Below are 57,671 nucleotides of genomic sequence, written 5' to 3'. Positions count from 1 at the left end.
CCGGTCCAGAACAAGGCGTCTCCCGGTTGAATATTCTCCTCCGGGTAGAGGTGAAACCAGCGTTGACCGCCCTGCCCCCTGGGCCGCGTGTCCCAGGCGAAGGGCAATGCCTGCACATGGCCGCGGGGCAACTCGACGAGGTACTGCTGCAGTGGCTCAACGCCAAAGGTGTACTTGATGCGAAACTCCGCTAATTGCCCATGGCCATCAACCGTTGTTACGAAGTAACCCTCCTCGCGCCGGTGGAAGAGCGTTTCGCTGCCAAAATAGTCGAACGTGGCATTGGAAAAATCACCCAGGACGGTGCTTCCATTGGCTTCCTGCATGGCGAGATCGTGATGTGAACCCCGCCAATCGGCAGCCTCCTGGGGGTGACAACCCGCGCATGATGCGCTGCCGACAAACGCCGGCGACGACTCGCCTTCGGCCACGGCGCCGACGGAATTCCGACTATCACCACAAGCCACGAGGCTCGCGATAATCGCAACACAAAAAAGGCAGGCCCGCAGACCGTTCACTGATCAGCCCTGTGCATCAACGCACCGCACTTGCGGTCGGCAACGGCCCGGCCGGCGCCAAAGGCCAACCCTCCCTGCAGTCCAACCCAAGGTGCTCCAGAATGATGTCCCGGTCCAGCGTATCGGTGCGGCCATCCAGGTTCAGGTCGTAAACACTGGAGCCTCCCCATGGCTGCGCATAGCGCTCCCATTCCTGCAGATCCCTTTCGTCGACCATCCCATCGATGTTGCCGTCACCCGGGCAGGCAACCACCGTTGCACGCAGGGCTGCCAGTTGATCGGTGAGCTCCACGTAGGCAGCCTGCTGCTCGTGGCTCAGCCCATCCAGCGGCAGGTTGGTGTCCTCCCGGTCGATCCAGGGCGTGTCCAGCGGCACGTCGATCTCGTACAGCTCGGTCACCGTTTCATCGACACACGAACCCGGGTTCGATTCACAATCCTTGAAGGTGTTCTCCACCAGTTTGAAGCCTTCGTTGCGCACGGCGATGGAGACCAGCGGTTGAATGTAAAAGGACTCCCCGCCGTTACGCTCCACAAAATCCCTCACCTGCGAACAGTACTGGAAGCCCTCCGCGGGCGCCGGGACCCCGTTGACTTGCGCGTCGGTGCCCTCACCCCACCAGACGCCGTTGTTGTCTTCACAGACGCTGCGGACGATGGGGATCTGCGTGCAGCTGTTGATGATGAAGCATGGGCCGTTGACCGCCCCGTCAGCCTGCAGGTTCAAGCCCACCTCCGTGTAGTTCCAACTGCGGACGGCCGGCTCACCCGGATCGATCAGATACGGCAGCATGGGCATGGCATCGATCGGCCGCGGTACCTCGGCTTGCACGTCGGTGATGCCGGCGATCTCGGCGAACAGCGCGAAAAGATCAACGACATTCACCATCGAACTCACGATGCGGCCAGGCTCGTTCACCAGTGGACCGGCCACGATCAGGGGTACCCAGACACCGGTCTGGTAGGCGGAACCCTTGGATCGGCTTGGGTCGAAGGGCAGCTTGACGGTGGAACCCAGGGTGCCGTTGTCACCCAGGATCACGACCATCGTATCGGTCGATTCCGGCGTGTACACCAGGTCTCCCTGGGCATTGCGGCTGGCGACGCCGATGGCCACCAGCAGACGGCCGATCTCGAGGTCGAGGGATTCGACCATCAGATTCGAGAGGATGCGCTGGGCCAGTGGATTGGTGCAGTCCAGGTGACTGCTGGCGATGTTGGCGGCGGATGTGGGATCGACGGGCGGCTGCACCAGGGGCGTGTGAATGGACGCAAAGCTGACAGTGGCCATCCAGGGCTGGTCCGCCGGGCGCGAATTGATCCACTCAGCGGCGGCATCGACCGCGAAGCTGGCGCGAAACTGGCGTGCCCGCGGATCCGTGAAGGGTAGTTCCTCCACCGAGCCGTCGGCGAAGTTGTAGGTCACCGGTGATACGGAGTGGGCGTTCTGGCGCTCGAAATCCAGGTAATCCGGCGCGGCCACCTGGCAGTGTGTGTTCGGAACGAAAAGACCACCGTCGTCGCGGCAACTGCGTCCGGGCGGAACACGGCCGCCAGCGGGCACGCTGCAGCTGCCGTCGGGCAGGTAACAGGCGCCGACATCGGCACCGTTGGCCATGTGGCCGCCAGGTACGAAACCACAACTGTAGGTTCCAGGTGGGGCAATGCCACCGGCGGTCGTGTCAATGGAGGGGGGGTCGCCCGTTTCGTCCAGCCAGCCGGCAAAATAGTCCCAGCCCAGCTCATGCACAACGGCCTTGCCTGCGGGATTCATGTCCGGCAGCGCGATGTGAAACTTACCGATCATCGCGCTCTCGTAGCCCCGCGTGGCCAGCAGCTTCGAGATGGTCATTGCGTATGGCGAGGTCATCGAGTTGGCGAGATCGTTGGGACCGAGCGCCGCCTTCACGTGGGTGCGAAGGGGAAACCGCCCTTCGTACATGGTGGCCCGGGTGGTGGAGCAGGCTGGCATCGACCAGGTGTCCGTGAAGCTTACGCCCGCCCCGGCAATGTCGGCGATATTGGGCGTACCGGGCGGCGTGGCGCCACCAAAGCCGAAGATCTCCATCTGGTCCATGCCCACATCGTCCAACACCAGGAACAGGATGTTGGACGATTGCGCAGCGGGATCCGGGTCATCAGAAGAACTCGAACTGCAGCCGCCGATGGTCACCAACAAAGCGATCCCGACGATCAAGCAGGTCCACCGTGGACCGATGGAACTACTCCCGGGCAGCCTGTAACGGCCCTGGCACGGAGCAGTCTCTGAGGAAATGATGTTCGACGATGCTGCGGTCCAGTTCATCGGTCACCCCATCGTTGTTGAAGTCAAACACGCTCGGGCCGCCGAAATTGGCCTCGACGCCGTCCAGATCCCGCTGATCAACCCGCTTGTCGAGATTGCCGTCGCCGGGGCAATCCACCTCCGAGGCGAGTAGCGCCCGCGCCGTGTCGTAGAGCTGCGTGTAACTTTCCTGGGCATCGGCGTTCAAAGGCCCCTGCTGCAGCAACTCATCCTCCGGGTTGTCCAGGCCTGCAGGATTCGTCAGGCTGGTGGCCTGCAGGTCGTAGAACTCCAGAGGCGGCCCGTCGCACGGGGCTCGTTCATTGCTGATGAGCTTGTAGCGGGCATTGCGAATCGCCCAGGCGGAGAGCGGCACGATGGTCAGGTCGTCATACAGCGCCGCATCCCTGACGGCGCAGCAACCATCAAGCCCCGCCGGCGGGGCGCCTTCCGGTCCGAAGGGCGTGCCACCCGTATCCCGGCACATCTGCTCGGACACAAAGAGGATATCGGTGCAGATGTTCGCGCCGGAAAACGACAAGACGCAGGGTGGGGTGGTCATCCCCGACGGTTTCTGACCACCGCCGATTTCCATGAACACGGTGCTGCGGATGGGGTCTTGGTCGGCATTGCGCAGGTAGGGCAGGACCGGTTGCGAATCGAGCGTTCGCCGGGACGGAACCGCATCATGCACGTCGATCCCGGCAATCTCGCCAAACAACTGGAACAAGTCGACCACGCTGACGAGATCATCCACGGTGCGTCCCGGCTGCACGACACCGGGGCCGGCCACGATCATCGGCGCGCGCACGCCGGTTTCGTAAATGGTGCCCTTGGAGCGCGTGGGGTTGTACGGGGGCTTGACGATCGGGATGAAGGTACCATTATCGCCAATCAGGATCACCACCGTGTTGGAGCCCTCAGGGGTGTATTCAAGACTGCCGTCATCGGCTTGCACAGCGAGCCCGGCGCCCACAAGCAAGCGCCCGATCTCCTTATCCATGGCCTCGATCATCTGGTTGCCCAGTAAGCGCTGGGCGAGCCCCCCGGTACAATTGGGCGCCTCGATGCCTGCGTGCGGCAGGAGATTGTCGGGGGGCGGCTGGAAGGGGACATGGGCGGCACTGTAGCTCACCGTGAGCATCCACGGTCCCTGCCCGGTTTGCGCCCGGATCCAGTCGATCGAGGCGTCGGTCTCGGCGACCGTCATGTACTCCCGGGACAGGCTCTGCTGCAGGACGCCCTGTGCCACCTCCGTCCTGAGCCAAACGTAGAAACCGTTCATGATGCTGAAATCGGGGTAGGGATCCATGCCGAGGAGTTCCCGGGCCGCTGAACCGGCGGCCGCACCTTCCAGGGTCGTGGCAAACTGGCCGTCGGCGTCCAGGGCCGGGATCCCACCCAGCGCCAGGCATTCCTTGCCCGTATAGCCGGCGCCATGTTGGTAATCCATTTGCGGCGTCTGACCGGGATCCTCCCGCCAACACACGCCGCGGGTCGGTCCCAGTGGCACGCCACAGGAAAAGCGCTCGGGATCACCACCAAACGTGTCGGCGTCGTATTGACCGCCGATGGTCGTATCCAGTGGCGGCGGCCCGCCATAGATATTGCCTGCATAGTAGTCCCAGCCCATGACCGACGGGGCCAGGTAACCGTCCGGGTTCAGCTCAGGCCCGCCGAGGTGGTACTTGCCGATCATGGCGCTGGTGTAGCCGCGTGTCGCAAGCACCTTCGGGATGGTCTCCTCGAACGGAGAGATCTGTGCGCTTGGCAGATCATCCGGGAGAATCGCCGCGTTAACGCCGGTCCGGAAGGGATAACGACCGGTAAAGAAGGATACGCGGCTCGGTGAACACTCGGGCATCGTGTAGAAGCTCGCAAAACTGACGCCGTTTCCGGCGATCGTATCGATGCTGGGTGTTTGTGGCGTCACCGCCAGCGGCGATGAGTTGAAGCCGTTCAACTGGTCAATTCCCACGTCGTCCAGGACGATGAAAAGGATGTTCGGCGGCGGCTGGCGCTGGTGCTGCGTTGACGAATCACTGCACGCGCCCAGCCCCATCAGCAGGACCAGCAGGCAGGCCGTTCTCAGGTATGTCTTCACGCTCGCCCCCGTGCCAACCTCATCATCGTCGACACGACCGACTATCGGCGCCCGCCAGGTGTCAGTCTGTGCGTTCACCCACACAGGAATGGGAAACCGGGGTCGCTTTTTTTGTGCCCTGCAGTGAGTTGTCCACAACCGGCTGCCGGCATCGTTTTTTGCGGTGGAGATCGACTGACCGCTCTGGGCTGAGACGGGCTATCGACTCTTCAGATGGTCGCAAGCGTTTCCAGGTCTTGGCGATTACGGCCTCATGCTCTGGCGGGCACGTGCTCATGGCCGGGCGGGGTGAAGCGCGCGAACAGGGAAATCGCCGCCACTGCCCCCGGAGCCCGAGCAGAGTTGGAGACTGCCAACTGTACAGACTGGCTGTCGGCATGCGATAAAGGGCGGGTTGATCATACTCCCGCCGGCGCCGAAAGTGGGGACAAGCCACAATGGATCAGCGTCCACCGAGCCAACCACCGCCCATGGGCAAGACATCGCAAGAATCCACTGCCCCCCCGCCCCGCTGTGAGGCCCATTACCGCCTCCTGGTCGAGCAGCAGAATGACTTGATCGTCAAGGTCGATACCGGGGGCCGCTTCCTCTACGTGAGCCCGGGTTATTGCAAAACCTTCGGGAAGCGCGAGGAGGATCTGATCGGCCAACGTTTCATGCCCTTGGTGCACCCGGATGATCAGGCCCAGACCGAAGCTGCGATGGCGAACCTCTACCGCCCACCGCACCGCTGTTACCTGGAACAGCGGGCCATGACCCAGGATGGCTGGCGTTGGTTTGGCTGGTCCGACGCCGCCCTGCTGGACGAGCGGGGAGAAGTCACTGCCATTATCGGTGCCGGTCGTGATATCCATGACAGCAAGCTCGCGGAACTCCAACTCTTGCAGACGCAACGAATGCTCGAACTTGCCCTTGAGGCCGGTGGCATCGGCACTTATATCGCCGATTTCACCACCGGTGAGGTGTTCGCAGACGCGCGTTACCTGGCCCAGATCGGCTATCAACCCGAAGAGATCGCCATCACCGACGAGTGGTGGCGGGCGAACGTCCATCCCGAGGACCTGGCGGGCTTCACCGAGCAAACGGGTGAAGTCATCCATGGTGGCCTGAATGTCTTCACCGCTGAGTACCGCTTTCGACATCGCGATGGGCGCTGGATCTGGCTACAGGACCACGCGCGCGTCTATGAACGCAATCCAGAGGGAGTCGCCGTTGCAGTCAGCGGACTGAGGATCGACATCCACCGTCGCAAGGAGGCCGAGTTGCGCCTCGCCTACCATGCCGACCACGATCCGCTGACCGACCTGCTCAATCGACGCGGCATGTGGCATGTGATCCGTGGCATCCAGGCACAAGGTCAGCGGGGGCACCGCCCAAATGCAATTGCGATCCTTGATCTCGATTTTTTCAAATGCGTCAACGACACCTATGGTCATCTCGTCGGCGATCAACTGCTCCAGGAGGTCGCCAGGGTACTCAGCGCCGGTACCCGCGAGGCCGACTGGGTCGCGCGCTGGGGCGGTGAAGAGTTTCTGATCCTGATGCCCGATACCACTCTGACTCAGGCACGGGGTTTCATTGAGCGCCTGCGCCGGCAGATCGAAACGACGCCTTTCCTGATCGCCCAGCACTCGCTCAGCATTACCATCAGCGCCGGTCTTGCCTCTTCACATATTGAAGAACACGACAGCCATGAAGCCTTTGTCAGCCGCGCCGACATGGCGCTCTACGCAGCCAAGAAGGCCGGTCGCAATCAGGTCTGTACCGAAGCAGCCGAGGCGGATTAGGGCCGCCGGCAACTGAAAGGCGGAGCCTACCCATGACAGGCTGGAATCGACAATCAAGCCACGGGCTTCCATGCCCATGGTGTCCTTTCAGATCGACTACAAGCTCGCACATTCCGATTGGGCGGCGGCCCGGGATTGGTGACTGCGCTGAGCGATATTGACCAGATCCTCCAGTGTGAAGTGTCCTTCTTCCTTCGAGTGCAAGGTGGGCCTCCAATGGGGGGCATGGTTAACGAAACTCGCCCGATCCCCTTCCAGAAGACCAATTAGCACTTCAGCCACAATCTGGCCGCCCACCTCGCCCAGATGCTGGCCGGACTCGCGCACCTCGGCTTCGCGCAGGATGTAGTACCACAACGGTGCGGGTACCGGCAGGGGGGTCGGCAATCCGGGCACATGGCCCCAGAGTTCCTCCTGACTCAGCACATCGGCGCCCATGCAGGCGGCCACCGATTGCCCCGACGGCAGGGAGAAGGCAGCACCCCGTTTGAGATTACGAGTGGCCAGCGAACGTGCCTCATCCGGGATGCCAGGGGGTACCACCGAGTCCGGCAGAAAGAGCAACGACTCATTCAGCCGGGTGTTGATCAGACGACTGGGCTGCACATCCTGGCCATCTCCCAGAAAACTCGACCAGTCCACCGTGTGCTCCCTGGCAACAGGCACACCGCCCCGAAGATCGCTGAGCCCCTCGTCCCTCGGCGCATCGGCCTCGGTCGGGAACAGTCGCGCCCCACCCGCGGTAGCGTTGATGCGGTAGCCGGCCCGCACCTGGCTGTGCCCGAAGCGGAAGGCGGCCACGCTGAACTCCACCGGTATGTAGGGCTCTTCATCAAACCAATAGTAGCGTCGCCCGTGATCCAGGATTTCCTCCACCCGCGCCTGACCACAGATACGGGGCAGATAGTCGTGCAGGACAATCCACTGATAGTGCCAACGCACGAGTCTCTGGGCCTCCTCGAAATCCCGGCCTGCCTCCCCGTCAAACACCTGGTTGTGGAATTTGGCAAAGGCCAGGTGCAGCTGCGAGACAATGAGATTCTCATCGTTTCGTGGGTCACCGATGATGGCAGTGCCACGGTGATTCCTGAGGAGGTCATGGTCGCCCTCGGCCGAGGTCAGGAACCGGCCCTCGCCATCATAGAGGTAGGGCTGGGCCGCCGGCCCTGCGCCGTACAGGGAATCCAGTTCCAGCATGGGGGTGCGGAAGTTACGCAATGCCTGGGGATCGTTCTGGGATTCCAGGCTGGAGGTGGGGTCGAAGGTGATGTCGTGGTCGACAAACTGACCGAAAAAGGTGAAGCCGGCAGGGATGCCGGGATTGTCGCCCTCATCCCCAAGATCATCTTTCATGGGGCCATCGGCGGCCCCCAGGGCATGGGGTTGTGCAGGTTGAGGGAGATGCGGCTCCTTGAGGGAGCGCAGATGAGGAAACATCCGGCCAAAACGACCGGGCTGGCCAAACACCCCCTTTTGAGGGCAATGGCCCCGAAGATATTCACCGTGCATGGGTGTACTCCTCATGAAGCTGCGACGTCATTTTGATGGGGCCGTAGCGACCTCCTTCTGTGGGTGACTAAAGGGGAAATCCATACTCTATTGCTTGGTTTATAGTCCTTGTTTCCAGAATGTCCAGTCGTATCCAAACGGTTTCAGCCCGAAGAGGGCGGACCCCAAATCACCGTCAACCGGCGCCCCCGGTCGATGGTTGGTCCGAATGAATCGCGGAAGTGGATGAACATCTGCGCGGGGTTCTGGAAAAGGTCGATGGGGTGAAGGCGCTAAGGTGATTTTTTGGTCAAACTGTGCTGTTCGCCACAGATTAAACGCAGAGTGAGTGTGGACATGCGGCGATGTCCGTCTATTCTCGGAGAGTCGAGTGCATGAAAGTGTGCTCGGCGCCGTCACAACCCACCCGACAGGAGTCAGCTCACATGGCAGAGCAGAATAACCTCTTCGACGCGCCGGAGATGATGAAGCTTTTCGATCCGAACTATTACATGGAACAGATGAACCAAATGCTGAAGCAGTACCAGATGCCGCAGATGGACACCAAAGCGTTGATTAAGGCCCAGCTCAAGAACGTGGAGGCGATGGTGGCCGCTCATTGCACCCTGGTCGAGAACGCCGGGGAGCTCATGCAGCGTCAACTGGAACTGGTGAAGGATGTCATGGAGGAGGTCAACAAGAAGACCCGGGAGCTGTCCAAGGCTGAGGCCGGAGACCTGCCCGCTCATCACCTGGAGCTGATCGCCGCCATTTATGAGCACATGAGTGTCAACATGCGGGAGATCAGTAAAGGCATGCGCGCAGCCCAGGAAGCTTCCATGCAGAAACTGGACGAGCGTTTTCGGGAAAGCCTGAAGGAACTCAATGGAATCGCGGAAAAAAAGGCTGCGTAGGTCTTACGGCACCCACCCTCCTCCTGGATGAGGAGGGCTGCGGACGTGAAAGGGGGTCAGTCATGGATCAACTGACGGGTCATCCCCGCGCCTGCGGGGAACGGGTACTTCGTGCTGGGGTCGATTGCCTCGGGCGTGGGTCATCCCCGCGCCTGCGGGGAACGGGTATTTTGCTGCAACTTTCGAGACTGAGGTTTTGGGTCATCCCCGCGCCTGCGGGGAACGGACTTCCGCCAGCCGGGCGATGATCACGCCGGCCGGGTCATCCCCGCGCCTGCGGGGAACGGCTCAGGCAGTCCATTCTGGATAATGGATTCTGCGGGTCATCCCCGCGCCTGCGGGGAACGGTCCATCCATACCGGGCTGGCGTAGTTCTGCCACGGGTCATCCCCGCGCCCGCGGGGAACGGATCATGATACTGACAGTCTCGCCGGTCACGGCCGGGTCATCCCCGCGCCTGCGGGGAACGGCGGTCAAACTCCTCCACTAGCCACGATTCCACCGGGTCATCCCCGCGCCTGCGGGGAACGGATCCAGGACGCAATCGTCGTCAACGCCGATGCCGGGTCATCCCCGCGCCTGCGGGGAACGGCATCTTCTGATCGCGGGTCAAGATGCAGACAGCGGGTCATCCCCGCGCCTGCGGGGAACGGGGAAGATCGGTATGCTGCCCTGATGGGCAACACGGGTCATCCCCGCGCCTGCGGGGAACGGTCGATGAACAGGCGGCCCTCGTGGATCCAGCACGGGTCATCCCCGCGCCTGCGGGGAACGGACACGAACGGCATTTACGTCCGGGTCCGCACGCGGGTCATCCCCGCGCCTGCGGGGAACGGGTCGACCTCGGGGAGTTGGGTATCTGCTGGAGCGGGTCATCCCCGCGCCTGCGGGGAACGGGCGATGCAGCTGGCTGTCCACCCGCTCAGTGACGGGTCATCCCCGCGCCTGCGGGGAACGGGGCGGCTCTCTGCTCCTGCCTGAGCAGCCGAACGGGTCATCCCCGCGCCTGCGGGGAACGGTCGTGCCAGTACCGCCGCCGGATTTCGCGGACCGGGTCATCCCCGCGCCTGCGGGGAACGGCTATACCCCCCGGCGCAGAAGCAAGGCAAGGCCGGGTCATCCCCGCGCCTGCGGGGAACGGTCAGTGGCCGTGCGCTGCCTAAGCGCGCACATCGGGTCATCCCCGCGCCTGCGGGGAACGGACCCCAGCAAGAAACGGGGCCTACATTTTCCGCGGGTCATCCCCGCGCCTGCGGGGAACGGATCTGCTCGGCTGGCTCCTGGAACTGGCCAAACGGGTCATCCCCGCGCCTGCGGGGAACGGGCCTGGCACACCCGCGAGGATCGTTTCACTGACGGGTCATCCCCGCGCCTGCGGGGAACGGCCACCCTGCGCGCCCAGCTCAATGGGCGGGAGCGGGTCATCCCCGCGCCTGCGGGGAACGGAAAAACCTCGAATTCCTGAGAATCAATCTCAACGGGTCATCCCCGCGCCTGCGGGGAACGGCAGCCTAGAGCCACGCATACAAAAGCTCCCTGCGGGTCATCCCCGCGCCTGCGGGGAACGGCTCATACCCTTGCAGGAGCGCGTTAGCGCCCGCGGGTCATCCCCGCGCCTGCGGGGAACGGTGCATCCAGCATTGCCTGGTTCTCAGCCAAGGCGGGTCATCCCCGCGCCTGCGGGGAACGGGCTGTACTCGCCCATGACCTTGTAAATCAGGCCGGGTCATCCCCGCGCCTGCGGGGAACGGGACAACCAGGGAGATAATGACAGTGATTAATTTGGGTCATCCCCGCGCCTGCGGGGAACGGTCCTTCCGAACACACCATGTCGAATTCCCCACCGGGTCATCCCCGCGCCTGCGGGGAACGGGCGGCCTGGATGGCGGCAATCACGTCCGCGGGCGGGTCATCCCCGCGCCTGCGGGGAACGGAGCAAGCCCCACGTCAAGCTGCACCGTGGGTACGGGTCATCCCCGCGCCTGCGGGGAACGGGCGTTCATATCCTCCAGAATCTCATCAGGGGTCGGGTCATCCCCGCGCCTGCGGGGAACGGCGCTCCCACTCCACACGCTCAACGCGCATGCTCGGGTCATCCCCGCGCCTGCGGGGAACGGCGTCGGCTGCCTCTGCGCCCTCGATGCCTCCACGGGTCATCCCCGCGCCTGCGGGGAACGGTTCGTCCCCCGGCGGGTCTATCAGGCGAGACCCGGGTCATCCCCGCGCCTGCGGGGAACGGCGAGCCTCAAATATCAGGCTCTTGTGTCGCGACGGGTCATCCCCGCGCCTGCGGGGAACGGTCGGGCCAGACGGTGAAGCCGGGGATGGGCACCGGGTCATCCCCGCGCCTGCGGGGAACGGATCCCAGGCGCTGGGCAACAATGCCTCAGGATCGGGTCATCCCCGCGCCTGCGGGGAACGGACCCGCACAAAGGCGACATCGTCCCCCACAGCTGGGTCATCCCCGCGCCTGCGGGGAACGGGTGGGCCGTGCGCCGAGACGGGCATAGACGGCCGGGTCATCCCCGCGCCTGCGGGGAACGGAATGGCGCAACAGGTGGGGCCGGAAGCGGAAACGGGTCATCCCCGCGCCTGCGGGGAACGGCCAGGCAGGAGCTGTTCCACGTCAAGAACAAGCGGGTCATCCCCGCGCCTGCGGGGAACGGCCGGTCAGCAGGGTCAAAAACCTCAGCATTGACGGGTCATCCCCGCGCCTGCGGGGAACGGAGCGGCAGATTTACCGATGCCAGCAAACGGGTCGGGTCATCCCCGCGCCTGCGGGGAACGGGCTGTCTGTACGCGCATGGACGTGACTCGTAACGGGTCATCCCCGCGCCTGCGGGGAACGGAATGACGTTCGTAACACCGAATCCGGCCAGGGCGGGTCATCCCCGCGCCTGCGGGGAACGGCGGTCTGTCAATTAGAGCAGGACTACAGCGATCGGGTCATCCCCGCGCCTGCGGGGAACGGATATTCTCGCCAACATGCCCAACGCTCAGGCGCGGGTCATCCCCGCGCCTGCGGGGAACGGATCAATTCCCGAGTCTCAAACCCTGTTAGCGTCGGGTCATCCCCGCGCCTGCGGGGAACGGGGCCGGCGGGCCTCGACATCATCATCAACCCGCGGGTCATCCCCGCGCCTGCGGGGAACGGGGGATCACCCCCGGACGTGACCCACATAAGAGCGGGTCATCCCCGCGCCTGCGGGGAACGGGGGTGCTGATGCAGGTCGTTGAAGTCGGTGAGCGGGTCATCCCCGCGCCTGCGGGGAACGGTCGGTGCCTGGGATTGGGAGCTTTTGCAAGGCCGGGTCATCCCCGCGCCTGCGGGGAACGGCCTGGACGGATTCCCGGACCACTCGACGCGACCGGGTCATCCCCGCGCCTGCGGGGAACGGGTTCTGAATCCTGGATGCCTCCCATGTGGGAACGGGTCATCCCCGCGCCTGCGGGGAACGGGCTCTGACCCTGAGCCGCCTCAGCATCCTGAACGGGTCATCCCCGCGCCTGCGGGGAACGGGGGGCGCGTGTATGAAAGCTATGTTGTTTGGTCGGGTCATCCCCGCGCCTGCGGGGAACGGCTCTGTACTCAATTGGTCTTATCAAAGATTACCGGGTCATCCCCGCGCCTGCGGGGAACGGGGCCTGAAACTGAGTTGGCTACTGATCGCATCCGGGTCATCCCCGCGCCTGCGGGGAACGGACCATCATCAGCGCGTTTTCCTGAATCCAGTGCGGGTCATCCCCGCGCCTGCGGGGAACGGTTTCAAGAGTCCGGGTGTAAGTATTACCCGGACGGGTCATCCCCGCGCCTGCGGGGAACGGCTGGATCGGGTCAGATTCAGGCTTTTGGCCTCCGGGTCATCCCCGCGCCTGCGGGGAACGGGCGTCACTGACCGCCGTGGCCTGGGAGGCGTCCGGGTCATCCCCGCGCCTGCGGGGAACGGTTAATCGAACGCTCCGCGGAACGAATCTCTGACGGGTCATCCCCGCGCCTGCGGGGAACGGCCGAACTGCACGGACCCGCGGCCACCGGTGAACGGGTCATCCCCGCGCCTGCGGGGAACGGGCCAGTGATATCCGCGTGCATCGGGAGCAGGCCGGGTCATCCCCGCGCCTGCGGGGAACGGGCGTCGGCGATGGCCATGGATCAGCCCAACAGCGGGTCATCCCCGCGCCTGCGGGGAACGGTGGCCAGTCATCTACTGGCTTTTCAAGGAGCGCGGGTCATCCCCGCGCCTGCGGGGAACGGCTGGCGGCCCTGCGCACCAAGGGGCTGGCTGGCGGGTCATCCCCGCGCCTGCGGGGAACGGTGCTGGCTCGGGGTCAGAGGCGTGTCACTGGGCGGGTCATCCCCGCGCCTGCGGGGAACGGAGGATCGAGGAGGCCGGGCCGACCACCTGGTGCGGGTCATCCCCGCGCCTGCGGGGAACGGGCGACCAAGGGCGTCGGCGGCCCGGGCGTGCCCGGGTCATCCCCGCGCCTGCGGGGAACGGCAGATGGAAGACGACGTCGCCCTGGCCCCGAACGGGTCATCCCCGCGCCTGCGGGGAACGGCAGTGGCTGCACGTCGGCTCGGCCACCTCGGTCGGGTCATCCCCGCGCCTGCGGGGAACGGATTCCGTGCCCAGGTGGCCAGTCATCTACTGGCGGGTCATCCCCGCGCCTGCGGGGAACGGAGCCCAGCCTGGCCCCAGCGGGTGACGGTGGACGGGTCATCCCCGCGCCTGCGGGGAACGGCCCAGGAGAAGGGTCCACCCGTATCGAACGGGCGGGTCATCCCCGCGCCTGCGGGGAACGGGGCTCCATCGCCGGCATGGCGCTGGGCGGCCCCGGGTCATCCCCGCGCCTGCGGGGAACGGCTTTTTTTTGGGGGGGGAGGATGAAATTTTTACGGGTCATCCCCGCGCCTGCGGGGAACGGGTTTTGTGTCGCCGCTGCGCTGGCCCTGAGTGGGGGTCATCCCCGCGCCTGCGGGGAACGGCAGCGCAATGGCATGACCGCCAACCGGATCATCGGGTCATCCCCGCGCCTGCGGGGAACGGACCAATTGTAGCCACCTGTTTACAAAGAAGAAAATCGCCGGGGGAATTTCCACCAGCAATTTAGCTTACTTTTTAACCAGACCGAATTGTTAAATATCTAGGCAAATCAATCAGTTGACTGAGGGGGCAGAAATTTCACCAACCTTAGCCCATCGTGATCGATCGCCTCACGTCGGTTGGAGCCATAGGTCTGGAACTCGAAACCGGACTCATGGTTGCTGGCCCAAGCCATGGCGACATTGCCATCGTCGGCCAGGGCATCGACCTGCTCCCAGATCATCTCGCGTACGCGCTTGCTAACATCGCCAACATAGACGCCGGCGCGAATCTCCAGCAACCACACGGCCAGCCGCCCGCGCAGGCGCGGCGGCACCGCCTCGGTTACCACAACCAGCATCGCCATATCATTTGCTCCGGTGTCCCTGGTCGCCGATGGACTCCGGCTCGGGAATCGCCGGTGGCATGGCCTCGGGCGCCGGAAGAGGTGGATCAATCTCGCCAGCCGCCAGCACCTCCTCGATCATCGGAATCAGGCGCTGCAACAGTTTTGTCTTCTTGAAGGCGTCACGGCAGGCAATACGCACCTCGCGTTCAGGTGCCACCGGGCTCCTCTTCGCGACCCCAAAGGCAGCGGGAACCACCGTCTCGAATTTTACGATATCCGCGATATCATAGACGAAGCTCTGGGGCTTTCCGGTATGCAGGAAGCCGATTGCCGGCGCATACCCCGCCGCCAGGATCGCCGCCTCGGTGATGCCATACAGGCAAGCCGTTGCAGCAGACAGGCACTGATTGGCCACGTCCGAGGCATCCCACTGATTCGGGTCGTAGCGCCTTCCATGCCATTTGACACCATACTGCTTGGCGAGCAGCTGATAGGTCTTGCGGACCCGAGCGCCTTCCATGCCTCGGAGTTGATCCACGCTACGCCGCAAGGGCGGAGGCTCACCGAAACGCAGCTCGAACATCTTGCGCACGACCTTCAAGCGCAGCTGATCATCCAGCGCCAACTGCGCCTGATAGAGCAGCCTGTCAGAGCGTGCCCCACCAGGCTGACCGGCGCTGTAGAGGCGAACCCCTGCATCACCGACCCAGATCAGCAGGGTCCCGACGACCGATGCCAGTTTGACGGCAGCATGGGAGATTCGCGTGCCGGGCTCCAGCAACAGGCAGGCCACCGAACCGACCGGAATATGCATGCGCTCGCCGTTCACCTCATCGATGACGACAAAGGCTCCGTCACGCACGTCGATCTGCCCCTTGCGAATGAAGATCATCGACATGCGGTCTTTCTCGGGGATGGGTTTGAGCGGAATGTATCCCATCTCGGCCTCCTTACCGGGTGACAATCAGGGACGGCGTAACAGCAGCAACCCGCAGCCAAACGCTTTGGCTCGTCCAATGCCCTGGGCCAGCGTTTCGATCAATCGACCCGGGTCAGAGACCTCCAGCAGGCCTTCATAGTCGACGCTGGAAAAGCGGATGGATCGACCTTTTTCCTTGGGCAAGGCATGCTGACGATAGGCGCCCACTTCGGGTTCTGCCGGCAACCGGAATCCCCAGGATTCGGCGCGCTCGGCCAGCCACCCACGCGCGGCATGATCCATCGCCTCAGTGCAGGCCTGGCTGGTCCGAGCCTTGCCAGCCTCAAAGGGGTACTTGGCCGCCATCAAGACATCGGCACGCCGCCCCCGCTCACCTGCCACCGACTTGGCCACGGTAGGGTTGGCCCGCAGGCGAAAAGCGAGTTGATCACCGACTTCCAGTGCCGGCGATAACTGCTTGCACTGCGCCTCGAGCAAGCCAGAAACCGGCACCGGCTCGCGATCGGACAGCACATAGAACAACGGCAAACCTCGCGGTGCTCCATCGCCCTCGGGCTCTTCCATTTCCTGGCGGAACAGGAAGGGCCGTGGGCCTTGGTGATCCGGGAATAACCGCCAGAGCAGTTGGTGGGCACCATAGGCGCCGCCCCCCATGATTTCGAACAAGGTCCCCCGAGAGAGGCCGTTGAGATCGACAACTACACGAGAAAGGTACATCAGCGTTCCTCCCTTGCCCGTACCACACGGCGGTATTCGGCGCGCGGCCCGAACTGCCAACGGCGGCGATTCAAAGGCATATCCCATACCTCGCTGGACTCCACGCCCTGACCATTGCCGTCCAGAGCATCGGCGGCGCCTTCCCAGGCATAGAGCGCGCTTTCCGGCAATCTCAGGGCCCTGCTCTCGTCACCCTCATCCGTTCCGCATAGTGGAGGAAAGCCTGCATCGAGAACATCTTGCAGCAGGGCGGAGACTTCCCGACGTGGTGCCAGTGGAGCCGCCGGTGGGCACGACTTGCGCCCCAGGTAGAGCGGAAAATGCGGTGCCTTGAGTGCCTGCTCCAGTTGTTCGAGCGTCAGCTCTGCCTGCGGTGTCAACCAGACGGCAACCGTCCAGAGCCCGTCGCAGCGGTAATCACGGCTGGAGAGGATGGTATTGATGACCCTGCGTGGTGCGCTCAATTCGTCCCGCCGGGTGCGGTAGGTCACCTTGGCTTGCGACGCCGGCACCTGCACGGTGTGGTAATCGCGCATCAAGCTGCCGGGAGAGCGCTGCTTGATGGCGATAGCGACACTATCGCGCAGTTGGCGTTGACCCTCATCATCATCCCGACGCACCCCCAACGCTGCGCCGAGTAGCCCGATGATGGCGCTTCGCCCCGGATAAGTGGCTGTAGGGCGTGACTCGCCCACCGCCGCCTCGCCCCAGCTTGCGAGCGGCGCATAGAGCCGAAAGACCAGATACTCCGTCATGACCGCTCCTTACTGCTCGATGGAGAGAAAATCGATCAGTTCAGGGAGGTTCCCCATGGCCACTTTTCCGGATAGGCATGGTTCCCGGTAGTCGGGGTCGGCGGCCACGACGAAGCGTTGCTCGGCGCCTGGCCCATAGGCATCGTCGAAGGCCTGCGCCTGACGCTCCAGACGTGTGATGGCATCCCGCGCCTGGTCCTGTCCCGAGATAGGGCGAAGAAAGGCGGCCGAGAGCGAACGCGGCTGCTGGTCGCCCTTCTCGGCCAGCACGTAGCTGGCATGAGCGCGGGAGCCAAAACTGTTCTGCTTGCCCTTCGGCGAGGTCTTCACGGCAGCTTCCACCAGGGCCGCAATGGCGCGATCCGACAGGACATCATCCCCCTTGAGATTCTCTATCAGCTGCCGCCGATCGATACACACATAGCTGTAAAACAGGCCAGCACCAAAACCGGCCTCTCCCACGTGAGCTGCACCTCGATGCTCGTCACCGGCATTCAGATCGTCCACGGCCGTGAAGTAGTCGTCCTCCACCTCGGCGGCATGCACGGTGATCGCGTGGGCGACTTGGCAGGCTGCATCGACGTTGAAGGCCGGGGACGCCGCCAGCATGCGGCCAAACAGTGCAATATCCACGGCAGACGGCTTATGGCGGAGCAGGTCGAGATCCTCCTGCTCCGGCGCGCGATTCTCATAGGCCAGCTTTTCGACCAGGGCATCGACGGCGGCTTGCTCCTCGGGGCCAACGTGGACCAGCTGGCTGGTTTCCAGTTCGCCCTTGGCCACATCACCGAAGACCTTGGCGATGTCCGTTGCCCAGGCGCGGGCGTCTTTCTCCTTAACGCCCTTTTCCCTCAAGCGCTTTTCCGCCTCGATACCCACGCGCTTGGTGCGCATGCCACGATGCTGCCCTACCGCCTCCTCGAATACTGCCGAGGTGCGCCAGGTGCGCTTCAGGCTCTGAGATGACACTCGCAGTCGCTTGGCACCGCCCATGATGGCGGTCTTGGGTCGCCCCAGGTCGTCACGGTTGAGGTTCGCCGGCGGATAGGCGGTCAACAGATGCAGTTGGATGAAGTGGCTCATTACTTGGCTCCCTGTGTGGTGAACGGATCACTCGTTGTCTTGTCGATAGCCGGCCGTGGCGCCGAAATAGTCATTGGCCCACACAAACCCCAGACGCCGGGTAGGTTGGGGCGATGCCCCGCCCTGATATTCGCGCCACCAGAGCGCGATGTTGTCGGCGAGATGCACAATGCTGACACCACGCTTGTCGATCAGCGCCAGGGCACGGCGCAGGCGTTGCACCAGTTCCTCCGGCGTGCCCGCGGTCATCAGTTGCTGGAAGCGCAGCTCGCTCATGCACGGCTTACCGGTTTCGCGCTTATGCCGACCGAGACCGGCGCCAAGCGGCATCCTGGGCTGTTCCTCGCGAAGCTCAGCCACGACCAGGGCGATACAGGTCCAGACCTGCAAGCGCTGATCACGCAGGTGGTCTGGCTGTTCGTCTTGTGCCGGCAACCAGCGCCACAGGTGGCGGAAAGCCTCTGTGAGCATGGCCGCCTCAATGGTGTCGCAACGTCGCAATGCCGCCCGCATCCCTTTGGGCCAGGGGGGAGCGTCGGTATGGGCCTTCAACGCATCGGTGGACAGCGTCAAGCGCCGCCACCAGCGCCGCAAGGCATCGGCTTCTCGACGTTCGATGGCATACAGCCGCTCGGGCACGCGTGGTGGCGGCTCTGCTGGGGGTGCGAGTTCCGTTTCACTCATGACACACTCTCTTCGGTAGTTGCCGGCTTGGCGCTCAAGACGAAGCCACCGGTCTCGGCAAATTGACGGATGACCTTGCTGCCCTTGCTGCGCCCGGCCAGAAAATTCAGCAACTGACGCCTTGCCGCAGTGGCCCGCTGCAGGTCGACGGCTTCCAGCGCACCACTCAACGCTTGCTCCTCGAATAGGGCCAAGGCTTCATGTTTCAGCGTGAAATACCACGCCTCAGCCACCCCGGAAGGCAGGCGCGGGGTGTCATCGACCTCCGTCAGCGCCTGCTGGAAAGCGTGCAATGCATGAAAGAAGGCACCCTGGGTGGCGTCATAGAACTGCAGGTCGATATGGCTCATATCGCCCTTGGCATCGGAAGGGCGGGCGAACCAGGCGTTCTTGACCTGGGCACGCACCATCCAGGCCACCTGGCGAGCCAATTCAGTGCACTGTTGCACCCAGGTACGCAGTCTTTCCTGCTGGGCAGGGGGCACGGCCACCAGCGGCATCTCGACGCTGTACCAGCCGCGCGGCTTCATGTTGTCCATGTCATGGCCGAACGCCCACAAGCGGGTATGCTTGAGCAGGGCGGCGATCTCTTCACCGAAGCGGCGCTCCTCGTCGACGACCGGCACCTTGCCGGCGATGTAATCCTGCACCACCAGAGCCGGTAGCGCGCCGCTGGTATCGGCATCGTGCAATACCAGGTTCGACCAGTGCTGATAACCCAAGCCGCCCGGCTGCCCCTTGGTGGACAGCGGCGGCTCTGAAGGTTTCTTGGGATCACGGCGGTAAGGAGTCAGCGGGTGCAGCCAGGGCCCGTCGTAGTTGGTGCCTTGCTTCTTGGCGCGGATGTGACGTACGGCGCGTGTGGTTTCCCGTCCGCAGATGTCGCAGCGACACGACGCATCCTCGAAAAGCAACCGGAAGCGACGGGGCATCGACCAGTAGGGATGGAGCGGATGCATGCTATCGGGCAGCACTTCCGTGCCTTTCTTGTCGCTGACCCGGGTCGATGCCATCCACAGAAACAAGGTGTCGTCATCGGCGCGTGGCGCCTTCCATGTCTGCCCGGATCGCGTCAGCGCCTTGGGCGTCAGCACGTTCAACCACAGGCGAGACCACAGGCTGGCATCGGGCAATTCGGGCAGCACCAGCGTAGTCAGCGGCCCGCCTCCCCTCAGGCCGACGCGAATGCCTGCCCCACCGGCCGGTGCATTGATTTGCATGGTGAACAACGCCAACGCCGAGCAGTCTTCGCACATCGCATCGACACGCCCGCGCTTCACGAAGAAGTCGGTATTGTTCTTGACACCGTTCGCCCCGGGGGAGTCGATCAACAGGCCACTGACTGTGGTCTCCTTGACGTCCTTGAGTGGATCGAGATCCTGCATGAACCGCGCTCTCTCACCATCCAGCTCGAAGGCTGCGTTGAAAGGCGCAAAGATGCTCTCCAGTTCAGCGATACTCGGCGGCTCGATAAAACGATCCAGCCAGTCGCCGTGATCCTGCGGTGGCAGCGCGGTCTGCAAGAGGCCGATCAGGAACTGATGGGCGGCCCCCTGGAAATCGGCCCGGGGCAAAGCGAGGTCAATCACCTCCGGGTCGGCCACCGCGCTGGGCGCACGGTAGGTTGTGGTTCCATCCCGAGTACGAAAAGGCAGCCAACATGCCGTCAATAGATTCATCGTCGTTCCTTGCTCCTCAAAAGACATGAAGGTTCATATCAATTCTTCATGCATTACACATCAGAGTCACATTTAACCCACCTGGAGGATCCTGTCAACCTGAGCGATAATGAATCCCCCGTTCACCGCCTTCGCGGTGATGAACCGGTTCAAAGCAACTCTTTGGCTCGTTCCCCGCGTCAGCGGGGATTCCCGTCCTTTGAAAACACCACGCCCCATCCACCGTCATAGGTGCAAGCAGTATCGGCTTCGACCAGCCATGGCTGGGTAAAGCGCAGCGCCTTGGATTGCTCTTGAAGGGCCTCCCACTGGGGCTGGCAGTCGCAGGACAAGCCCGCCAGTTTTTCAGCCTGGCTCTGGCGCAGCTTGACCTGGCTGAGCATGTCGGCGTGACGCTGCCCCTCTGCCCAGAGCGTCAGCTCGCCATCTTCGCGATGCTTGAGCAAAACGACGTTGACCGTCGGCTCATCGACTAGGCGCGTCCCGATCTCCTGTTCTTCCTGCCACTGATCAAAATCGGGATGACGAAGGTAGCCCTGCTCCAGCGACAGGACATTGAAGCTCGCCATGGAGACCGCGTGGCGCCTCATGCCATGCTGCTCGAAACGCGCATCCAGCAGACCATCCGGCACCAGGTCCGCAACCGACCCATAGACGCTCTCGATCAGGGTCCGCGCCTCCTCGGGCATACGGATTGCTCCGAGCTCGCGCAACACGCGCTGCGTCAGCCACAATAGAGAGGTATCGCGATAGACCGCCTGAGTGCCCGGCAAGGTACGCTTCAGCCACTGGGCATCCGGCGTGTCGCTCCATTCCGGTGCAAGAATGGCGAGCAAGGGTTGACGACGCGAGCCACGTGTATGGCGCTGAAGACGCCCGGCCCGCTGAATCAGCAGGTCGATCGGTGCGAGATCACTGACCATGTAGTCAACATCGCAATCCAGTGATTCCTGGAAGACCTGCGTACTGATCAGCACCTGGCCGCGTCGCTGATCAGGGTTGGATGCCTTGCCCAGCCGCCCGATCACATCCGACTCAATTCGCTGACGGTCTGTCATCGCGAAACGGCTGTGGAAGAGCAAGCAGCGCTCTGGGTCAGGATGGCGCGCGCGCAGCTGCTCGAAGGCCCGAATGGCGTCATCCACGGTGTTGCGCACCCAGGCAACGCACTCCCCTGCCTCCACCGCCGCCATCACCGTCTCGAACGCCTGCTCCTCGGTTGTCAGCCAACGGACACCCACCTCGCGCGCCACCTCGGGACGCGTGGACAGCGGGACTTCCCGCACCGAGTCATGATCGATCTGGGTCAACAGCGGGAACGCCTGTTCCCGCATCGAGGCCGGGGGCTGCCCCAACCCCTGGCGCCACGCCACAGCCAGTTCCTCGCGCATGCCGTGTGGCAGGGTGGCCGTAAGCAGGATGGCACTCCCGCCCTGACGGGCGTGATGGGTCAGCAACTGCTGCAAAAGGGTCTGCATGTAATGGTCATAGGCATGCACCTCATCAACAATCAGCACCTTGCGCGCCAGACCATAGAGGCGGAGCGACTGATGCCGAAACGGCAACAGCCCCATCAGTGCCTGATCGATGGTGCCGACCCCCACATCGGCCAACAGAGACTTCTTGCGCGAATCGGCCAACCAGCGATTGCAATATGTCGTCGCCGTGATGTCATCGGCGGCGTAATTCTGGTCTTCAGGCTGCTCCAAGGCCACGGAATTCACGAAGGTGTCGTTCAGATCGCGGGCGCCATGAGCCAGCACGAAGGAAGGGCGAGACTTCGCGGCATAGAAACGTTGATGCAGGTTCCCCAGTCGCTCGTACATGGCATTGGAGGTCGCCATGGTCGGCAGGGCGAAGTACAACCCCTCGCCATGTCCCGCCGCAAGAAGACGCTGGCTGAGAATGCAGGCCGCCTCTGTCTTGCCGGAACCTGTCACGTCCTCAAGGATGAAGAGCTGGGGACCTTGCCCGATAGTCAGGGTTTCGGCTTCGCGCTGCAGTGGAGTTGGCGTCACCGACTCGCCGCCGAACCAATGGGACAGGCCGGTATAGGCCACCGGCTTGGGAGGATCGGCAAAGCCGGACTGTTGGAGCGATAGCTGAGCGCGTTCGAGGGCCAGTGGCCAGTAATCATCCAGTGGCATCTCATCTTGGCGATACTCGAAATGATCTCGATTCGAGCCCAGCCAGTCACTTAGGGTGGCCCAGCCAGCGATTGTCCAACTCAGTGCGAGAAAGGCTTCCCGCCATTCCGGTGAGACAAGGTGCTGAACCGGCCAGTTGGGATCGAGCAGTGTGGCCCAGTCCGCGACAAACTGGCGCGCAGCCTCACAATCTGATGCACTGCAGTCATCACCGAAAAAATCTGCCAGCTCAAGCCGACCCGCCCCGACGGGCTGGCCGTGATGTCCGAACATCGGTGCCAGCACGGCGCGAAGGGTCTCGCTGAGTTGCTGGCGTGTCTTGCGGTCGAGGTCGCAGTCCGGCCAACGCAGCGTGCCGTCCCGCAGCCACTCGATCCAGGACGCCTGCCACAGCAATGCGCCCAGACGATCGTGTCGTTCGGTATAGGCCAGTCGCTCTATCGGAGACACCAGTTCGCCGCCTTGCGGCCGGGCCACACCCTGAAAGGCTCGCGCAAACTTACCCAGATCATGCAGCCCCAAGAGAAATACCAGGAATCGACGCAGCCCTTCAGGCGGCAAATCGAGCCGCGCCGCCAGCAACCGGGTCAGTGGCCGCTCGGGAGCCAACAAAAGCCAGCCCGCTGCCGCCACATCCAGACTGTGATAGGGCAGAAGATGGCAGCTATCGCCTCCGTCCGCCGGTATCGCCTTGCCCCAGTAGAGGTAATACGACATGCCTGTCTCTCCCAATGGCATTCACGCTTTTCATTCACGCACTCCTGGATGGTGTCGTCACAAGATCCGAGGCCGGATTGCCATGCACCAGATCTGCGGAGCGGCAAGGAATGAAGTGGTGTGCCTGACATAGCGTGTTGCAATGCCTGCAAGTGACGACGACGATACCATGCCATCCAGGAATCCCCCACCCGAAGCCGGCGTGAGGTCGAAGCACGAGTCCGGCCAGTCACCGGCCTGCCAGATGTACTCGTAATCCCCGCTCTTCATGCGGAGATTATCGGCTGCATTCTCCGCAGGCGCGAGTCATTCGCTGCATCAAGTATTGCTCCCACTGGAAGGCATCAGTCTGGCGGCCATAATTATCGGCGTGTTGCTATCCGCCCTGCTGGGCATCCTGATCACGCGAGGGATCACCGGGCCGCTCAGACTGCTGGTGGATTCCGTGGAACGGGTACGCGGCACAGGTAATTTCAATGATCAGATCATCTACCACAGGAAGGATGAGATCGGCGCCGTGATCGCCTCCTTCAATGCCCTGCTGGAATCCCAGCGCCATGCCCTTGAAGAGGTCAACACGGCCGTTCATGCCCTGGCGAGCGGTGACTTCGGCTCACGGATCAAAGGTGATTATGCCGGCGATCTGGACAGCCTGAAGCAAGGCTTCAATGCAAGCGCTGACACCATCCAGCTCACCATGGATGAACTGGCCAAGGTGATGCAGGCCTTGCGGGCCGGAGAATTCAGCGTGTCCATCGCCCCCAATTGCGTGGAGGGCGAGTTCCGGCGCATGCTAGAAAATGCCTCTACCGGGATGCACTCGCTGGATGACAGTACACAGGGCATCATCACCCCCAAATCCGCCATTTGGTGGGTTGCGTGCCCTCTGGAACCGAAATTGGCTTGCTTGCGGTCCGGCGGCATACTATCGCTACAGAGGCATGCCCCCTTCCCTGCCATCCAGCGAGACCGCAAATGTATCTCAGCATCGTGGGTCTACTCGTCGGAGCCGTGTTCTTTGCCTTTTCGCTGACACCCTCCCTGTTGCCGCGCCCGTTCCTGATCCAGGGCGTGATCTCGGGGGTTTCGTTTGCGGCGGGTTATGGTCTGGGTGTCGCTGGTGTATGGCTCTGGAAGTACCTGGAATTGCCCACCCCGAGCAAGCGGACGGTCCGAATCCTCCAGGTCGTTGCCGGCCTGCTCTGCGTGCTGATCACGTTCAGCTTCGTTTGGCAGGCAGCGGAGTGGCAGAACTCCATCCGCGCGCTGATGGGAATCGAAAAGCTCGCGGGTGTTCAGCCGGTGCTGTCGGGCGTCATCGCTGCAGGGGTGTTCGTGCTGATACTGGGTTTGGCTCGTCTGTTTCAGTGGGTCTTTCGCACCCTGGCCACCAGGCTGCACCGGCACGTCCCGCACCGCATATCCCAGATCATCAGCATCACTGCCGCCGTGTTGCTGTTCTGGACCGTGATCAACGGCGTACTGGTGAATTCAGCGCTGCGGGTCTTGGATCGCTCCTTCCAGCAGCTTGATGCACTGATCGACACCGACCTGCCGCACCCCGTACACGCCTGGCAGACGGGCAGTGAGGAGTCGCTGATCGACTGGAAGGATCTGGGCCGTCAGGGGCGCAGTTTTGTTGCCGGCGGCCCCACCGCCGAGGATCTCAGCGACTTCTTCGCCACACCGGTACCGCCCCCGATTCGGGTGTACGTGGGTCTCAACTCAGCGGATACGCCGGAGCAACGGGCCCGTCTGGCGCTGGAAGAACTCAAGCGTGCGGGTGGCTTCGAGCGCTCCATACTGTTACTGGTGACACCCACCGGCACGGGCTGGGTGGATCCCTCGTCACAGAACACGGTGGAGTACCTGCACCGTGGCGATATCGCCACGGTCGTGGCGCAGTACTCCTACCTGAACAGCCCGCTCACCTTGCTGACCGACCAGGGCTACGGTGCGGAAAATGCACGTGCCCTGTTCACGAAGATCTATGACCACTGGCGCACCTTGCCGCCGGAATCGCGGCCTCGGCTCTTTCTGCGTGGCCTGAGCCTGGGTTCGCTCAACTCCGATCTCTCCTTCGACCTCTTCGACATCATTGATGATCCCTTCCACGGCGCGCTATGGAGCGGACCGCCGTTTCGCAACGAGACCTGGCGCAGGGCGACCGCAGAACGTGATCCAGGCTCCCCGGCCTGGCTGCCCGAGTTCCGAGGCGGGTCAGTCGTGCGGTTCATGAATCAGGAACACAGGCTCGATCACGGCAAGGAAGAATGGGGAACGTTCCGAATCGCCTTTCTGCAGTATGCCAGCGATCCGATCACCTTCTTCAGCCCCGGGTCCGCCTGGAAGGAACCGGAGTGGATGCGCGAGCCACGCGGTCCCGACGTCTCCCCCGATCTGCGCTGGTTTCCCATCGTCACCATGCTGCAACTGGCCGCCGACATGATGGTGGGCACCGCACCCAAGGGATTCGGGCACGAGTACGCCCCGAGTGACTACATCCACGCCTGGCTGGCGCTGACCGAGCCCGAGGGCTGGACCCAATCCGAGCTGGAACGCCTACACGCACTGTTTGATTGATCAGAAACTCCCGAACAGCGTCCCCAACGTAATCAGCACAATCAGCGAGAGGAAGGGCGCCACCATCGCGGCCATCGCCAGATCGAAATAGGCCTGCCGGTGCGTGAGCCCGGTGATTGCGAGCAGGGTGATGACCGCGCCGTTGTGCGGCAGCGTATCCAGTCCGCCGGTGGCCACTGCCGTGACACGATGCAGCAACTCCGGGTTGATCCCCTGGGCGTAAGCCATCTCCAGATAGGTATCGCCGAGGGTCGACAGCGCGATACTCATCCCCCCCGAGGCCGACCCGGTCATTCCCGCCAGCACGTTCACCGCAATCGCAAGCGAGATCAGCGGATTGTCGCCCCCGAGACCAACCACCGCATCACGAATCAGCACGAAGGCGCCCAGCGAGGCGATCACGGCACCAAAACCCACCAGGCTTGCGGTATTGAAGATCGGCAGCAGTGAGGCGTTGGCACCGTTGTCGACGGACTGCGTGAGCTTGGGCAACCGCTTCCAGTTCATGGCGATCACCACCAGCAGGGACAGCACCAGGGCCGCAACCACCGACCAGATCCCACGCACCTCCTCAATGCTGGTCTCACCGTACAGCGGCAGGGCCAGGAAGTCCGTATCCATGTTCGGGATGATCACGAAAGTGAACAACAGGTTGATCGCAATCACCAGCACCAGCGGCAGGACGGCGACGAATACCGGTGGCCGGCTCACCGGGGGGTCCGCCACCGGGAGCTCCATCAGGTCGAAACCCTCACCCGCCGAGCGTTCCCGCAAGTCCTTGTTCGGGACGAATTCCGCATCCGGGTGGTTGCCGTAGCCTTCCGAGGCCAGCTTGTGCGCGCGGTACTTGAGCCAGGACATGCCGAGGACGAACATCACCAGCGCCGTGATGATGCCCAGCCCCGGGGCCGCGAAGGGAGAGGTGCCGAAGAAAGGCATCGGGATGGCATTCTGGATGGCGGGCGTACCCGGCAGCGCAGTCATGGTGAAGGTGAAGGCACCCAAAGCGATGGTTGCGGGAATCAACCGTTTGGGGATGTCGGCCTGCCGGAACAGGGCCGCCGCAATCGGGTAAACCGCAAAGGCCACCACGAACAAGGACACCCCGCCGTAGGTCATGACGGCGCAGGACAGGACCACGGCCAGGATCGCCTGGCCGCTGCCCAGCTTGGCGATGATGGCGTCGGCGAGGACCCGGGCGCAGCCCGAGTCCTCCATCAACTTGCCGAACACGGCGCCGAGGAGAAATACGGGGAAATACAGTGTGATGAAGCCACCGGCCGAACCCATGAAAATCTGTGTGTAACTCGCCAGCACCGGGCCGTCCATCGTTGCCACCACTGCGAAGGTGGCCAGCGCCGGCGCGAGGATCAGGAGGCTGACGCCCCGGTAGGCCAGGTACATCAGCAGGCCCAGTGCGATGACGATAACCAGGATCCCCATCATGGCTTCGGCTCCGTTGGCTGGTCGGATGACGCAGATGCGTCGAGGCTAGGTGGCGCAAAGCTGTCGGTAAAAAGGCCCTTCAGATCGAAGGTGGAACGCTTGCCCAGATCATCGAAATGGCGCTTGAGGAAGCCCTCGGCCCAAGCCTGGCCGCGTTCCTTGAGGTGCGTCAGGTAGTCCCATTCAGCGTTCATCTTGCTTGAGGCATCCAGATTCTTGAGCTCTTCGTGGGCATGGATCAGATGCAGGTAGATGTCGCGGTAACGCTCGGATTCGAGTCGCTCCACCTCTATCAACTGGTGCAGGAGCTCGATGGAGCGCAGTTCCTTGATCAGGCTGGCGTTGAAGGTAATCTCGTTGAGCCGGTTGATGATCTCGCGACCGGTGCGCGGCAGTTCCTCTCTTACCAGTGGATTGATCTGAACCACGATCAGATCGCGTGTGGCGCGATCCTCGACCAGCGGATAGAGCGCGGGATTCCCGATATAGCCACCGTCCCAATAAGCCTCACCGTCGATCTCCACGGCCTGGTACATGAAGGGCAAGCAGGCGGATGCCATCACCGCATCGACCGTGAGATTCGGCTGGGTGAAGGTGCGGCCGCGCCCGGTGCGCACATTGGTGGCGGTCACGAAGACCTTGAGGGCCTTGCAGTGGTTGACCCGTTCGAAATCCACCTGTGAAGCGACGAGTTCGCGCAGTGGATTAATGTTCAGAGGATTCAGTTCGTAGGGCGAGAACTGCCGGGTGAGCTGCTCGAAGAACAGGTAACCGGGCGAGTGATCCAGGCTATAGCGGTTGGTCATCCGGTCCCAGGCGGACCGCTGTATCGGAGAGAATCGTGCCGCGTCGCTGACCGCCTTCCAGAACCCGGCAAGGGCCTCCCGCGCGCCCTCGCGCCCCCCCTGATCCAGGCCATCGGCCATGACCACCGCGTTCATGGCGCCCGCGCTGGTGCCGCTGATGGCGGCGATCTCGATTCGCTCATCCGCCAAGAGCCGGTCCAGCACCCCCCAGGTCAGTGCGCCGTGAGCGCCGCCTCCCTGCAAGGCGAGATCCACTGTCCTTACATCCTTCCCGGCCTTATTCATCCGAAGTCTCCCTTGGCCCCCATGTTCCGGCTAATACCGCAACATGGGGGCCATGTCTAGCGTCGAACACATAAAACTGGACCGGGTCGACACTCACCTGTGGTTCATGTCCCGGATGCATTGCTGAGCGATCCCTGCCCAGGGGCGGAAAAACCCTTTCGAAGGGCGATCGTACCGGGATAAAGGTGGTCAGATCCCTGGTGTTTTACCGCTGTATAACCGTGGCGCAGAACGGGCAATTTTGTGGATCAGGTGGCTACCATTGCGGCACCGGTTGTGCGACATTCCGGAAAGGGAAAAACCGCTCGGTGGGCCGAAGGAGTGTGCTGTGCGCTTGCGTTCGGTATGGTGGCGAATCGTCGGATTCACTCCGGCCCATGGCCAGGTCCCGGGCACCTCCCGGCGGGGCAGATGGGCTCTGGTTCCAGCGCTCGCGGCACTGGTCTTGCTTGCCGCCTGCGGAGGTCGACCCGAGGATGTGACGGGTCTGTCTCCGCGATTAGTGGATTCGGTACTGCTGGGGCCTGCCGAACTGCCGGCACGCCGACAGTTTCCCGGTGAGGTGCGCGCCGATCAGCGTGCCGAACTCGCCTTCATCGTCTCCGGGCCGCTGGTCGACCTCCCCATCCAGGAGGGGCAGTTCGTGGAGGCGGGAACACTGCTGGCCCGGATCGATCCCCGCGATTTCGTGAACGAGCGCGACGGGCGTCGGGCGGATCGGAACGAGGCCCGGTCCCGGTTCGACCGCATCGAGAGGGCCTTTGCAGCCGGGGTGGTGACGGCGGCGGAGCGGGACCAGTCCCGTGCGCGCTTCCAGGTAGCCGATGCCGAGCTGGCGCTGGCGCAAAAGCGCCTGGAGGATACCGAACTCCTGGCCCCGTTCCCGGGCCGCGTTGCCCGCCGCCTCGTCGAAAATTTCCAGACCGTGCAGGCCGGCGAGCCCGTGCTGCTACTCGAAGACATCAGTCGACTCGAGGTTCGAATCCAGCTACCGGAACTCGACGTGGTGCGGCTGCCCGCCGGCCGGTCCCTGCTCGGCACGGAGGTCGGCACGGTCAGCTTCGACGTGCTGCCGGGGCGACGGTTCCCGGTCTCGGTGAAGGAGTTGGAGACGCGCGCCGACCCCCGCACCAACACCTACCGTGTGGTCCTCAGTCTGCCCCCGCCGGAGGGGGCCAACATCCTCCCCGGCATGAGTGCGAGCTTCGTGCCCCATGACGCGGTGGTAGGGATCCGTTCCATGTACTTTCTCCCGGTGGAGGCGCTGCAGGCCACATCCGATCGCAGTGCCTTCGTCTGGCTGCTGGACCCTGAGCAGTCCACGGTGCAGCGAAGGTCCGTGCGGATCGGGGGCCTGAGCGGCCGTACGGTGCAGGTACTGGAGGGCCTGTCGGAGGGTGACCGGGTCGTCACCGCGGGTGCCGCCTATCTCGCCGACGGCGAGCAAGTGCGGATGAGGGACTGAGATGAACATCGCCGAGCTGTCGATCCACAAGAAGGTCATCGTCCTCTTCATCACCTTCCTGATCATCGGCGGCGGCATCTTCGCCTACGAGAACATGGGGCGGCTGGAGGATCCCGAGTTCACGATCAAGGTGGCCAAGGTCGTGACCCTGTATCCGGGGGCCAGCGCCGAGGAGGTCCAGCGCGAGGTGACGGACGTGCTGGAAACCGCGATCCAGCAGATGCCACAGCTGTGGCGCATCACCTCCCAGTCCACGGACGGGCTGTCCATCATCACCCCGGAGATCCAGCAGGCCTATACGGCCGCGGAGATGCCGCAGATCTGGGACGAACTCCGACGCAAGGTCGGCGACGCTCAGTCCCGCCTGCCGCCCGGGGTACTCCCCTCCATCGTGAACGACAACTTCGGGGATGTCTTTGGCGTGTACCTGGCCATCACCGGGGAAGGCTACACCTACTCGGCGCTGAAGGATTACGCCGACCTGCTGCGCCGCGAGCTGCTGCAAGTCCCCGGTGTTGCGAGCGTCGCGCTCAACGGCGTTCAGCCCGAGCACATCTTCCTTGAGGTCTCACGCACCCGGATGGCCCAACTAGGCATCCCGCTGGAACTCGTGTACCGGACCATCGGCGAACAGAATACGGTGACCGACGCCGGACGGGTCGGCGTCGGAGGCAGTCGGATCGCGGTGCGGCCCACCGGCGAATTCGATTCCGTGGAGGCCATCTCCAATGTACTGATTCCGGACCCAACCGGCCAGGGGCGGCTGATCCGGGTACGCGACCTGGCGACGGTGACCCGCGGCTATCGGGATCCGCCCACGAGCCTGATGCGCTTCAACGGCAAGCCGGCGATCGGACTGGGAATCTCCACCGTCTCGGGCGGGAACGTGGTGGTGATGGGTGAACTGGTGGAACAGCGGCTCGCGGAGCTTGCGCCGCTGACCCCCGTCGGCATGGAGATCGGCGTGATCGCCTTCCAGGCCCGCGCGGTGACCGAGGCGATCAACAACTTCATCGTCAGCCTCGCCCAGGCCGTGGCCATCGTCATCGTCGTGTTGCTGGTGTTCATGGGGCTGCGCTCCGGCCTCATCATCGGCGTGGTGCTCCTGGTGACCATCCTCGGCACGCTGGTCGTGATGTACGCGCTGGACATCACCCTGCAACGCATCTCCCTGGGTGCGCTGATCATCGCGCTGGGCATGCTGGTGGACAACGCCATCGTCGTCACGGACGGAATCCTGGTGCGTATTACCCGGGGCATGGACCGGATCAAGGCTGCAAAGGAAATCATCGCGCAGACGGCCATGCCCCTGCTCGGTGCCACCGGCATCGCGGTGCTGGCCTTCGTCCCGATCGGTTTCTCCGCCGACAACACCGGCGAGTACACCCGCTCCCTGTTCGTGGTGATGCTGGTTTCGCTGCTGCTGAGCTGGATCACGGCGCTGACCCTCACCCCGCTGCTCTGCCACATGTTCCTGAAACCGGAAAAGGTGTCCTCCGGAGGCGAGAGCCGGTTCTACCGAACCTATCGCAACTTCGTGATGCTCTGCATCCGGGTCCGTTACCTGACCCTGGCGGCGACGGTTGGTCTCCTCGTCCTGGCGATCATTGGCTTTGGCATGCTTCGAGAAGGGTTCTTCCCGCCATCGACCCAGCCCCAATTCATGGTCAATTACTACCTGCCGCAGGGAGCCGACATCCACGCCACCTCAGGGGACATGAAGGTCATCGAGGACTACCTGCTGTCCCGGGAAGAGGTGGTCGCCGTCTCCAGCTTCGTGGGCAGCGGCGCGCAGCGCTTCCAGTTGACCTACACGCCGGAGGACCCCAACCGCAGCTACGGCCAGCTGATTGTCGAGGTGGATGACCGGCGCAGGATCGATGACCTCACACTCGATGTCTACGACTTCATCCGGGACAATCTGCCGAACGGCGAGCCGGTCGTGAATCTGTTCCAGCTGGGGCCCGGCGGTACGTTCAAGGTCCGCGCGCGGTTCAGCGGCCCGGATCCGCAGGTCTTGCGCGACCTGGCGGCTCAGGCCGAGCAGATCATCGTCGACTCCGGACTGGCACAGATCGCGACCACGGACTGGCGTCAGCAGACGATGGTACTCGCGCCGCAGTTCTCCGAGGCGCAGGCACGGCGCACGGGCATCGACCGACCGCAGCTGGCGCGCGCCCTGCACCGCGCGACCGAGGGTACCACTGTGGGTTTCTATCGTGAGGGCGACGACCTGATTCCCATCATCTCCCGGGCCCCGGAGGACGAACGTCAAGACGTCGCCAGCCTCGGCGATGTGCAGATCTGGAGCCCGGTGGCCGAGCAGGCGATCCCACTGCGGCAGGTCGTCAGCGGTTTCGAGGTGGCGTGGGACAACCCGATCATCATGCGGCGCGATCGCGTGCGCACCATCGAAGTGCGGGCCGATGCCTTTCCGGGCGAGCTGGCCAGTACCCTGCTGGCGGCGGTCAAGCCCAAGATCGACGCGCTGGAACTCCCGCCAGACTACCGCCTGGAGTGGGGCGGCGAGTTCGAGGACTCGGCCCGTGCCCAGAGCTACATCGCTGCCGGCATCCCGGTGCCGCTGCTGCTGATGGTCCTGATCCTGGTGCTGCTGTTCAACAACCTGCGCCAGCCGCTGGCGATCATGCTCACCGTGCCACTCGCCGTGATCGGTGTCACCGTAGGGCTTCTCCTGGCCAACGAGCCGTTCGGCTTCATGGCGCTGCTGGGCTTCCTCGCACTGTCCGGCATGTTGATCAAGAACGCCATCGTGCTGATGGACGAGATCAATCTGGAACTGCGCGAAGGAAGGATCCCCCTGGATGCGGTGCTCAACGCCGGCGTCAGCCGCATCCGACCGGTGGTGATGGCCGCGGGCACCACGGTGCTGGGCATGCTGCCCCTGTTCCAGGATCCCTTCTTTGTCGGTATGGCGGTGACGATCATCGGCGGCCTCAGCTTTGCCACGGTACTCACGCTGGTCGTGGTGCCGGTACTGTACGCGACCCTGTACCGGGTGCCATCGCGCGCCGAGGACGAGTCCGCGGACCCCAGTCCCGCAGTGCCGGCGTCCTGAGGAGGGAAACATGAGAATGATCCTGCTGGTGTTGGTACTGCTGCACGTCGGTACGGCCCAGGCGCAGACCGCCGCCCGTACCATCCTGGATGAGACCGGGCGAGCACCGCTGGTGCAGACACTTGTGGTGGGGGTTGACGCGGAAATCCTGGAACTGCCGGGGCGAGTACAGGCGACCCGACGTTCGGAACTGGCCTTTCCCGTGTCCGGGCTGCTGAGCGAACGGCCGGTGGTCGCCGGGCAACGGGTCGCAACCGGCGAACTGCTGGCCCAGCTCGATCCGCGCGACCTGAAAAATCGCGTCGCCCTGGAGGAGGCCCGGCTGGCGCTTGCCAAAGCGGATTTCCTGCGCTTTTCGAGACTGGCCGAGTCGCCCGTATCGCCGGTGACCCCGGCAGAAGTGGACCGGAAGCGGGCGGAGTTCGAGATCGCGACGCTGCGCACCGCGCAGGCGCGCAAGATCCTCGAGGACGCAACGCTCACAGCCCCCTTCGACGGCATCGTCGCCGCCACACTGATCGAAAACCACCAGAGGGTTCGGGCCGACCAGCCGGTGCTGCTGCTGGAGGCGTCCGATGCGCTGGAGGTGGTCGTCGATCTCCCCGAACGGGTGTTGGGACGTTTGAGCGAACTGCCGCGCGATAGGCCTGTCGCCGAGGCCGTCTTCACCGCGGCCCCAGACCGGGCGTTTCCCGCCCGGGTCAGCGAGATCGCCACCCGAGCAGACGCCGTCACCCAGAGCTTCCGGGTGACCCTGGCGATCGACCGGCCCGAGGACATCAATCTGCTGCCCGGTATGACCGCGACCGTCTACGCGCGCCCCAACGTCTACCTCCGGCCCGTATTACGTGTTCCCCTGAGCGCGGTGGGCGAAACCGAGGCGGGTGATGCTTTCGTCTGGGTGGTCGACCCGGAGACCTACGCGATCGAGCGCCAGCCGGTGACCCTGGGCGAGGCCAGCCACGGCACGGTGGTCGTACTGGAGGGGCTGCACGGTGGCCAGAGGATCGTCTCCGCGGGTGTCGGCCGGCTACAGGCCGGCATGGTGATTAGCCCCTATCGCACCGGGATGTTGAGTCAATAACGCAGGGGAGATTCACATGCTTCGCGGTCTATCCGTACAACAGAAGCCTGTGATCTGGTCCCTGGTGCAACTGGCGGGCGCCACGGTGGCCCAGCTGCCGGCACGTTTCGCGCGGCAGAGGTCCGGCGGCGTATGAGCGGTCCAGGGCCCATCGAGTTCGGATTGGTCGTGTTGATCATGGCCGCCGCCATCCGGGCGCATGTGGCGCAGGCCACTTTTGCGGCAGCCCTGGGCTTTATCGCCTACGGGCTGCTGCTGGGCTTGGTCTGGGTGCGCCTGGGCACAGTGGATGTGGCCTTGACCGCAGCAACGGTGGGCGCAATGACCGGCGTGCTGCTGCTCTCTGCCGCCACGCGCATGCGTGCCGGCGAGCGGGCCGCGATCCTGGAACGCCCCGGCCCGGCCCTGCGTGGGCTGATCGCCGTGCTTTGCATCGCGGTTTCGGCGGCGATCGCGCTCGTGGTGCTGATGCCGGCCGATCCTGCGCCCACGCTGGCGCCGGCTGCCGCGGCCAACAACCTGCACGCCACGGGCGTGGGCAACCCGGTCACCGCGGTACTAATGGCCTACCGGGCAATCGACACGCTGCTGGTGAACGTCGTGCTGCTCATTGCGGTGGTGGCCGTCTGGTCCATGGCCCCGGATTCCCTGTGGGGCGGACGCCCCGGGCCGACACCCGTAAGGCAGGACAACGAGGCACTCACATTTCTTGCCCGGTTACTGCCACCGATCGCAGTGGGGGTCGGCATCTACCTGCTGTGGAACGACATCAATGAGCCGGGCGGCGCCTTCCAGGGCGGCGCGATCCTCGCGGCGATGTGGATCCTCGCACGCATGGCCGGCCTCGTGGATGCACCTGCGATCGGCCGCCTGTCCCTGCGGCTTGCCCTGGTGTCGGGCCCGGTCGTGTTTCTGACTGCCGGGTTCGCAGGCTTTGCACTCGCCGAAGGCTTCCTCGCCTACCCATCCGGCTGGGAAAGGCCGGTCATCATCGTGATCAACTCGGCCATGACGCTGACGGTGGCGGTGACGCTCGCCATGCTGCTGGAGGGGCCGCCCACGCGACCGCCCTCCCCGCCCCTGGCCGGCATGCCTACAGCGCAAGACGCGAAGCGGGGCGAACGGTGACACTGACCATCACCTCTCTGTATGGGTTGCTCGGCGCCGCGCTGGTGGGCCTGGGTCTCTACGGGCTTCTGGTGCAGCCCCATCCGCTGCGCAAGATCCTTGCATTCAACGTTATGGGTGGTGGCCTGTTCCTCGTGTTCGACGTGGTCGCCCGCCGGGGTGCGGCAGCCTGGTTCCCCGCGGATCCGGTGCCCCAGGCCTTCGTGATCACCGCGATCATGATGGCCCTTGCGGGCACCGCGCTCGCCGTGGCGATCATGCTCCGGCTGTTCGCTGAGACCGGTCGGGTGACACTGCGGCCCGAGCCGCCCGCCTCCAGCGACGGCCAGGGCGGTGATTCATGAGTCCCGTGATGGCGGCACCCGAGGGTTTACTGCTGGTCCTTGCGATCTTCGGGCCGGTGCTCGGCATCCCGCTGTTGCTGGTACTGGGGGGGCGGCAGGCGGAACGGATCGGGCTCGTGCTGCTTGCGCTCGGGCTCGGCGTCGCCATCGCCATTGCCACCACCGTGATTCGCCGCGGCGATGCACTGGAATATGTGCTGGGCGGGTGGGCGCCTCCCCTGGGTGTGCTGCTACGTGCCGACGGGCTCTCCATCGTGATGCTGGCCACCACCGCGGTCGTGATCGGCGCGGCCGGACTCTATGCCCGTTCCGATTTCGGCGTGCCACGTGGAATGCCTGAGACCCGGGCACCGCTGGTGTTCTGGACTCTGTTGCTGACGGTCTGGGCCGGACTCAACGCGGTCTTTCTTGCTTCGGACTTGTTCACCCTGTTCGTGGCACTGGAACTGCTCACCCTCGGTGCCGTCCCGCTGGTCAGTCTGAGCGGACGCGCGGAGGCCCTAACCGCCGCCCTGCGTTATCTCCTCTTCTCGCTGCTGGGCTCCGCCCTGTTCCTGCTGGGCGTGGCGCTGCTCTACGGGTCCTACGGCACGCTCGATATCGCCCTGCTCGCCGAGCGCGTCCGTGTCGAACCCGCGACCCAGTTGGCAGCCGCATTGATGACCGTGGGGCTGCTCACGAAGACCGCCCTGTTCCCGCTACACATCTGGCTGCCCGCCGCCCATGCCGGTGCCCCGGCAGCCGCCAGCGCGTTGATCTCGGGGCTGGTGGTGAAGGGCTCCTTCGTACTCATCATCCGAGTGTGGGTGGATGCGCTACCCGGCGTGGCGACGCCGATGGCGGCCCAACTGCTCGCGGCCCTGGGGGCGGCTGCGATCCTGGTGGGAAGTGCGCTTGCACTGCGGCAGGCGCGACTGAAGATGCTGATCGCCTATTCAACGGTGGCGCAGGTGGGCTACCTGTTTCTGGCCTTCCCGCTGGCAAGTGCCACCCAACTCGGTACCGCGGCCTGGACGGGCGGGATACTGCAAGCCGTATCGCATGCGCTGGCCAAGGCCTCGATGTGTCTGGCGGCGGGTCTGATCACGAAGGCGATCGGACACGACCGCATTCTGGATATGGGGAGCATCGGGCGCGTAATGCCCACAACCGTGTTCGCCTTCGGGCTGGCCGGCTTCACGCTCATGGGCCTGCCCCCAAGCGGCGGCTTCGTGGCCAAGTGGTTGTTGTTGCGGGCCGCCATTGAGGGCGCGCAGTGGTGGTGGGTCCTGGTCATCGTGTCGGGAGGACTGCTGACCGGCGGTTACCTGTTCCGCGTGCTTTCCCGTGCCCTGGCCCAGTCGGACGAGCCGCCGGGCCTGCGCTCCCCGCTGGACCGGCGCGGGGAACGGCTGGTGCTCGGCCTCGCGCTACTCTCGATCGGCGTCGGTCTGGTGCCGCTGGCCTCCCTGTCTATCGTCCACATCGGGCGCGGCCTGTGAAGGGCCCGCTGCTCATCGCCACCTGGGCCGTCCCGCTTGCGATGCTGGCGGCCTGCCTGTCCCCGCGGGTTCGCACCCGCATGCTGGCGCTGCTCGGACTGGCTCCGCTGCCCGGCCTGGCCGCAGCCCTGCTGGCCCACGACGCCGCACCGCTGGTGCTGGACGATTCTCGCCTCAATCTGACCTTTTCGCTTGATCCCGTTGCAGCCGTGCTGCTCGGCGCCGCCTCGCTGCTCTGGATGATCGCGGGGATCTATGCGCGAAGCTACATGAGCCGGGATCCGAATGCCGGGCGTTTTGCCCAGTGGTGGCTGCTGACGCTGGGCGGCAGCCTTGGGGTATTCGTTGCGGGCGATCTGCTGACCTTCTACATCGCCTTTGCCCTCGTGAGCCTGGCTGCCTGGGGCCTGGTCGCGCACGACGATACCCGCGCGGCACGCCGGGCCGGCGTGCTCTACATCGGCCTCGCGGTCTTCGGGGAGGTTTGCCTGTTGCTCGCCTTCGCGCTGCTCGCCGCATATGCGCCGGGTTACAGCATTGCCATCCAGGACGTCGTCGCGGCACTGCCCGAAAACCCCGCCCGGCATTACATCGTCGCGCTGCTGATCACGGGCTTTGGTTTGAAGGCAGGCCTGCTGCCTCTGCACGTCTGGCTACCGATCGCACACCCAGCCGCCCCGATGCCGGCCTCGGCGGTTCTGAGCGGCGCGATCATCAAGGCGGGCGTGATCGGGTTGATTCTGTTCCTGCCTCTCGACCCGGGCCTGAGCGGCTGGGGCACGGCGCTGACCGTGATCGGGCTGCTGACCGCCTTCTACGCCGTGCTCGTGGGCATCACCCAGCAGAACCCGAAGACCGTGCTGGCCTACTCCAGCGTAAGCCAGATGGGCGGCGTGGCGGCGGTTCTCGGCATGGGTCTAGCGACGGGCAATGCCACGGCCGCCATGGCGGCCGCCTTCCTCGCCGCGCACCACGTGCTGGTGAAAGGGGCGCTGTTCCTTGCCATCGGCGTCGCCGCCCATTCGGGGGGGCGGCGCACCTGGACGCTGATGCTTCCCGCGGGGTTATTGGCGCTCGCGTTGGGCGGTTTGCCGCTCACGGGGGGCGCCCTGGCCAAACTCGCCGCCAAGACGCCGCTGGGGGACGGGCTCGTTGTGATCCTCGTCACCGTGGCGGCGGCAGGCAGTACCCTGTTGATGCTGCATTTCCTGTTCCGGCTCGCCGACACCCGCGCCGAGTCCCCGACTGCCAGGGCCAAGGCTGGTCTGCTGGTACCCTGGCTACTGATGGCCTTCCTGGCCGTGGCCCTGCCCTGGGCGTTGGCCACCACACTTGTGGGCGTTACCGTTGCGCAGAGTCTCACCTTAAAGGCGCTCTGGGTCGCCGCCTGGCCGGTGATGCTGGGTATCATCCTCGTACTCGCCCTGCGCCGTTTCGGTGGGGTCCTGCCGCGCGTGCCGGAGGGTGATATCGTGGTGTTGGGGAGCGGAACCGCACGCGCCGGCCGCGTCACCGTAAACCTGATCGAGCGGGTGGAACGGCGCCTGTGCGACTGGCCCACTGCGGGTGTGTCGCTGCTGGTGCTGACCATTCTTATCGGGGCGGCGCTCTTTGCAGGCCCCACACTGTTTAGAGGAGTCTGACGACAATGCGATACCTTCTGCTTGCCCTGTTCGCGATCACCGTTGCGGGTTGCCAACCCGACAAGACCACCAGTCTTCCTGCAGCGCCGTCCCCGGAGCAGGACCCCGCCCCGGTCATCGATATGCACACGAGCCGCGTTGCGCTGGATTGGGCGGGAATGTACGAGGGCCTTCTGGCCTGCGCAGACTGCGCCGGCATCCACACTCAACTGACACTCGAACCAGATGGCCGCTTTGAGATCGTTACAAGGCGACTTGTCCGTGCCGCAGAGCCATCGTCCGCACGAGGACAATTCGAATGGAAACCTGACGGCAACACCATTGTGCTCGATGCCGAAGGAGCCGGACAGCGCTACGCCGTAGGCGAGGGTCGTCTCCTGCTGCTCGAAACCGGGCAGACGCAGCCGGCTTGGGACAGGGCCGAGGCGACCCTCGCGCAGTCGCGGCCGGAATGGCGCAGTACCCGGCAGAATCTAGGCGACATTCTTGAGGACCATCGCTGGACACTCGCCCATGCGACCGACGCTGCCAATCAGCGCATCGACACCCTGCTCGTCGAGGCAGAACGATCATTTGCGTTCAACTTCGCCGGATCGCATCTGCACGTGCAAGGCGGCTGCAACGGATTTCGCGGTGCCTTCGCGACCGATGCCGACGGCATGCTCGAAGTGACGGGTACGATGGGCACGCTGATGGCCTGTGCAACGCCCTTGATGGAAGCCGATGCGACACTTTCGGCGCTGATGGCAGAGCCGCTGGAGACGGTCGTGGTTCGCGGCGTGCAACCCAGGCTGATTCTGCTCACGCCGGCTGGCGATGCGCTGGTGCTAACGGGAGAACTCACCCCGGAGGCTCGGTTCGGCGCCCCGACGACTGTCTTTCTCGAGGTTGCCCCGCAAGCGGTGGCGTGCGAGGCATCGATGCGAGGCGACGGCCTGTGCCTGCAGGTGCGAGAGCAAACCTTCGATGAGCGGGGACTGCGGGCTGGTACACCCTCCGAATGGCAGGCCTTCACCGCAGACATCGAGGGTTTTCAGCACGAACCCGGCATCCGCAACGTGTTGCGTGTCAAGCGCTTTGAACCCGCTGACGGTTCAGAGATGCCGCACGGGCCGATCTACGTGCTGGACCTGGTGGTCGAGTCGGAGGTCGTGCCTCAATGACCCGTGTCGCGGGACAAATTGATGCGCCCGGTAGCGAAGCAATGGCCGGACCGGTTCCGGTGCAGCACGCTGCCGGCAGCGCGCTCACCCCCGTCACTGAGCAAGTGCAGGTTGGGATTGCGCTGTCGCTCCGGCACTCCATGGTAAAACCATATGCTGGCAGGAAGCCTGAGCCTGCGGCTTCATATTGAGGTTTATCAAGAGCGATTGCCGCGGGCGAGCATCCTACGGCGTTGAAGCCTATTATTTCTGGCCTGTAGTGCAGATTTCCCGGATTGTTACCAGGACGGCCCTTGATGTCGATCAAAGCAAAAATCTCCGCCGGTTTCGCGACCGTTGCTCTCATCACCCTTGCGCTGGGAGGCCTGGGCTACTGGGGGGCGGTCAAGAGTGAGTCCGCCATCAACGAGTTGGGGGCCTTGCGACTTCCTGCGGTGCAGACGGTACTGGAGATGCAAGTGGCGCTTGGCGAGGTGGTGAGCAGTTTTCGCACCCTCATGGATCAGACCGCCACGCAGGCGGTGCGGGCCGTACAGTACCAGACCATCGACAATGCCCGCACCGAATACCGTCAAGCGGTCGACCGCTATAACGCACTGCCCAAGAGCGCCGACGAGGCAGCGGCCTGGGAGGCTTTTCAGACCACCCTGCCCAACTGGCTGCAGGCCAACAATACCATCCTCAGCCTGCACCAAGAACTGGATGAGATGCGACGCACAGACCCTCAGGGAGACTTCACGACCCACTGGCGCCAGATTGCCGCGCTCACCATGGGGGACACCCTGCGCCATCAGGAAACCGCATTTCAAGCACTGGACCAGTTGGTGCAACTCAACATGGGAGCAGCGGCATCGGAGGTGGATAAGGGCCTCTCCCAGGCCCGGTGGCTGGAAGGCATCAGCCTGGCGGCCGTGATTGTCGGCGTACTGCTCGCCACCCTGCTGGGCATCCTGATCACACGGGGCATCACCGGACCGCTGAAACTGCTGGTGGACTCCGTGGAACGGGTACGCGGCACGGGTAATTTCAATGACCGGATCATCTACCACGGGAAGGATGAGATCGGCGCCGTGATCACCGCCTTCAACGCCCTGCTCGAATCCCAGCGACACGCCCTTGAAGAAGTCAACACGGCAGTTCACGCCCTGGCGACCGGTGACTTCGGGTCGCGAATCACAGGTCATTATGCTGGCGACCTGGACAGCCTCAAGAAAGGCTTTAATGCAAGCGCCGACACCATCCAGCTCACCATGGATGAACTGGCCAAGGTCATGCGAGCCTTGCGGGCCGGGGAATTCAGCGTGTCCATTGACCCCAATCGAGTGCAGGGCGAGTTCCGACGCATGCTGGAAAATGCCTCGACCGGGATGCATTCGCTGGATGACAGTACACAGGGCATCGTCAGCGTCATGGAGCAGGTGGCGGCCGGGGTGTTTCGACACCGAATCGAGGCCGAAGCCGCCGGACAGATGCTCAAACTCAAGCACATGGTCAACGACTCCGTGAGCGCCCTGGAAGAGGCGGTCCACGAGATCCAGACGGTCATGATCGCCCAGGCCCGTGGCGACCTGAGCCTGCGGGTCGAAGGCCGCTATGCCGGTGACCTGGCGATATTGGCAACATCGGCCAACAACACCGCAGAAAAACTGTCCGACATCATCCATCAGATCAACGAATCAGTGCTCAGCGTCAGCACGGGCGCCGGCCAGATCTCGACGGGAAATACCAACCTATCGCAGCGGACCGAGGAACAGGCCGCCAGCCTGGAAGAAACCGCCACCAGCCTGGAGCAGATGACAAGCACCGTCCGGCAGAACGCCGACAACGCCCGTCTGGCCAGTCAACAGGCCAATCAGGCCAACACGGTGGCGGAAACAGGAGGACGTAAAGTTAGACAAGCCATTGAAAACATGCGCGAACTGACAGCAAGCTCGGAAAAGATGACCAGCATCATCAGCGTCATCGACGGCATCGCCTTCCAGACCAACATCCTGGCACTCAATGCTGCCGTTGAAGCTGCACGGGCGGGTGAGCAGGGACGAGGCTTCGCGGTTGTCGCCAGTGAGGTCCGCACCTTGGCACAGCGCTCTTCAGCCGCTGCAAAGGAGATCCAGTCGCTGATCAGGGAAGATATCGGCATCGTTGAAAACGGCACTCGACTGGTGCATGAAACCGGCGCATCCATGGAGGAAATCATACTGGCGATCAAACGTGTCAGCGACATCATCGCAGAAATCGCGGCGGCATCGAATGAACAAAGCCAGGGCATTGAACAGATCAACCAAGCGGTGTCGCAGATGGATGACGTCACCCAGCAGAACGCCGCCCTGGTGGAAGAAGCTGCCGCGGCGGCAGAATCCCTGGAGGATCAGGCGGAACAGCTGGCCGCCGCCGTTGCCGTGTTCCGCCTCAGAAACGCACGGCAGCAACCTGGCGGTCTTTCCCGACTCTCCGGATAAAGAACCATCTAAGTTCGAATTTCCAATTCGGTGAATGGCGCGGGTCCGCGACGCCGGATCTTCTCTGCGTACATGGCCTTGTCCGCTCGATGCAGCAAGGCTTCGACATCCTCATCGGGTTCCCAGACCACCGCGCCGATACTGGGTCCCTTATAGTCGATGCCTGCACCCTCCAAGTCGAATGCCCCCATCAGGGCAAGGCCGATGCGGTCGGCAAATTGCCTCGCCTGAAGTGGGGGTTCCGTGCCGTCACCGGATCCCGTGGTCACCGCCAGGACGACGAACTCATCGCCTCCATAGCGGGCCGCAAAGTCCCCCTCTCGCAGCGCTGCGCTCAGACGACGGCCAAACTGTGCCAGAAAATAATCCCCGCTACGGTGCCCATAGCGATCATTGATCTGTTTGAAACCATCCAGGTCGATGAACAACACAACCACGGACTCACCCAGTCGGGCGGCCTGCGACACCAGGCGCTGGGCCGTCTCGAACAGATAGCGGCGATTGGGCAGGCCCGTCAGGGGATCGTTCAGCGCAAAACGGGTCAGTTCACGATTGGCAGCCTGGAGTTGTTCGTAGTCCCGTAGCCGAATGGCCAGCAGGGAAAGATAATTGGACAGGGCGATCAATAGCTGACCATCACCACCGCCCAGAGCCACCGATTCATCAGCCAAAATCAGGATGCCGCCTTCCAGGTCGCTGTGCGTCGCCGCAGTAAGCACACCCACGCCCCCCCTGACGCCCAGACCCAACTTGCCCCGCAACTCGTGAATCACCTCCCCTTGCCGGTTTTCGTCCAGCAAGGGGGGATTGTCTCGGGAGTGCATGTGTTGCACCGACTCGCCCAACGCTTCCAACACAGCCCTGATAAGTTGTTCCTGAACGTCCCGCTCCCGACCCTCTTCAACCACAGGGCGGCCCGCCTGCATACGAAAACAGACGATGTACCGCCAAACCGGAATATCCTCCAAGCGTTTGGCCACCTGTTTCAGGGTCTGATGAAGGTCGCGGGCTTCAAGACACAGGTTGCCGATCTCTGATGCGATGGCCATCTTGTGTACCAGCGCCTCGGCTCGCTCCGCCCGATCGGTGGCTGTATCAAGATTGATCTCTCGCAGCAGCTGTGCGGAGATGACTTCGGCAAACATGCCGACGATGGCCATGGCCTCGGGAGCCACCTCCACCGGCCGGCAACTGGCACCGCAGAGAGTGCCCTGAACCGCGCCGTCGGCACCACGGATGGGAAAAGTAAGGTAGGTCTTCACGCCCAAGGCGGTGCTGGCCGGGGAGTCCGGCCAACGATCATCCACATCGTTGACCAACAGGCGCTCATCCGCCAGAACACGGCTGCAGAGGGTGTCTTCCCAGGGGCTCGACATACCTGCAACGATCTGCAGTTCATCGGTATTATGGGCGAAGAGCACCGTCTGAGTGCCCATGGAAATTCGGGTGAGGAACACCGACTCCAGGCCGGTGACCCGCTGCAGGATGCCCAGCAGGGGCTGTATGGTTGCCGCCACACGCGGCGCCCTGGCGGCCCCGGCGGCGAATTGTTGGATCTCTTGCAGCCACATTCCGTAAGTATATGTCTTCAGTCCGGGAAGTAGAAATCGCAGCCGCAGGGGCGGGAGGTGTCGCAAGCCCCATCAGCCTGACAGGCTCCTGGCCGACCTGATGGCCAACCGGAATGATCCTGCCTGTGGACGACCCATGGCGACGACCGCCCCTTCCGCGCCCTCCTCCATGGGCACCGATGCGCCGCCTGACGGATCTGTCTGCCGGGCGATCAAGAGACCGATTCGACAGACCCGCTCCAGCACCAGAGGCGATGCATTGGGTACCGGCCGCCCGTGATAACCGGGCACGAAGTCCCGGACAGGCAGCCGGACCTGCGTCCAGACACCCGCCGGTGGTTGAAACACGGTCTGATAGCTGATGCCGTCGAACTGTTCATCCATCCGCAACGACAGCTTGTAGGCCTTGCCGTCGCCGCACACCTCAAGGACAAGGACATCGGTTCCAGGTGCAAATCCCGGAAACAGATCGCTACGCACCGAGGCAAAACCGCCCCCCTGCTCCAGGGACATCACCCCTTCAAACACCGCAAAGCCCGCCGGATCATAGCGCAGGCAACTGCGCGAAACCCCACCCATCACCCGGTCATCAACAGGCTGCCAGGTTTCGACTACGGCCGGATCCGAAAAATCCATGACGTTTTCTCCCAAGGGCATGAGTCCTGTCTCGGGACAAGAATCCCCATGCCGGTTTCGCACTGACCAACAAATTATGCACCTGAACGGTCAAGTCAGGGATGTTTATGAATACGCCATCCCCGCAAAAGCGGGAACCCAGCGGGAAGCTCCAAGCCCAGATCAGTTCAGAACCCGTCGTTCCCGCGAAAGCGGGAACCCAGAAACAGACTCAAGCCCTAGAATCCACTTTCGCGGGAGCATCGGCCCAAATGACCGGAACCACCCGCCAGCAGGCCCCCGACCAGTCTGGGGGGCTATACTGCCCATCTCGCCCATCAAAGACCGACTGTCATGCAAAAAGATCAACCGATACCCGACACCCACCGCTTCAGCGAAACGGAACGCACAGCCATCTACCGCAACATCCTGTGCCGACGGGACGTACGGGGACAGTTCCTCCCCGACCCGATACCCGACGCCATGCTGGCCCGCATCCTCACCGCCGCCCACTTCGCCCCCTCGGTGGGTTTCATGCAACCATGGAGTTTCGTGGTGGTCAAGGATCCGGAGGTGAAACGCCGGGCCCACGAAGCCTTCAGCCTCGCCAACGAAGAAGCGGCGGAGATGTTCGAGGGTGAGCGTCGCCAGATCTACCGCAGCCTGCGACTGGAAGGCATCATGGATGCCCCCATCAACCTGTGCATCACCTGCGACCGGGATCGCGCCGGCCCCGTCGTGATCGGCCGTACCCACGACCATCGCATGGATCTCTACAGTGTCGTCTGCGCCGTGCAGAACCTGTGGCTGGCCGCCCGCAGTGAAGGGCTGGGCGTGGGCTGGGTCAGCATTTTCCGGCCCGAGGACATCAAACGGGTACTCAGCCTCCCCGAGGACATCGTGCCCGTGGCCTACCTCTGCATCGGTCGCGTCAGTCACTTCCACGACAAACCGGAACTGGAAACCGCCGGCTGGCGCCCCAGACTGCCGCTGGAACAACTGATCCACATGAACGGCTGGGGCCAGCCCCCCGCCGCCGACGACCCGCTGGTGGAGGCCATCCAGGCTTGCCAGAGCAAGGCCGATCAGTCGGACCTCCCTCTTTGAGGAAGCCAGCGACGTGCCGTCATATGGGTAAGCCCCGCGACGAACATGCCGCACCCTGCGCACCAGCCGAGTAACGCCAGCTCCAGCACCGAGACGAGCGCGCCCAGGGCGGCACCGAGAGGTACGACGGTCAGCCATCCCCCCGACGCTGAAGGCCCGAACCTCCGGCAACGAGAGAGACCCACGTGTCTCAACGGTCGTAATGCGCCCGACCGGGTGAAACGGCCTTGGCGATTCGTTGGGTAACCAGCGTTGAAGGTCACCATGGTTGCATGGTCCTTTGAACTCCGGAGGAAACGCCCCGTGCGGGCCCGCATGCGGGGTGTTGTGGAGGCCGGGGGAGAAAAACCCCCGGCTATCCGATTTAGGCATTGATATGCCAGCTTGGGGCACATGGCCTCTACACAAAGAATGGAATCAACGGCGCGTCAATCCGTTGATAGAGAGGGTGAACCGGAGAGCCGTTTTTATTCTTACCAAAGCAATAGACCTTCGTTGGGTCACACACTTCGCGCAAGATCGCCTCTACCTCAGGACCACGGCCTGAATTGTGACCAGGATTTCCCCAGCTCACTACAACGATTCGTGCTCTGGCCGCTATTTGCCGAATCCATTCATCGTTATCCGGAAGGTTTACCACCGCTGTTCTGGCCAAATCTGACGAGTAAGTGCCTCGAATGGACATGACGTTAAGTTGGTAATACGCACCAACACTCCAGTGCTCTCGAGCTCGACGAACCATCCCATCTACAGTTGGATCGCCAACGTCCTCAGCTGCACCAGATGGATTCATGCTAATGCCGCAGGCGTAGTCGTCTGGATTGCCCCAATACCGGAAGAGCGTGAAACGGTGGGTTCTGTCACAGCTAAAGACTGTCCGTTCCACGATGAGTGGATCGACCGACGCGTCAGGAAGCGGGGCTGTTGAGCCGATCGCTGCGGTTGTGAATTTGGGCATCAATCTATCTCTTAGTCGACAGGTTGTAGTTAGATAACGGTGATGCCTAACGCCGCCAACACGCGCGGCTTCGTAGTGGAGGCGAAGTCGCAACGGAGAAGCCGTCGCTGTGCTTGGCCTTGTTAGGCCATTTTATTTCAGCCACCGAATACCGTGAAACTCAACCAGACGTAAATTCCATATCCAATTAATAGCACTCCACCTTCCCTGCGGCTCAGGCGGCGCCCAGTGTACAAGAATACAAGCAAAAGCAACGATGTTCCCAGCATGACCCATTGATCAAACTGCAAGATTCTTGCGTGAACCGGAAGTGGCTGAAGTAGAGCGGACACCCCAAGAATCCCCAGCAAGTTAAAGATATTGCTGCCAAGTATGTTTCCGACAGCCACGTCTGCATGTCGCCGAATAGCTGCAATTACCGATATGGATAGCTCGGGAAGAGAGGTACCCACGGCCACCAGCGTCAAGCCAATGACCGCCTCTGGCACACCAAAGTGCGCTGCAATACCAATGGCTCCAATCAGAAGAACCTGTGATCCGGCAATTAAAAGCAGCAAGCCAAAAACCACCGCTGTTACAGTCCATAACACCGACTTCGGAATGGTGGAAAGCTCATCTGCTTCAGCTTGATGTAGTTCACCCGAGGGCGCAGCGTGAAAACTTTCGCTCCAGTAAGCCCAGACTAGGTAAGCGCCCAGAGCGACAAGGAATATAGCTGCATCTACGCGCCCTAGCGCACTTCCTCCAACCAGAACGAGAAACAGTACACTTGCTGCTACTACCGTGACCGCGTCTCGCCTCAGTGCCAATGGCTTGACCGCCAATGGCGAAATCAAAGCGCAAATGCCGAGTATCAGTAAGATATTGCCGATATTGCTACCAACAACGTTGCCAATAGCGATGTCTGGTCGACCTTCCACCGCAGCATTGACTGAGACCACCAACTCAGGGGCCGAGGTGCCGAATCCTACTATTACGAGACCGCTTAGCAACGGCGATACACCGAGTCGCTTTGCCGCTGCCAGCGAGCCTCGAATTAGCGCCTCACCACCAACGGTGAGCAAAGCAATACCGATAAGCAGAAAGAAAATGTTCAGCATATAATTCCTTAGGTAGCCGGCGCCAAGATTGGGGGCCGTCGCAGTAGGAACGCCGGTTACCCGACGCCCCCTGCACAGATCCCGGCGTGCGGTTTTCCCGCACCGGGCTCTTCAGTCATACTCACTCGCGCAGAAGGACGGTCCCTCACGCAAGCCCCCGATTCCGTATCCCCTGCATCGCCTCAACCGGTGTCGGAAACGCGTAGGCCTCCAGCACCCGCCTGAGACCTTCCCAGGTCAAACTTCGCCTTTCACTGCGACGGTTCAGCCACTTGTAGAGCAACCGGATTGCCGCGGTGTGAAAACACCGCAGTGAGCTGATGTTACCGATGGCACGGAAGTAATTGTAGTGCCCCCGTACCTTGCGCTTCATCGTCGCCAACAGTATCGGCAGACGAAGATGCCGGTGTGTCTTCAGCCAGTCCTTGCAGGCCCGGATGCTACTGCGCAGCTTCTTGCGACTGGTCCGCCGCCATACCCGCGGTGTCCCCTTGCTATCCGCTTCCCAGTAAAATTCAAAACCAAGGAAGGTGAATCGCCGGGTCCGTGTTGGGTGAAAACGGCTGAAGCGGTGAATGCACGTCTTCTCCGGGGCCGCCTGGAGACCAAAGGCCTCCAGTCGCCTCGGCAAGGCTCAATGTCGTCAATTTAGGCCATCACCCCCGGCAATGGATTGATATATCTTGATTTTCTAGGGTTGGACCGCCCTGGCCGGATCATCTCTTGATCTTAGATGATCCATTGGAACAGATCCAGGATGGATTTTTCTGAATTGTCTGCTGACCAGAGCGAGAAGAACCGGTCACGGAGCTTGAGCAGAGTGGCCCGGAAGTTGATGCGGTATTCCCTGGAGCGTCCGGTCGTTCGCAATGTTGCCACCGGCTGAGACAGGGCGGCGCTGATGGCTGCCAACGTGAGAGTCAGGAAGCGGGCGTAGATTTCCTGGTACACGCCTAACCGGCTATGGGTGCGGAAGCGTTCGACCTGAAGCCAGGTTTTGAAGGCTTTGTAGGATTCCTCAACGCCCCAGCGCTCGGCATAGAGGGATTTGAACAGATGGGCCGGGTGGGTCTGTGTATCAAGCAGGTTGGTTGCCAGGATCTCGATGTGCCCCTTGCCCAGGTCGATGCGGATCAGGCGCAGCGTCAGGGGTTGTTCACAGACCTCCAGGGCGGCGCAGTCACTGCGCATCGTGGCGCTGGGTGTCCACAGAATCACGGTCTCCGTCTCGCCGGAGGCAACGAATTGGGTGACCTGGGTAGTGAAATTCAGGGTCAGTCGGGCACAAAAAGCCACTTGGGCATGGCGATGGGCAGCGAACAGGGCAAATGAGGGGAAACCACGGTCATAGATGGCCAGATCGTCAGTTCGCAAACCACTGAGCAGGCGTTCGGCCAGGAAACGTTCTCCCATGTACACCGGTGAAAGCTCACAACTCAGCGGCACGCGGGTCAGGACATCATGGTGGCTGACCAACAGAGCCATCGGTCGCCGGGTTTGGGTCTGGTTGCCCTGGGTGCCAAACTCATCGGCCAGGTCGTCGTTGAGTGGCAGTCGTATCTTGGTGCCATCCACGGCGACAAGCCGATAGCCCATCCAGCGGCGGGGTGTCTGCACCGCATGGAAGGTGTTCACGGCCTGCTGCTGCAGGCTGACCAGGGCTTCATAGGGAAACTTTTGACAGGCTTTGGACACCGCTTGCTTGGTGACACTGGCCTCCTCTCCCAAGTCGCGAAACAGCTTGTCAATGCCGAACTGGAGAGAAGGGACCGCGCCGGAGAGGAAGAACAGCACCATGCGCTTGAAGGTCAGCGAGCGTTGCCGGGAGAAATCCCGGGGGTGGTAACAGTGCTCCCGGATGAACGTGGGATCACTCACCGAGGAGTCGATACGGTTAAGAATTATTCTCATAAAGGCAAGCGGGTTTCTGAAGTGCCGTCAACAAGTTTTTCATGATTTGAATATCTCCAGCCTTGCCGTGAATTGCTTTTATTTTAACAAAATCATACGGTTATTGTTTTTTTTAAGTTGACGGTATTGGCCAGATGCGCCGCGCTTTGCGCGGCGCGCTAACGCCAAAATCAGTCGGCGCTTTAGCGGTCGGCTGCATTTTCTTGTTCTACATCAGGAAGTAACGTTAAGTTAGCAAGCCTAATGTAGCTTGGCATTCTTGGATCATTGAATTTATATACGCCTTTTGCCAAGCGGCGCAGAATTGTGTGATTTCCATCTGAGACAATCTTTTGGAGGTAATTATTTAGCCAGCCTTGATTGATCTCTACTCCCCATAATCTCTCATAAGCCAGCCGTAGGGATGATGATTTAAATTCCACATCGGTTATAGACGAGGCTGCTATTAATATTTTCCGAAACTCTTCAGTATTGGAGGATCTAGTGGCTTCGTTGTACGCGGTCCTTAAGACTCCCTCTGCGTCACCGCACGCATCGTCCGTTGCTGCTTGTATGTGCCCCAAGGCTATTTCGCCTCGTCCCTCACCGATAGCTTTTTCAGAAGCTTTCAAGGAAAGCAGATGTGTAAAATGAGCGTACCCTGCACTTACGTTGACGATCTTCCTAATTGCTGATTGAGAAAACTTTACGCCGATCCGAATTCCGCCTTCCTCAATAATTCCTTTAACCTCAGAATCGCTCAGTTTAGGTAGCGGAGTCTCCTTCAAACAACGTTGGACAGATTTATGACCATGAGTCAATTCACTGGCCGTTTCAGCAATTCCCACGATCAAGAATTTTAAAGGAGATCCTTCGTCAGATAGCTGTTTAACTAGTTCTGCAACCTTCCATTTTTCCTCTTTTCCAATAACATCGATTTCATCGAGTAAAAATAACGCATTGATATCTTTTACCTTCTCTGCCACCCAGCTCGGGGAGTTAGCGCGATCTGATACTCCCTTTAAGCTAACTGTATCCGTGCTCTTTGACTCTACTCCTGCATCAAATACAGGAATTTTTATTCCAGCTTTCCCACCTTCTGCCTTTTGCTGTTGGGACGAACTTACTTGCAGGTCGATCCCAACCTCATTTAATAACTTTTCGATAATCGTTATAAAAGTATCGTCACTATCACATCTCTTTTTTATAAGATTATCATTCTTTAATGGCTTAAGTGTTTCTGCAACGACGTTGGCTAAAGAGCTTTTACCAACGCCTCGGTCTCCAAATAATACAGAATGCTGGCCTGGGGTGTTTATCTGTTGAATTATTGCAGTTATTTCCTTGGACCTACCATAGAACAGGCCATGGCTCATTATCGGTTGATAAGGGGTAAAAATATCTCTTACGCCAGAACTTAGAATCTTTTTTTCTTTCTCAACATCGAACGGGTCCATACAATCCTCAATTTACTATGTAGAACGCTTTGCTCACCGGAAAATTGGGAGCGTAGCGAGTAATTTTTCCGCGTGCAGCAACTTGTTACATGCTAGAAGCGAATTATGTCTATGTTTGCTTTTTTAGCATGATACTTTCTGTGGCATTCAGGACATTTCGTTGCCATGGTGTAATAGTTAGCAGGACCTCCCTCGCTATAGTAAAGCAGGTGATGCCCATGAGCATCTTTGTAAACACCACCACAGCGTAAACACATATAGCCTTCTCGTTCTTTAACTTCTTTCTGAGCTTTGACATGACCCGGCGGTCTTTTCTTACTCATCATCAACCTCTTTATTTTCTAAAAGCTGAAGTACCTTATGAGGAAGTGATCTCTCATCGCCAATAACTATCGTTTCACGGGCATTTGGAGCAATTTTCCGCTTCGCCTTCATAACTGCCGCGGCTATTTCATGTAGACTTTCTTCATCTGTGTTGTCAATCGCAATGATCATGCGATCTCGCCCACCTACAATAGACTTTTCTTCACTCGGGCCATTTGGACAAGACCTAGCATTATGCCCAGTTTTACCACACTTAGAACATGCCATAACGACCGCCTTAAAATGTAATTACTTTTGGCGGATTACTACCTTTAGATCCTTTCTTTTCCTTTTCTACCTTTTTGCTGATATGAATCTCACCGTCACCTTTCGTTATTTTCCATGTTTTATTACTCAGTCGAGGATAGCCATTTTCATCTATATCTAGAATAAAGAACTCCGCACTTCCATCTTTATGTCTTACTAATATTCTGTTCTCCCAAAGGCCTATAATCTCATCGCCTTCTTTGAGGATCTTAATTTCAACTTCAACTTCATTTGCCATAACTCAACCTCGACTGGTTATTTTAATTTGATGCATGTAACGAATAAAGCTGAGCAGTCTTGGCGGAGCGCAGCGCAGCCAAGATCTGCTCTTGCGAGTTGTTGGGGCTATCATAAGTGGCTCAAAGCCCGCGCAGCCTGGAGCCGAGGTAGCGCCATCAAGATCCGCAACGGCAGAAAAATGAGGGCTCATCAATGACACAAAAACTTCGCTGGATCAACTCCGTTATCCAGCGAAGTTTTTGTGTCATTGAATAGCATGATTTTCCGAATTTTTCTGCTTAATTTTTCTCTTGATGGCATCAAACGGTATGCAAATAAAATTCCGTATTCCTGCCCCAACGCGAAGCACAGCGGCGGCCCGTCAGGGACGTCCGGCGGCCATCGGCCGCGAACTGATGCGCTTTGTTAGGCTGACTCGATGGAAAGAAACTCGTCATCACCAATCTCGACTTCTTCTTTGACCAGGACTTCGACAAGCTTCTTTACCTTTATCCAGTCCATGTCAGGTTCAAACTTACGAGTTGCTCTCGTGAATTTGCATTCCATTGTGCGATCAAATAGCTCCACAGTGGTACGTCGCGGGTGCTTCCCAAGACTTGATGCAAAGAAGCTGCTATGAACCTCATAATGATGCGAGTGCACAAAATCAGACCAACTGTCAGTAAGTTCATCCTCCGACCTAATATCGATGAACTCGAAATCTTCAAGATTTCTATCATCGACTGAGCCCCAAGCCTCTTTCATCAGAGCAATAGCTTCCGAATCAGTCTTGGGAGCGCTATAGCCGAAGATAGTTACGAGATAAGCACTCCTAAGCCTGTTGCGAATTGCATTCCAGTTATCTTTAATATACGGATCTTCCGCATAGTTTTTCTCTCGGATTGGGTATAGTAGACGACCAGGCTGAAAGTAATTACCGCACTGCGGGCACTTCGCATAAATGATGCCGCCATATTTATGATCTGGGCAACACCCGACGAGAACATTCCCATGGAGGAACGCAAGATCTGGGAGGTCTTTCGTTATTTTTGATACCCGTTGATACGCTTGAAGTAGCAGAGGATCCCAGTTAAAGGTTCCTACTAAGTCCTTCTTCCGTAAAGATAGTAAAAGTAAATCGTATATATTTGGCTCGTCAGGAATTTCTATTGCTGAGAAATATCCTCTAATCCTTTGATCTAGAAGCGACCTAATTTCGTTGCAATCGTCCCGTTCATGAAGCTCCGTGTATATATCCTCAAGATTGCTGCTTTTGGTTTTAAGTCCAGCGTCTTGGATTATCTGAGTCATCCCAAGTTTTTCAATAAAGCCATCCATGACGGATGACTTTTTTCCATTCTTGTCACCATTCGGTATTGCGGCGACAGTTGCGCCCGCTCCAAGAATGACTACATGAGGACGATTTTTCATAATGCGCTGAAATTCTTTTGCTTTTTCTGGAGTCATGATCAATTAAACTTTTTGGGCCTAACGCTTGAGCTCAGCTGCGTTTGAGTCGACGTGAGGGCTTGGCGTAGCCAAACCGAGCGGCGAGTTAAACGTCAGCTGCAGCGATTTGTGTACGCCCGGCATGGGCATGAACTGATGGGGTGAAAGTCCCCTGTAGGAGTACCTGTGATGTCCACACTGTGGACCAACGTAACTACTAGCCGACGGCAAGGGCAGCCCCGTGAGGGTCTGTCTGGAGGAAGCCCGAGCGCAAAAGTGCGAGCCGACGGACAGAAACCGCATAGAAGGCTCAGTCCCCGGGCGAGTCAGCACAAGGTGACAAAGCCCATCAGGTGCAGGGGATAGGGTAAATGCGGCGGTTGTGCACTGAAAGTTCATGTCCTTATCCGGGGAGATCTGTTCCGCATGCGGCCCGTGCCGCCATGGGAGTCGAACTGAGGCCCAGTCCGAAAGGACTGGATACGCCATCGAACCCTACCGTGGCTGTGGTCGCCATGGGAGCCGGACTGAGGGCCAGCCCGAAAGGACTGGGCATCCCACCGGACCCTACCGCGACCCGGGCAGCGCGTCCAACGGCAACGTTCGACGTGACGGAGCAGAGGTCAGCCGAAGCCATAGTAATCGCACGCCCGTGGACGGGCCTCGCGGTGAAGGGCCGAACATGAGAAGACAAGGCGGAGCCGTGGATTGCTCGCACGCGTCGTCGAACCCGTCCGGGGGAGACGCGTCGCGGCGTGATACCACGCAGCCAGCCTTGCACGACGACCTGATGGAGCGGGTGCTGGCAAGCGAGAACATGCGACAGGCATGGAAGCGGGTGAAAGCCAACAGGGGCGCCCCCGGTGTCGATGGGATGCACATCGAGGACTTCCCTGAGTTCGCGCGTTCGAACCTGCCGGTCATCCGCCAAGCCTTGCGTGATGGCACCTACCGGCCACAACCGGTGCGACGAGTGACCCTTCCCAAACCCGATGGGGGCGAGCGACTGCTTGGCATCCCGACGGTGACGGATCGGGTCATTCAACAGGCCATGGCGCAAGCTCTGGGGCCGATCTTCGATCCAGGATTCTCGGATTCGAGTTTCGGCTTCCGACCCGGACGCTCCGCCCATGGAGCACTGAGACGGATACAAACCCATATCACTGATGGCTACCGCATCGCCGTCGACCTTGACCTGGCGAAGTTCTTCGACACGGTCCAGCACGACATCCTGATGGCCCGAGTGGGCCGCAAGGTGCGCGATAAACGGCTGCTGGCGTTGATCGGCGAGTATCTGCGGGCGGGTGTGCGGGTCGGGGATACTCTTGAGGCAACGGTGATCGGGACACCCCAGGGTGGTCCCCTGTCGCCCTTGCTGGCCAATATCCTTCTGGATGACCTGGACAAGGAACTGGAAGCGCGAGGGCATCGGTTCGTCCGGTATGCGGACGACCTGCTGATCCTCGTGCGGAGCCACCGCGCCGGGGAACGAGTCATGGCGAGCGTGTCTCGCTTCCTGACCGGCACCCTCAAGCTGGTGGTCAATCCGCACAAGAGCCGCGTGGTCAGGACCAACGACTGCCAATTCCTGGGATTCACCTTCCGGGGAACCAAGCTGCGATGGTCCGAGCGCGCCTATCAGGACTTCCGTCACCGGCTGCGAAAGCTCACCGGCCGGAGCTGGGGCGTGTCCATGGATCACCGGCTCAAGACGCTGACGGAATATGTCCGTGGTTGGATGGGCTACTTCGGCATCTCGGACTACTATCGGCCCATTCCCGAGCTGGACCACTGGCTGCGACGACGTATCCGCATGTGCTACTGGAAACAGTGGCGCGGGGTGCGAAACCGTATCCGCCACCTGCTGGCCCTGGGAACGCCAAAACGCGCCGCCATCTGGACAGGCATGAGCTCCAAAAGCTACTGGCACCTGTCCCGATCCCTCGGCACCCAGACCGGGATGACCAATGACTGGCTGCAATGCCAAGGCTTGATCAGCATCCGCGATCAATGGATGAAAGCGCATGGTTATACCTGAAATCGTCGTGTGCTCCCTTCTTATGAACCGCCTAGTGCGGACCCGCATGCTAGGTGGTGTGGGGAGGGCGGGCTAAACACCCGCCCTTACCCGATTAGCCCTCATCATCCCCCCACCTTCGAAGCCGAGACTTTTGGCGTTGCATCGATGACAATCACGTTCTCAGCGTTTTCCTGCTGAATGGCCTTGAGCGCCCGGTGGACCTTGGCGATTTCAGCCTTCGTGTAACAAAGAACCACCTTGATATCAGAAATCGACTTTGATGCTTTTTTGTAAATTTCGGTCTGATTTTGCAAGTTCTTCTTAAGGGAACTAGAGCCACCAAGTTTAAATTCAACTATCGTTGAATCCCGACTCCCAAACGAAACCTTGTAGTCGGCGGGGCCTCGACCGTTGTTAACTTCGGCGTTTACGTCGTATGGCGAAGCAAACCAGGTCAGACGAAAAATTCGTTGGACCGTTTCCTCCGTTGAGATTGGCTTGCCATCCTTGTAGAAAATTCTGTAGCCGTCGTTGTCCTCAATCACCTGCTTAAGGAAGTGTGCCCGCTTCAGAGCCTCACCATAGCTGGTGGGCTCGATACTGTAGAAATCGCTGTTCGCAAACAGGTGTTTACAGAAGTCTGTGAGCGTGGCTAGTAGCTCAATTCGCAATTTCTCAACTTTCTCAGCAGAAAGTACAGATGCCTTGTCCTTCTCCGATTCTTTTTTCGCAATGTAGTAGTCGAGAATTTCAGGGTATTTCTGAACCGTTGCATCAATTGCCCGTTCAATATCTAGCTTTTTAGGGTTGGTCGGAAGGTGTTTTTGGAAGTAGAGGTTTATAGCATCTCGGAGCGCCGCGTTGTCCAAGGAGTTTGCAACGTTCCTGAACTGACTCGTGAAATCGCTGTGACAGATGAAGGCCTCATCTTTTGTCAGTATATCCACGGGTGTTAACAGTATGAAATCCTCATCCCGATCTCCCTTGTAAAAGTATGGAAGCTCGAAAGACTTCGGAGTCCAGACCATAAGGTCACGATCGAAGCTACAGCGCACCGTGAAAGTTTTGCGTTGTTGTTGAGAAAGATGCTGTTGTGCAAATTTCTGTGAGTAGCTCAGCAGAAATTCCAGCATGAGATTAGTTGTGAAATCGCTGATGAAATCGCGACCAATTCCTGACCCAACGAGTGTCAACTTCTCTATGTGAGAAGCATCGGTGACTGTCTCGGCCCCAAAATTGCGATAGAAGCCATTAAATGCGCCTATCAAGTTGCGAGCGAACTTGGGGCCTAGACCCTTACCGTTGTTGCCCCACTTACACATTCCAAGCCAATTCTGTGGGACTTCTGGGAACTTAAAAAGTGAAGACCCAATTGAAGGGTTATTCGTGGCAAGTTCGCGGAGAAAAATCAGATGTCCGACTATCTTGTCGTGCAGGGCCTGATACTGGGGATTCTCAGATGAGAATAACAGAAACGGATCAACAAAAAGTGGAAGATCTGCTTCCACGCATATGTTGAGTGCCCCATACCGATCCACCACCTTCTGGTCGATTTCGAAGTACTCGTTAAACAGAAGCTGTGGATTCATGAAAAGGCCTCCATGTGGGCTAACGCTTGCAGTTGCGGCGGGTACGGAGCGCAGCGTAGTACACGTCCGACAACCTGCACTTGTTAGAAATCTCATCTGTAATTGCACGACTCCACAGAAAAGCGACTACCCATGTGGTTGTCAGGAAAGTAGGCCAGCACTTGGTCTCCGCCAATAAATACGACGGCTTCTGCTCCCTGAGCCGAAACATTAGTACAGAGATGATTTTCGTGGAAGTCTGCCCATACAGCGAATCGCTCTACAAGCGGTTCAAATGAGCTTGCGAGGTGAAAACTCATTGTTAAAAAAAACGCCCCGACAAGAATAAATAGCACACTGCCCACCCATGCCTTCCATCCGAGAGCGGGTCGGTTCGGCGTTAAAAGGGACAAAGGCAACACATATGTCAGAAGCGTGCCGAGTAGAATAAATCCGACCCATAGCCAACCAATAACATCTTGGCGATATATAAGACCAAAAGGCGCATACAGAACTGCAAGGAGCGTCGTGGATATCCCGAAGTGGCCTGGATCAACATGGAAAATCTTGTTTATAACACCGCGGGCCCATTTGCTGGCGTAAATTGAATACGCGAACAATGCGCCAACCCCAAATATCCGCAACTGCCATACCGATGCAGCTTCTTTAATGAATTTCCCCAGTCTTGACTGAGGCAACCAAATAGCCAACAGTACAAATGGCAACGCCCCGCCGAGAAACATTGACCCTAGCGCTATCCAGGCATTCCCAATCAACAGAGTGGCAGCAATTGAAACGACCCATGCGGCCACCAAAGCGATTGAAACTCTTTTGGAGCTAAATTTTTTATCTATTGTCAGTGACATATCATTTT

41 protein-coding genes and 1 CRISPR repeat array (1 of these 42 running past the window's edge) are annotated in these 57,671 nt (G+C 61.2%); of the genes, 15 read left to right on the top strand and 26 right to left on the bottom strand.

Going from position 1 to position 57,671, the window contains the following annotated elements; genetic code table 11:
• From LQ956_RS08190 to LQ956_RS08180, 3 genes are all read right to left on the bottom strand, one after another.
• Positions 1–326 carry the beginning of a tetratricopeptide repeat protein gene (locus LQ956_RS08190; protein ID WP_238629721.1) on the bottom strand. Its footprint begins 1,795 nt before the window's first position, so only the first 326 of its 2,121 coding nucleotides appear in the window; the start codon lies at positions 324–326; the stop codon falls past the left edge of the window.
• A 208-nt stretch (positions 327–534) separates the two neighbouring features.
• Positions 535–2,715: a sulfatase-like hydrolase/transferase gene (locus tag LQ956_RS08185; RefSeq protein WP_238629722.1), complete on the bottom strand. Its 2,181-nt coding sequence runs from the start codon at positions 2,713–2,715 to the stop codon at positions 535–537.
• 25 nt (positions 2,716–2,740) lie between these two features.
• On the bottom strand, positions 2,741–4,906 hold the full coding sequence (locus LQ956_RS08180) for a sulfatase-like hydrolase/transferase (protein ID WP_238629723.1): 2,166 nt from the start codon (positions 4,904–4,906) through the stop codon (positions 2,741–2,743).
• Between the two features lie 437 nt (positions 4,907–5,343).
• Here LQ956_RS08180 and LQ956_RS08175 point away from each other — a divergent pair, with 437 nt between their 5' ends.
• On the top strand, positions 5,344–6,693 hold the full coding sequence (locus LQ956_RS08175; RefSeq protein WP_347402220.1) for a sensor domain-containing diguanylate cyclase: 1,350 nt from the start codon (positions 5,344–5,346) through the stop codon (positions 6,691–6,693).
• A 96-nt stretch (positions 6,694–6,789) separates the two neighbouring features.
• Here the strand turns inward: LQ956_RS08175 and LQ956_RS08170 are convergent, their stop codons facing one another.
• The gene (locus tag LQ956_RS08170; protein WP_238622659.1) at positions 6,790–8,046 is read right to left on the bottom strand and encodes a peroxidase family protein; all 1,257 of its coding nucleotides are present in this window, start codon (positions 8,044–8,046) and stop codon (positions 6,790–6,792) included.
• A 581-nt stretch (positions 8,047–8,627) separates the two neighbouring features.
• Between LQ956_RS08170 and LQ956_RS08165 the strand changes: the two genes are divergently transcribed.
• Positions 8,628–9,095, top strand: a complete 468-nt coding sequence (locus LQ956_RS08165; protein WP_238629725.1) for a phasin family protein — start codon at positions 8,628–8,630, stop codon at positions 9,093–9,095.
• Between the two features lie 75 nt (positions 9,096–9,170).
• Positions 9,171–14,140: a CRISPR direct-repeat array (repeat unit 29 nt; unit sequence CGGGTCATCCCCGCGCCTGCGGGGAACGG).
• A 106-nt stretch (positions 14,141–14,246) separates the two neighbouring features.
• On the opposite strand, the gene cas2e is transcribed toward LQ956_RS08165, so the two are convergent.
• The 8 genes from cas2e to cas3 form a co-directional block, all read right to left on the bottom strand.
• Entirely contained in the window at positions 14,247–14,537 is a 291-nt protein-coding gene (cas2e, locus tag LQ956_RS08160; RefSeq protein ID WP_342707673.1) for a type I-E CRISPR-associated endoribonuclease Cas2e, read from the bottom strand.
• Positions 14,538–14,544: 7 nt separating this feature from the next.
• A complete protein-coding gene (cas1e, locus tag LQ956_RS08155; RefSeq protein WP_238629726.1) occupies positions 14,545–15,465 on the bottom strand; it encodes a type I-E CRISPR-associated endonuclease Cas1e in 921 nt (306 codons plus the stop codon).
• 24 nt (positions 15,466–15,489) lie between these two features.
• Positions 15,490–16,182, bottom strand: coding sequence for a type I-E CRISPR-associated protein Cas6/Cse3/CasE (gene cas6e / locus LQ956_RS08150; RefSeq protein ID WP_238629727.1), 693 nt, complete (start codon positions 16,180–16,182; stop codon positions 15,490–15,492).
• Entirely contained in the window at positions 16,182–16,937 is a 756-nt protein-coding gene (cas5e, locus tag LQ956_RS08145; RefSeq protein WP_238629728.1) for a type I-E CRISPR-associated protein Cas5/CasD, read from the bottom strand. Before cas5e ends, cas6e begins: the two co-directional genes overlap by 1 nt.
• A gap of 9 nt (positions 16,938–16,946) precedes the next feature.
• Positions 16,947–18,020 carry a type I-E CRISPR-associated protein Cas7/Cse4/CasC gene (gene cas7e / locus LQ956_RS08140; protein WP_238629729.1) on the bottom strand — a complete coding sequence of 358 codons (1,074 nt, stop codon included), beginning with the start codon at positions 18,018–18,020 and terminating at the stop codon, positions 16,947–16,949.
• A 27-nt stretch (positions 18,021–18,047) separates the two neighbouring features.
• Positions 18,048–18,704: a type I-E CRISPR-associated protein Cse2/CasB gene (casB, locus tag LQ956_RS08135; RefSeq protein WP_238629730.1), complete on the bottom strand. Its 657-nt coding sequence runs from the start codon at positions 18,702–18,704 to the stop codon at positions 18,048–18,050.
• Complete coding sequence (casA, locus tag LQ956_RS08130; RefSeq protein WP_238629731.1) at positions 18,701–20,410, bottom strand: type I-E CRISPR-associated protein Cse1/CasA; 1,710 nt, start codon at positions 20,408–20,410, stop codon at positions 18,701–18,703. The genes casB and casA overlap by 4 nt, the downstream gene beginning before the upstream one ends.
• 152 nt (positions 20,411–20,562) lie before the next feature.
• A complete protein-coding gene (cas3, locus tag LQ956_RS08125) occupies positions 20,563–23,247 on the bottom strand; it encodes a CRISPR-associated helicase Cas3' (RefSeq protein WP_238629732.1) in 2,685 nt (894 codons plus the stop codon).
• Positions 23,248–23,572: 325 nt separating this feature from the next.
• Between cas3 and LQ956_RS08120 the strand changes: the two genes are divergently transcribed.
• Together LQ956_RS08120 and LQ956_RS08115 are read left to right on the top strand one after the other, a co-directional pair.
• The gene (locus LQ956_RS08120) at positions 23,573–24,280 is read left to right on the top strand and encodes a HAMP domain-containing protein (protein ID WP_238629733.1); all 708 of its coding nucleotides are present in this window, start codon (positions 23,573–23,575) and stop codon (positions 24,278–24,280) included.
• On the top strand, positions 24,223–25,830 hold the full coding sequence (locus tag LQ956_RS08115) for an alpha/beta hydrolase (RefSeq protein ID WP_238629734.1): 1,608 nt from the start codon (positions 24,223–24,225) through the stop codon (positions 25,828–25,830). Before LQ956_RS08120 ends, LQ956_RS08115 begins: the two co-directional genes overlap by 58 nt.
• On the opposite strand, the gene LQ956_RS08110 is transcribed toward LQ956_RS08115, so the two are convergent.
• Together LQ956_RS08110 and LQ956_RS08105 are read right to left on the bottom strand one after the other, a co-directional pair.
• Complete coding sequence (locus LQ956_RS08110; RefSeq protein ID WP_238622661.1) at positions 25,831–27,276, bottom strand: GntP family permease; 1,446 nt, start codon at positions 27,274–27,276, stop codon at positions 25,831–25,833. It lies immediately after the preceding gene.
• Positions 27,273–28,367: a patatin-like phospholipase family protein gene (locus LQ956_RS08105; RefSeq protein WP_238622662.1), complete on the bottom strand. Its 1,095-nt coding sequence runs from the start codon at positions 28,365–28,367 to the stop codon at positions 27,273–27,275. The genes LQ956_RS08110 and LQ956_RS08105 overlap by 4 nt, the downstream gene beginning before the upstream one ends.
• A gap of 478 nt (positions 28,368–28,845) precedes the next feature.
• On the opposite strand from LQ956_RS08105, the gene LQ956_RS08100 reads away from it, so the two are divergent.
• From LQ956_RS08100 to LQ956_RS15010, 9 genes are all read left to right on the top strand, one after another.
• Positions 28,846–29,832: an efflux RND transporter periplasmic adaptor subunit gene (locus tag LQ956_RS08100; protein ID WP_238622663.1), complete on the top strand. Its 987-nt coding sequence runs from the start codon at positions 28,846–28,848 to the stop codon at positions 29,830–29,832.
• 1 nt (position 29,833) lies between these two features.
• On the top strand, positions 29,834–32,911 hold the full coding sequence (locus LQ956_RS08095; protein ID WP_238629735.1) for an efflux RND transporter permease subunit: 3,078 nt from the start codon (positions 29,834–29,836) through the stop codon (positions 32,909–32,911).
• Between the two features lie 10 nt (positions 32,912–32,921).
• Positions 32,922–33,995 (top strand): efflux RND transporter periplasmic adaptor subunit, encoded by a 1,074-nt coding sequence (locus LQ956_RS08090; protein ID WP_238629736.1) that lies wholly within the window; start codon positions 32,922–32,924, stop codon positions 33,993–33,995.
• A gap of 177 nt (positions 33,996–34,172) precedes the next feature.
• Positions 34,173–35,123, top strand: coding sequence for an MnhB domain-containing protein (locus LQ956_RS08085; RefSeq protein WP_238629737.1), 951 nt, complete (start codon positions 34,173–34,175; stop codon positions 35,121–35,123).
• Positions 35,120–35,467 (top strand): NADH-quinone oxidoreductase subunit K, encoded by a 348-nt coding sequence (locus LQ956_RS08080; protein ID WP_238629738.1) that lies wholly within the window; start codon positions 35,120–35,122, stop codon positions 35,465–35,467. Before LQ956_RS08085 ends, LQ956_RS08080 begins: the two co-directional genes overlap by 4 nt.
• An 8-nt stretch (positions 35,468–35,475) precedes the next feature.
• Entirely contained in the window at positions 35,476–36,948 is a 1,473-nt protein-coding gene (locus tag LQ956_RS08075) for a complex I subunit 5 family protein (RefSeq protein WP_238629739.1), read from the top strand.
• Entirely contained in the window at positions 36,945–38,591 is a 1,647-nt protein-coding gene (locus LQ956_RS08070; protein WP_238629740.1) for a complex I subunit 5 family protein, read from the top strand. Before LQ956_RS08075 ends, LQ956_RS08070 begins: the two co-directional genes overlap by 4 nt.
• Before the next feature lie 5 nt (positions 38,592–38,596).
• Entirely contained in the window at positions 38,597–39,754 is a 1,158-nt protein-coding gene (locus LQ956_RS08065) for a copper resistance protein NlpE N-terminal domain-containing protein (protein WP_238629741.1), read from the top strand.
• Positions 39,755–40,050: 296 nt separating this feature from the next.
• Positions 40,051–42,213 (top strand): methyl-accepting chemotaxis protein, encoded by a 2,163-nt coding sequence (locus tag LQ956_RS15010; RefSeq protein WP_274521509.1) that lies wholly within the window; start codon positions 40,051–40,053, stop codon positions 42,211–42,213.
• A gap of 8 nt (positions 42,214–42,221) precedes the next feature.
• On the opposite strand, the gene LQ956_RS08050 is transcribed toward LQ956_RS15010, so the two are convergent.
• Positions 42,222–43,784 (bottom strand): GGDEF domain-containing protein, encoded by a 1,563-nt coding sequence (locus LQ956_RS08050; protein ID WP_238629742.1) that lies wholly within the window; start codon positions 43,782–43,784, stop codon positions 42,222–42,224.
• Between the two features lie 72 nt (positions 43,785–43,856).
• Complete coding sequence (locus LQ956_RS08045) at positions 43,857–44,420, bottom strand: CIA30 family protein (protein ID WP_238629743.1); 564 nt, start codon at positions 44,418–44,420, stop codon at positions 43,857–43,859.
• 333 nt (positions 44,421–44,753) lie between these two features.
• Between LQ956_RS08045 and bluB the strand changes: the two genes are divergently transcribed.
• Positions 44,754–45,506, top strand: coding sequence for a 5,6-dimethylbenzimidazole synthase (bluB, locus tag LQ956_RS08040; protein ID WP_238629744.1), 753 nt, complete (start codon positions 44,754–44,756; stop codon positions 45,504–45,506).
• A gap of 400 nt (positions 45,507–45,906) precedes the next feature.
• On the opposite strand, the gene LQ956_RS08035 is transcribed toward bluB, so the two are convergent.
• The 8 genes from LQ956_RS08035 to LQ956_RS08005 form a co-directional block, all read right to left on the bottom strand.
• On the bottom strand, positions 45,907–46,464 hold the full coding sequence (locus tag LQ956_RS08035) for a DUF1643 domain-containing protein (RefSeq protein WP_238629745.1): 558 nt from the start codon (positions 46,462–46,464) through the stop codon (positions 45,907–45,909).
• Positions 46,465–46,601: 137 nt separating this feature from the next.
• Positions 46,602–47,564, bottom strand: coding sequence for a calcium/sodium antiporter (locus tag LQ956_RS08030; protein WP_238629746.1), 963 nt, complete (start codon positions 47,562–47,564; stop codon positions 46,602–46,604).
• Positions 47,565–48,293: 729 nt separating this feature from the next.
• A complete protein-coding gene (locus LQ956_RS08025) occupies positions 48,294–49,475 on the bottom strand; it encodes an IS4 family transposase (protein ID WP_238629747.1) in 1,182 nt (393 codons plus the stop codon).
• 182 nt (positions 49,476–49,657) lie between these two features.
• Positions 49,658–50,911 carry an ATP-binding protein gene (locus tag LQ956_RS08020; protein ID WP_238629748.1) on the bottom strand — a complete coding sequence of 418 codons (1,254 nt, stop codon included), beginning with the start codon at positions 50,909–50,911 and terminating at the stop codon, positions 49,658–49,660.
• A gap of 92 nt (positions 50,912–51,003) precedes the next feature.
• Positions 51,004–51,168, bottom strand: coding sequence for an HNH endonuclease (locus LQ956_RS15105; RefSeq protein WP_430733476.1), 165 nt, complete (start codon positions 51,166–51,168; stop codon positions 51,004–51,006).
• 58 nt (positions 51,169–51,226) lie between these two features.
• The gene (locus LQ956_RS08015) at positions 51,227–51,406 is read right to left on the bottom strand and encodes a hypothetical protein (protein ID WP_238629749.1); all 180 of its coding nucleotides are present in this window, start codon (positions 51,404–51,406) and stop codon (positions 51,227–51,229) included.
• Between the two features lie 106 nt (positions 51,407–51,512).
• Positions 51,513–51,779 (bottom strand): hypothetical protein, encoded by a 267-nt coding sequence (locus LQ956_RS08010; protein WP_119701426.1) that lies wholly within the window; start codon positions 51,777–51,779, stop codon positions 51,513–51,515.
• 407 nt (positions 51,780–52,186) lie between these two features.
• Complete coding sequence (locus LQ956_RS08005; protein ID WP_238629750.1) at positions 52,187–53,227, bottom strand: hypothetical protein; 1,041 nt, start codon at positions 53,225–53,227, stop codon at positions 52,187–52,189.
• A 757-nt stretch (positions 53,228–53,984) separates the two neighbouring features.
• Between LQ956_RS08005 and ltrA the strand changes: the two genes are divergently transcribed.
• The gene (gene ltrA, locus LQ956_RS08000) at positions 53,985–55,247 is read left to right on the top strand and encodes a group II intron reverse transcriptase/maturase (RefSeq protein WP_238629751.1); all 1,263 of its coding nucleotides are present in this window, start codon (positions 53,985–53,987) and stop codon (positions 55,245–55,247) included.
• A 104-nt stretch (positions 55,248–55,351) separates the two neighbouring features.
• Here the strand turns inward: ltrA and LQ956_RS07995 are convergent, their stop codons facing one another.
• On the bottom strand, positions 55,352–56,818 hold the full coding sequence (locus tag LQ956_RS07995) for a hypothetical protein (protein ID WP_238629752.1): 1,467 nt from the start codon (positions 56,816–56,818) through the stop codon (positions 55,352–55,354).
• Between the two features lie 92 nt (positions 56,819–56,910).
• The coding region (locus LQ956_RS07990) for a hypothetical protein (RefSeq protein ID WP_238629753.1) at positions 56,911–57,671 on the bottom strand (761 nt) is incomplete at its 5' end.

It is taken from the genome of Ectothiorhodospira lacustris, assembly GCF_022227845.1.
Lineage (GTDB): Bacteria > Pseudomonadota > Gammaproteobacteria > Ectothiorhodospirales > Ectothiorhodospiraceae > Ectothiorhodospira > Ectothiorhodospira lacustris.
Note: the sequence above shows the minus strand (reverse complement) of the source record. Positions and strands in the feature narration are given on the sequence as shown.

Coding starts and splice junctions, on each gene's coding strand:
- LQ956_RS08175 (WP_347402220.1), top strand. CDS start 5,344: ATGGATCAGCGTCCACCGAGCCAACCACCGCCCATGGGCAAGACATCG.
- LQ956_RS08170 (WP_238622659.1), bottom strand. CDS start 8,046: ATGAAAGATGATCTTGGGGATGAGGGCGACAATCCCGGCATCCCTGCC.
- LQ956_RS08165 (WP_238629725.1), top strand. CDS start 8,628: ATGGCAGAGCAGAATAACCTCTTCGACGCGCCGGAGATGATGAAGCTT.
- cas2e (WP_342707673.1), bottom strand. CDS start 14,537: ATGCTGGTTGTGGTAACCGAGGCGGTGCCGCCGCGCCTGCGCGGGCGG.
- cas1e (WP_238629726.1), bottom strand. CDS start 15,465: ATGGGATACATTCCGCTCAAACCCATCCCCGAGAAAGACCGCATGTCG.
- cas6e (WP_238629727.1), bottom strand. CDS start 16,182: ATGTACCTTTCTCGTGTAGTTGTCGATCTCAACGGCCTCTCTCGGGGG.
- cas5e (WP_238629728.1), bottom strand. CDS start 16,937: ATGACGGAGTATCTGGTCTTTCGGCTCTATGCGCCGCTCGCAAGCTGG.
- cas7e (WP_238629729.1), bottom strand. CDS start 18,020: ATGAGCCACTTCATCCAACTGCATCTGTTGACCGCCTATCCGCCGGCG.
- casB (WP_238629730.1), bottom strand. CDS start 18,704: ATGAGTGAAACGGAACTCGCACCCCCAGCAGAGCCGCCACCACGCGTG.
- casA (WP_238629731.1), bottom strand. CDS start 20,410: ATGTCTTTTGAGGAGCAAGGAACGACGATGAATCTATTGACGGCATGT.
- cas3 (WP_238629732.1), bottom strand. CDS start 23,247: ATGTCGTATTACCTCTACTGGGGCAAGGCGATACCGGCGGACGGAGGC.
- LQ956_RS08115 (WP_238629734.1), top strand. CDS start 24,223: ATGTATCTCAGCATCGTGGGTCTACTCGTCGGAGCCGTGTTCTTTGCC.
- LQ956_RS08110 (WP_238622661.1), bottom strand. CDS start 27,276: ATGATGGGGATCCTGGTTATCGTCATCGCACTGGGCCTGCTGATGTAC.
- LQ956_RS08105 (WP_238622662.1), bottom strand. CDS start 28,367: ATGAATAAGGCCGGGAAGGATGTAAGGACAGTGGATCTCGCCTTGCAG.
- LQ956_RS08095 (WP_238629735.1), top strand. CDS start 29,834: ATGAACATCGCCGAGCTGTCGATCCACAAGAAGGTCATCGTCCTCTTC.
- LQ956_RS08090 (WP_238629736.1), top strand. CDS start 32,922: ATGAGAATGATCCTGCTGGTGTTGGTACTGCTGCACGTCGGTACGGCC.
- LQ956_RS08085 (WP_238629737.1), top strand. CDS start 34,173: ATGGCCGCCGCCATCCGGGCGCATGTGGCGCAGGCCACTTTTGCGGCA.
- LQ956_RS08075 (WP_238629739.1), top strand. CDS start 35,476: ATGGCGGCACCCGAGGGTTTACTGCTGGTCCTTGCGATCTTCGGGCCG.
- LQ956_RS08065 (WP_238629741.1), top strand. CDS start 38,597: ATGCGATACCTTCTGCTTGCCCTGTTCGCGATCACCGTTGCGGGTTGC.
- LQ956_RS15010 (WP_274521509.1), top strand. CDS start 40,051: ATGTCGATCAAAGCAAAAATCTCCGCCGGTTTCGCGACCGTTGCTCTC.
- LQ956_RS08050 (WP_238629742.1), bottom strand. CDS start 43,784: ATGTGGCTGCAAGAGATCCAACAATTCGCCGCCGGGGCCGCCAGGGCG.
- LQ956_RS08045 (WP_238629743.1), bottom strand. CDS start 44,420: ATGGATTTTTCGGATCCGGCCGTAGTCGAAACCTGGCAGCCTGTTGAT.
- bluB (WP_238629744.1), top strand. CDS start 44,754: ATGCAAAAAGATCAACCGATACCCGACACCCACCGCTTCAGCGAAACG.
- LQ956_RS08035 (WP_238629745.1), bottom strand. CDS start 46,464: ATGCCCAAATTCACAACCGCAGCGATCGGCTCAACAGCCCCGCTTCCT.
- LQ956_RS08030 (WP_238629746.1), bottom strand. CDS start 47,564: ATGCTGAACATTTTCTTTCTGCTTATCGGTATTGCTTTGCTCACCGTT.
- LQ956_RS08025 (WP_238629747.1), bottom strand. CDS start 49,475: ATGAGAATAATTCTTAACCGTATCGACTCCTCGGTGAGTGATCCCACG.
- LQ956_RS08020 (WP_238629748.1), bottom strand. CDS start 50,911: ATGGACCCGTTCGATGTTGAGAAAGAAAAAAAGATTCTAAGTTCTGGC.
- LQ956_RS15105 (WP_430733476.1), bottom strand. CDS start 51,168: ATGTGTTTACGCTGTGGTGGTGTTTACAAAGATGCTCATGGGCATCAC.
- LQ956_RS08015 (WP_238629749.1), bottom strand. CDS start 51,406: ATGATCATTGCGATTGACAACACAGATGAAGAAAGTCTACATGAAATA.
- LQ956_RS08010 (WP_119701426.1), bottom strand. CDS start 51,779: ATGGCAAATGAAGTTGAAGTTGAAATTAAGATCCTCAAAGAAGGCGAT.
- LQ956_RS08005 (WP_238629750.1), bottom strand. CDS start 53,227: ATGACTCCAGAAAAAGCAAAAGAATTTCAGCGCATTATGAAAAATCGT.
- LQ956_RS07995 (WP_238629752.1), bottom strand. CDS start 56,818: ATGAATCCACAGCTTCTGTTTAACGAGTACTTCGAAATCGACCAGAAG.